Here is a 54845-nt window from a genome sequence, read left to right as displayed (position 1 = left end):
CACAGTTCCACCTGGAGAAGGCGCTGGCGGACGTGGAGACGCTGCGCGAGTTGGACCCCGAGACGCTCCTCTACACCCACTTCGGCCCCGCCGAGACCGACGACCTGCTGGCACGCTACGAGACGGTTCTCCCCGAGTGGGTCGCGTCGGTCGAGGCCGCCCGCGAGGAGTTCGGCGACGACGAAGCGGTCATCGAACATCTCCAGAGGGAGACGGAGATGGCCGACGTCTGGAGCGAGCGCAAGGCCCGCGACGAGGCGCGCGTCAACGCCCGCGGGGCGCTCGGCTACCTCGACTATCGCGACCGGGACCAGTAGTCGCCGAGACGACGGCCGGGACTGGCAGAGCGAAGGGACTGTCTCGCGACGGGACCTATTTATTTCTAACTAGATTTAGTGTATATTTAATAGCTATCTCGCGATTGGTACTGTCACGTGGCACCACTGCTCACGCGCCACGACGACCATGAGTGACCACTCTCACGACCACGACGAGTGTACAGGACGGCTCGACCGACGCGGCTTCGTGCAGGGGTGTGGCGCGGCGCTCGCGCTGGCGGCGGGTGGGACGAGTCTCGAAGCGGTCGCCGCACAGGAGAACACCGCCGACGTGGCAGCCCTGCTCGACGGGCTTCCGGACAACTGGGGGCGCTGGGGCGAGGACGACGAACTCGGCGCGCTCAACCTGCTCGACAGCGAGGCGGCGTTCCGGGGGATGCTGACGACCATCCGCGGCGGCCCGACGAACATCGGCCGGTTCACGCTCCAGTTGCCTGTGACCGGCGAGGTCATCAACCCCGACCCGGCCGACCCCGAGACGGTGCTCGCGCCGGGCGACGGGAGCGACCCGCAGTTCCCGAGCACCGACGTGGGCGACCCGGCGTTCCCGCCCCGAACCCCCGGTCGCCGGACGAACACGACGCCGCCCGAGGGGAGTCCGGTCGCCGGTGGGGTGCGGTTCGCGGACGATAAGTTCGCCGCCGACCTGTTCTTACAGGGGACGACCCACGTCGACGCGCTCGGTCACGCGTGGTACGGCGACCAGTTGTACAACGGGTTCGACGCCGCGACGACGGGCGCCGAGAAGTCGTTCGACACCGCCCTCGACGGGACGCGGACCACGGACGCCGTCGTCGAGGAGAGCGAGCAGGCCAGCCTCGAACCGTTCGACACCACGACCGGTCTCGACAGGGCCGCCATCACGAACGCCGCGGACGCTGGCATCGCCGGCCGCGGCGTCCTGCTCGACGTTGGCCGGTACGCCGAGGAGAGCGACGAGCAACACCGCCTCCCGCTTGGCTACGAGATCACCCTCCAGGACCTGCTCAACACCGCCGATGCCCAGGGCGTCGACGTCGAGGACCGCGACATCCTCCTGATTCGGACCGGTTCGACCGCTCGCACCCGCGACCCCGAGGCAGCGTGGGCACCGCTGGGCGAGGCGGGCATCGTCTTCAGCGAGGAACTGGTCGAGTGGGTGTACGAGAAGGACATCCCGTACATCGGTGCGGACAACCTCGCCGTCGAGAAGGTGGCGCAGGTAATCGACGGCGAGACCTACGTCATCCCGCTGCACGGTGCGTTCCTGCGGAACCTCGGCGTGACGCTCAACGAGATCCTCTGGCTCGAAGACCTCGGGGCGGCCTGCGCCGCGGACGGCATCTACGACTTCCTGTTCGTCGCCGCACCGCTCAACGTCGAACGCGCCACCGGCGCACCCGTCAACCCGGTCGTGCTGAAGGCGACGGGCCGCGGTCCGGGGGGGAAGGGTCGAGAGGGCCACGATAGCGATGACGACGAGGGCGACGACACCGACGACTGAGCGCGCTACCTGAGCCCCTCCCGCTCTTCGAGCGACGCCCGCCGGAGCTTCCCGGTCTCGGTCGTCGGCAACCCGTCGACGAACTCGACTGCTCGCGGGTACTCGTACTTCGCCAGCCGCCCCCTGACGTGGTCGCGGAGTGCCGTGACGAGGTCGTCCGAGCCCTCGACGCCGTCGGCGAGCACGACGAACGCCTTGGGTACCTCGCCCCGTTCGTCGTCGGGAACGCCGATGACGCCCGCGTTCGCGACGGCAGGGTGGGTCGCGAGCGCCTCCTCGATCTCGACGGGGCCGATGCGGTAGCCCGCGCTGATGATGACGCCGTCGGTGCGTCCGAGGAACGTCACGTAGCCGTCGGCGTCCATCTCGCCGAGGTCCTCGGTGAGCAGCCAGCCGTCTCGCACCTTTCCGCGGGTCGCTTCGGGCTTCCCGAGGTACTCGACGAAGCAGACCGGGTCGTCCTCGTAGCGGACGGCTATCTCGCCCACTTCGCCGGGGCCGAGCGGGTCGCGCGTCTCGGGGTCGAGAACGGCGACCTCGTGGCCCGGTCCGGCCGGACCGATGGTCCCCTCGCGGAACTCGGTGAGGGCGGTGCAGTCACCGACGAGCATGTTCGCCTCAGTCTGGCCGTACGCCTCGTGGACCGCCGCGCCCTCGAACGTCGTCTCGGCCCACTCGACGATGCTCTCGCCCAGTGACTCGCCACCGCTCGGGACGACGCGCACGCTGGAGAGGTCGTACGCCGACGGGTCGGCTTGCACCATCATCCGTAGCGCCGTCGGCGGTGCGAAGAACAGCGACACGTCGTAGCGCTCGACGATGTCGAACGCCGTCTCGGGGTCGAACGGCCCGCCGTCGTAGGCGACGACCGGCTTGCCGTAGAACAGTCCCGGAAACACCACGTCGAACAGCGTGGCGACCCACGCCCACTCCGAGGGGGTCCACAGTACGTCGTCGTCGCGCAGGTCGAGGTTGCAGAACGAGGTGAGGAACACCGGCAGGTCACCGAGCAGAACGCGGTGGGCGTGGCGCACGCCCTTCGGGTCGCCCGTCGTCCCCGAGGTGTAGATGACGATGGCGTCCTCCTCGGCGGCGGTGTCGACAGCGCCGTCGACCGGTGTGGCCGCGTCGATGGCCGCCCAGAACTCGTGTTCGTCGCCTTCCGGGTCGGCATCCACGGTCACCACGGTCTCGATGGCGGTCTCCGGGCGGACCTCACGGAGCGTCTCGACGTGCTCGCCGTAACTGACGCAGGCGACGGCCCCCGAGTCGGCGAGTCGGTAGCGCAGACCCTCGGTCCCGAACAGCGTCGAGAGCGGGACGCTCACGGCTCCGAGTTTCCAGACCGCGATGTGGGCGATGGCCGTCTCGGGGGTCTGGGGGGCGTGGACACCCACGCGGTCGCCGCGTTCGACGCCCCTACTCGCCAGATAGCCCGCGAGCCGATTCGTGTAGTCGGCGAGGTCGGCGTAGGTGACGGTTTCGTCGTGGCCGTCCTCGTCGCTCGCGGCGTACAGCGCCACCCGGTCGCCGTCAACGTCGTCGGCCCACCGGTCACAGACGTAGTCGGCCAGGTTGAACCGCTCGGGCACCGTCCACTCGAAGGCGTCCTGGAGCGCGTCGTAGCTCTCCCACTCCCGCTCGTGGAACCAGTAGGCGTCGAGACGTTCGCCACGCATACCCGCTGTGTGGACGGTGGTGACATACCGCTTGCGGCGGGGCGGTGGAGCGCGACAGCGCGACGTGCCGGGGACCGCGACAGCGCGGCGCGCCGGTGAGACGCGGCGGTAGACGCGGCGGTGCGACCAGTCGCGGCCCGGGTCGGCGTTTATCGTCGTCGGCCACGAACCGCGACCGATGTGGGTCGACCTCTCCCAGCCGTTCGGACCGGGGATGGACCACTCGACGGCGCTCGCCCCGCCGCGCTTCGAGCGCGAGCGGTCGGTCGCGGACGACGGCGTGACCGTGACGCGCTTCGACGTCCCCTCCCACGCCGGGACGCACGTCGACGCGCCCGCTCACGTCCTCGACGGCGGCGCGACGCTGGACGCGTTCTCGCTGGAGACGTTCGCCGGCGAGGCGGTCGTCGTCGACGCCCCGTGTGGGACGGCCCGTGAACTCGACGTCCCCGCGTTGCGCGCCGGTCTGGGCGACCACGCCGTTCGTCCGGGCGACGTCGTTCTCGTCCACACTGGGTGGGCCGAGCGTCGGGGGACCGACGCCTACCACGAGTACCCGTGGCTGGCCCCCGAGGCGGCGACGTGGCTCCTCGACCGAGGCGTGAAACTGTTCGGGACGGACACGCTCAGCCCGGACCGTCCGCGGGCACTGCGCTCGGGCCAGGACCCGTACCCCGTCCACCGTCGACTGCTCGAAGCGGGCGTCCCCGTCGTCGAGAACTTACGACTCGGGGCCGTCGCGGGCGAACGCGTCTGGGTGTCGGGGTTCCCGCTGCAGTTCGACGGCGACGGCGCGCCCGCACGGTTCGTCGCCCGTCGCCCCGACGGTTAACGCCCGTCCGGCGTGTTCGAGTAGGAATATCTGGACGTTCGGTCGGTTTGTCGCCGCGAGTCGGGCGCAAATCAGCGGATGGAACCGGTGAGGGTTTAGTGGTCGGGAACGACGACTTCGGCGAGGACCCGCAACAGTGGCCAGTGAACTCATCCCCCTCGTCGCCGGCATCATCGCACTCGGTGTCGTCTCACAGATTCTCGGAGACCGGTTCCGAATCCCGAGTATCATCTTCCTCATCGCCGCCGGGTTGGTGCTCGGCCCCATCTCGGGGTTCGTCCTCGAGGAGCCCATCATCTCGCAGTCGACGTTCGGCGAGGGGCTCTCGGCCATCGTCGGTCTCTCCGTGGCTATCATCGTCTTCGAGGGGGCGTTCCACCTCAAGATCGACAAGCTTCGGGAAGCGCCGGCCGAGACCATCCGTCTCGTCACCGTCGGTGCGGTCATCGCGCTCATCGGAACCGCCATCGTCGTCCGCTACGCGCTCCCCGCGGAGTGGGACGTCGCCTTCCTCATCGGGGCGTTGCTCGTCGCCACCGGGCCGACGGTCATCGCCCCCATCCTGGAGGTCGTCCCGGCGCGAGACCGCGTCGAGGCGGCGCTGGAGACCGAAGGCATCGTCAACGACGTGACGGCGGCCATCATCGCCATCGTCGTCTTCGAGGTCGTCATCGGCCACATCGGCGAGGGCGGCATCGTCGCCGGGTTCGTCAACCGACTCGGCGTCGGTCTGCTCGTCGGCGTCGCGGTCGCCGGCGTGCTGTACTACGCCATCCGCTACGTCGACCTCTCGCCGCAGAACGCTCCCCAGAACGCCCGTCTGCTGGTGTTGGCGGGGGCGCTCGTCGCCTACGGTGCAGCGGACTACTTCGCCACCGAGGCCGGCCTGCCAGCCGTCGCGGCGGCGGGTATCCTGCTCGGCAACGCCGACCTGCCCTACGAGGAGGACATCACGGACTTCAAGGGCGACGTGACGCTCATCGTCCTCTCGTTCGTGTTCATCGCGCTGGCGGCGCTGCTCCAGCCACAGGAGGTCATCGACCTCGGCGTCGGCGGCCTGATCGTCGTGCTCGTCGTCGCGCTCGTCATCCGTCCGCTGTTGGTGTTCGTCTCGACGGTCGGCAATCGCTTCACGACCGGCGAGAAGCTGTTCATGAGCTTCGTCGGACCACGCGGTATCATCCCCGCGTCCGTCGCGACGCTGTTCGCCGTCGAACTTCGGGCGGAGGCCGCCGCCATCCGTGCCGGCGAGGTCACCGCGACGGCGGCGGAGGCGGAGACGCTCGACAACGCCGCCACGTTGCTGGTCGGCACCGTGTTCCTGGTCATCCTGGCGACGGTCGTGTTCGAGGCCGGCCTCGCCCGGTACATCGCAGAGTACCTCGACATCATCCCAATGCGTGCAATCATCATCGGAGGCGGGACCGTGGGCCGTGCGCTCGCGGACCGCCTCGAAGACAGAGGAGAGAACGTCGTCATCGTCGAAGAGGACGACGAGATGCTCGCGCTCGCCCGTAACGCCGGGCACACCGTCCACCAAGGCGACGGTACCGACATCGACGTGTTGCAGGCCGCGGGGGCCGGCAACGCGTCCACGCTGGTCGCCGCCACCGGCGACGACGACGTCAACCTGCTGGTCTCCCAACTGGGTGACTCGCGGTTCGACATCGAGACCATCATCTCGCGGGTGAACAACGCGAACAACGTCGACGCCTTCGAGGACCTCGGCGTCCGGACCGTCGCTCCCACCACCGCGACGGCCCAGGCCATCGACAACCTCATCGAACGGCCCGCGCTCGCGAAGTGGACCTCCGGCATCGGCGAGAGCGGCGACGTCCAGGAGATCGAGGTCACCGCCGACGAACTCGTCGGCCGGTCGGTCCGCGAGGTCGGCCCGGAACTCCCCGGTGGCTGTCTCATCGCGCTGGTCGCACGCAACGGCCAGGTGCAGGTGCCCGACGCCGACTTCACGCTCGAACGCGGCGACCGCATCACGCTGCTGGGCGACCGCGAGTCCGTCCGCGACGCGATGGTGTTCTGTCACCCCGAGTAGGTCGCAAATAGCGTCAGTTTCTTTGTCAGTCACACGACGCGAGAGGTATGGCTGGGTCTCGTCGGTCGGTGTGGGGAATCGTCCGGTCGCGACCGCGAGCGATGGCCGTCTTCGCCGTCTTGGCCGGGGCGGTCGAACTGCTCGCGATTGCGGGTGTCGTCGCTCTCGAACCACTCGTCTCCGGCATCACCGATGGCGTTCTCGAAACCAGGACTGGTCTCGTCGTCCAGGTCGTGGAGATCGGTGCCGTCGCCGTCCTCGCCGAACTGCTGTGGTTCGTCGTCGGTCCGGCGCTCGCCGCCGGTGGGTACGGCCTCGTTCGTTCCAATACGGCAGCAGTTCAGACCACGCCCGCGACCCTGCGGGTGCTCGTCCGGTCGGTCATCTCCGACTACCGGTCGCTGGCTCGGACCCGACTTCTCCAGCGCGTCGCAGCGCTCCCGCTGGTCGTCGTGTCGGTCGTTCCGGTCTGTGCGCTCGCGTTCGCGTTGCTGACCGGTGTCGAAGCGACCGCGTACGCACTGGCACCGACCTCACAGGAGCGAACCGGACGGAACGTGCTCGGTGTGGTCGTCCTGTTCTCGCTGTTCGTGGCATGGGGGGTCGGACGAGCGCCGTTCGGCTTCGTCGACCTGCTCGTGCTGGACGGTCGGTCGGCACGAGAGGCGATTCGCGAGAGCGTTCGAGCGACGCTGTCGGACGGGAGAGCGATTCTCGCTCGGTTCGTGATACTGCTGCTGGGCCTCTGCCCGCTGGTGGTCGGGACGTTCGTCGCGCTGCAGTTCTACGGTCTCGGTCCGTGGCAGTTCGTCGGCATCGTCGCGGCGACGAGTGCCGTCGTCCGGCCGCTCGCTATCCTCGCCCACCTTCGCACCTACCGTCGGTTCGTCGGGGAACCGACGCGCGACGTCACCGGTACCGCGTCGGTTCGTACCCAGCTCCGTCGGCACGTGCCACGGTTCGCGCTGGCTGGCTTGTTCGTCTCGGCTCTCCTCGTCGGGACCGTCGCGGTCCGGACGGTCGACGTCCGACCCTACGAGGCGACGACGACGGACGTGAGCCCCGACGCGGACGCCGTGGTGCTCTTCGAAGCCGGACGGACGGCGCTCGGACGGGAGAGCCACACCGCCGCCGCACGAGTCACGAACACGACCAGCGGTCGTCAGATGTCGGTGTGTACCAGCGATATCAACTATCGCCAGCGTCGCGGCACGGCCCACTTCACGTTCGGCGACGACGCCGGCCGGGCGTACCTCCAAGAGGGCGTCTTCGCCCAACGGAACGACTACACGCAGTCGAAGTGGCTGGTCGAGCGGTCCGACCCCGACGACCTCGGATGGTTCCGGTGCCCGACCACGCTGCGTCTCCCAGCGGGTGACGAACCGTGGCGCGTCGCCGAACGGACCGACGAGAACGTCACCCTCGAACTCACCGACCCGGTCGCGATTCGAAACGCGACCACCGTCGACCTCCGCAACTCGATGGTGGCCGACGGACCGAACCGTATCGTCGCCACGTTCGACCGTGACACCGGACGACTCCTCGCGGTCGACGAGACGCTCAACTTCGTGCTTCGAGAGGACGGAAACGTCACGGACCAGACTCGAACCCACACCGAACTCCGATTCTCGGGCTACGAGAGCACCACCGTCGAACGTCCCGAGTCGCTCGGTGACCCCGGCCTCCGCGAGCGCCTGCTCGACGTCCTGTACTACTGACCGTCTCTCCTCTCGTCTCGTTGTCGTTCGGAATTTGAAACGCGGGAGCTTATGCGGGTCCGGCAGTTGCATCGGTGTATGATTCACGCCGAAGGCCCGCTGCTCACGATCGACGTGAGCGCGCAGACCGCCGAGGAGTCCGCCATCGACGACGTGCTCGCCGACTACCTCGGAGGACGCGGCGTCGGGACGGCGCTCGCCCACGACCGCATCCCGTTCGACGCCGACCCGTTCGGCGAGGACAACCGCCTCTACCTCGCGACGGGACCGCTCCAGACCGCGACGATGAGCTTCACCGGTCGGATGTCCGCGACGGCGCTGTCGCCGCTCACGGACGGCCTCTGCTCATCGAACGCGGGCGGCTTCCTCTCGCGGAACTTCCTCGCGACCGGTTTCTCCGCGGTCGAGGTCGTCGGCCAGAGCGAGGACCTCGTCGGCATCCACGTGCGCGACGACACTGTCGAGTTCGAACCGGTCCCCGACCTCGCGGGCGCGACGGTCCCCGAGACGCTCGGGCACATCGAAGCCGAACACGGCCTCGACGCCGAGCACACCGCCGTCGTCGGCCCGGCCGGCGAGAACGAGGTCCGCTTCGCCTCCATCATGACCAGCGAGTCCCGCGCGTTCGGACGCGGCGGTCTCGGGGCCGTCCTCGGCGCGAAGAACGTGAAGTTCCTCACGTTCGACGGCGAGTCACCGCCCGAGACGCTCGTGGAGGGCGAGGCGACGATGGAGGTCCACAAGGAGGCCTCCGAGTCGGGCAGTCCGATGAAAGACGCCGGCACCGTCTCCGTCACCGAGTACGCCAACTCCGTCGGCGCGCTGCCGACCCGGTACTTCGAGGACCTCCAGTTCGAGGGCGCGGAGGACATCGGGTCGGGCGCGGTCATCGAGCACAAGTACAAGAAGGGCACCTGCTCGTCGTGTGCGTTCGCGTGCAAACTGCCGACCCGCGACGAGGAGTCGGGCCTGGAGACCGAGGGCCCCGAGTACGAGACGGTGATGTCGTTCGGGTCGAACGCGGACGTCGACGACTTCGTCGCCATCATGAAGTCCAACGACCTCTGTGACGTCTACGGTCTCGACACCATCTCCTGTGGCGACGTCATCGCCGCCCAGCTCAAGAGCGAAGACGCGTTCGGCGACGTCGAACGCATCCACGAACTCATCGAGGCAATCGCGCTGCGCGAGGGCGTCGGCGACACGCTCGCAGAGGGTATCGACCGCTGTCACGAGGAGCTGGGCGTCGAGAACTGGTCGATGAAGGGCATGGAGTTCGCCGCCCACGACGGCCGGACGCTGAACGGGCAGGGACTCTCGTTCGCCACCTCGAACCGAGGTGCGGACCACATGTACGCCGAGATGTACCAGCTGGAGTACCCGCTGGTGCCGCCGAAACTCGCACTCGACCGCGAGGGCGTCGAGGGGAAGGCCGAGCACGTCGTCGACCGCGAGAACCAGAACGCGCTGAAGGACGCCGCCGTCCTCTGTAAGTTCGCGTCCTCGCACGTCCGCGAGGAGCGCTGGGAGGCGCTGCTCGACGCCGACTACGACGAACTGCTCGCGGTCGGCGAGCGCATCGTCACGCTCGAACGCCACTTCAACAACCAACGCGGGATGGACCGCGCGGCCGACGACGACCTGCCCTACGACATCGCGGGACTGAGCGACGCCCTCTCGGAGTACTACGACCTGCGCGGCTGGACCGACGACGGCGTCGTCCCCGACGGCGCGCTCCCCGCGGGCGCGGCCAGCGGCGACGCAGCCCCGGCCGACGACTAACAACCCACGTTTTTACGCCTCGGGTGGCGGCAGAGCCGCCACCGCTCGGCGCAAAAACCTGGACTAAAAAGACCGCTCGGCACGCGGAGCGTGCCGAGCGGTGAGCCGCGAACTCGCTGCGCTCGTTCACGGATGCTCCACTTCCGGCTTCTTTCACTCGCAATCGACCCCCGTTTCGACACGCCCTTGGCCGAACCGCCCGACCGTCGGGTATGAGCATCGTCGACGCCTTCTTCGACTCCATCCCGTTCGCCAACCACCTCGGCATCGAACTCGACGAGGTGGGCGAGGGGCGAGCGACGGGGCACGTCGAGTTGCGCGAGGAACACTCCTCGAACCCCGGAAGCATGATCGCGCACGGCGGGGTGGCGTACTCGCTCGCGGACACCATCGGCGGGGCGGCCGTGGTCGAACTCAACGAGACGGTGACGCCGACCATCGACATGCGCATCGACTACCTCGCGCCCGCGACGGGCGAGCGACTCGTCGCGACGGCCGAGGTGACGCGCAACGGCAACAGCGTGGCGACGGTCACCGTCGACATCGAAGACGGCACCGGGACGCACGTCGCCACCGCTCGCGGAGTGTACAAGACCGGCGGCGTCACCGGCGAGACGCCGTGGACGGCCGGTACCCACCACGAGTAGGGCGGCTCGTCTGGACTCAGTTCGCCGTGTCGAGAATCGACTGGTAGAGCCGCGCCTCGCGGTCGGCGAGCTGGCGAATCTCGCCGGCGGCCTCGTCGATGCCGTCGCGCAGGTCACGGTCGTCGTCGGCCTCGCTGGCCTCCTTCAGGGTCTCCCCGACGGCGGTCCAGTCGTCGGCGATGGCGGCCATCTCTTGGGTCGTCTCCTCGCCGAAGGGGTGGTCGACGGTCCGGAAGAAGTCGCGCTGGAGGCCGCGGAACGCGCCACCGCCGGTGCCGCGTCGTTCGACGTTCTGGTAGGCGAAGCGTGTCGTCCACGCCGGATCCGGGAGCTGTGTCCACGACGCCATGTCCGAGACGAGGCGCTGGATACCGGCGAGGCCGTGGACGCCGACGGGGCCGGGGTCGAACCGACCGCCGCCGGGTCGGAGCATCGAGCGGGCCATCTCGACGGTGGCGTCTTCGATGGCGGTGTCGAGGTCGGTCCCGAGTTCGGGGTCGGTGACCGTGATGTAGCGGTTGTTCAGGGGCACCATCGCCCGGGAGTTCATCGCCGCGCGGAGGCGCTCGACGGGGAGCCGCTGTGGCTCGTCGAACTCGCTGTCCGAGAGCAGCACCTCGTCGTCCTCGTAGCCGACGACGAGCAGCGAGTGGGGGGCGAAGTGGGTGTCCGTGTCGAAGTAGTCGAGGTCGTAGATGTCGGTGAACACCAGCACCGGGTGGCCGTCGTCGACGCGCGAGCGGATGTCGGCCCAGGCGTCCGCCCAGTCCGCACCCTCACGTTCCTCGTGGGGAACGGCGAGCGTGTGGAAGAACGCCCGTTCGAGGTAGACGGGGCGACCGAAGAACGCGCGGTGGGGCGAGTCGTCGAGTTCGAAGAAGGTGAACCCCAGTCCGGAGGCGAGGCCGAAACAGGTCGCCTCGTCGAGGCCCCAGTCGTAGTAGCGCGCGAGGTTCGACAGCGACGTCGAGCCACAGTGGCGGCCCGTCGCGTGGTCGTAGCCCGAGAGTTCCATGTCCGAGGCTGTCGCGGCCCGCCGATAACGGTTCCGTCCTGCCGGCGTTCCGACCGCGAAGGCCCGCGACGACGGCTCAGTCGGCGCTCGCCGGCCCCTGTGCGTCGAGGTCGACCAGCGTCTCGATGTCGGGTATCTCCGCGGCTTCGTTCGTCAGGACCTCGATGCGTCGGGTGAACTTGTCCCGCGAGTAGTCGACGAGCGCGACCGGGTCGACCGTCGCCCCGAACCGACTCAGCGTGCTCGCGACGAGCGGCATGAGGTCCATCAGCGTGTCGTGGACGACCTGGGTGTCGACGCCGTCCTCGTGGACGTGCTGGCGTATCTCGTGCATCCCGAAGCCGACGTGCCGGCCCTCGTCGGCGCGGATGTAGCCGATGCCCGTCGCGACGCTCTCGGAGTTCGGGAACTCCCCGACCGCGATGTCGTCGCCGTGGTCGCTCAGCGCCGACTGGAGGCCGTAGTAGCCCGTCTGGGCGAGCACGCTCTCGACGACGAGGTGGTAGTGGCAGTACGCCTTGACGCGGTTCTCGGGCGTGTCGTCGGTCAACAGCCGTTCCATCGCCGTCTCCGTGCGGTCGAACAGTTCGACGTACTCCTCGTTGAAGAAGCGCTGGTCGGTCGGGTAGGTGACGTCGAAGCCGTGGGCCTCCGCCGCGGGGACGATTATCTCGCGCCACGTCCGGTCGAAGAACTGCGTGTGTTTGGCCTCGTCGTAGATCTGCGAGGAGACGAACATCTGCTTGTTCACGTCGTCGAGCGCGAGCATCAGCGGGGCGAGGTCCTCGGTCACCGCCTCCTCGCCCGCGCCGAACAGCGCCAGCGCGAGCATCAACTCCTCGAACTCCTCCTCGGCGATGTCGTAGTCGATGATGGTCTGACGGTCGGCGTCGACCATCTCCTGTGGGATGTCCTCGTAGGGGTCCCAGTGGTTGTACGCCGCGTGCTCGAAGAACTGCTGGGCCTTCGCGTCGCGGTCGAGTCGGAGCTGCCGGGTGACGTCCTCTACTTGCGTCATGTGTGGTCACGCACCACGATACCGCTCGGCACGGGCGACCCTGAATCGGTCGCCGCGTTTCCGAGGCGGTATTTACGACGTGTCGGCCGCCCCCGTCGGCGCACTGGACACTTCACCGACCGCGACTCTGGTGAGCGGGGAAACAGCTATATCAGCAGATGCTAATATTAGCGATAGCTAAAATGAGCCAGCAGACGACTGCCGGTGAGGAGACCGGCGAGACGGGCGAGGTCGAGGAGGCGGACGCAGCGTGCTGTTCGACCGGTGTCGCCATCGACGAGGCGAGCGTCGCGGCCGACGTGCGACTGCTCTCGGCGCTCGGCAACGACACGCGCTACGAGGCGTTGCGACTCGTCGCGGAGGCGGGCGACGACGGTGTCTGTGTCTGTGAAGTCCAGCCAGCGCTCGGCGTGAGCCAGGGGGCGGTCAGTCAGGCGCTCTCTCGTCTCCACGGCGCGGGACTGGTCGACCGGCGCAAGGAGGGCCGGTGGCGGTACTACAGCGCCACCCCGGTCGCGACCCGACTGCTCGACACCCTCGACGAAGTGCGAGGTGCGACCGATGAGTGACGGCGAGGGCGCGACCGCCCGCAGCGCCGACGAACAGCGCCGCATCGTCCGCGAGCGCTACGCCGCTATCGCGACGGAGTCGTCCGACGGGTGCTGTGACGGGGGTGCAGACGGTGCGGACGACGCCGACCAGTGCTGTTCGTCGAGCGTCGACGAGCAGTCCCGCGAGATGGGCTACGACGACGCCGACGTCGACGCGGTCGCCGACGGCGCGAACCTCGGTCTCGGCTGTGGCAACCCGACGGCCATCGCCGCGCTCGAACCGGGCCAGACCGTCCTCGACCTGGGGTCGGGCGCGGGGTTCGACTGCTTCCTCGCAGCCAACGCGGTGGGGCCGACCGGCCACGTCGTCGGCGTCGACATGACCCCCGAGATGGTCGAGAAGGCCCGCGAGAACGCACGCCGAAACGACACCGACGCCGTCGAGTTCCGACTGGGCGAAATCGAACACCTCCCGGTCGCGGACGGGACGGTCGACGTCGTCATCTCGAACTGCGTCGTCAACCTCTCGCCGGACAAGCAACAGGTGTTCGCGGAGGCGTTCCGCGCGCTCAAACCGGGCGGTCGGGTCGCCATCTCCGACGTCGTCCAGACCGCGCCGTCCCCCGAGGACGTCACCGAGAACCCCGCGGCGCTGGCCGCCTGCGTCTCGGGGGCGGCGACGTTCGCCGACCTCGAAGCGATGCTCGACCGGGCCGGGTTCGAGGCGGTCTCCATCGAACCGAAAGACGAGAGCGCCTCGTTCATCCGAGAGTGGGACGACGAGCGCGACCTGAGCGAGTACCTCGTCTCGTCGGTCGTCGAGGCGCGCAAACCCCGCTGACGCGCTCCCCCGTCGCACCGCTCTCGGTCGCCGGACCGTCGAAAAAGTGTGACCGTCGTTCTACCGGCTGAACTCGATGGCCATCCACTGCCACCTTTTACTGCGCTCGCGGCCACCGTGGCCGCTCGCTGGTAAAAGCTGGACGAAAACCACGGTTCACCCCGCTCCGGGGGTTCACCGTGGCCGCTCGCAGAGCGGCTCTACCGGCTGAACTCGATGGCCATCCCCTGGCCGAAGCCGACACACTCCGTCGCGATGCCGCGCTCGGCGTCGCGCTTGATCATCTCGTGGATGAGCGTGACGGGCAGACGGGCACCGGTCGCGCCGAGCGGGTGACCCAGGGCGATTGCGCCGCCGTTGACGTTGTAGTTCTCGTCGTCGATGCCGAGTTCGCGCTGGCAGTAGAGACACTGGCTGGCGAACGCCTCGTTCAGTTCGACGAGGTCGTAGTCCTCGATGTCACGACCCGAGCGTTCGAGCAGGTCCCGCACGGCGGGGATGGGACCGATACCCATCACTTCGGGTTCGACGCCGGCGACGCTGTTGTTGCCGATTTCGGCGAGCACGTCGAGGCCGTGGTCCTCGGCGAACGCCTTCGAGGTGACGAGCAGCGCGGCCGCGCCGTCGGTGATCTGGGAGGCGTTGCCGGGCGTGACGCTCCCGTCGGCCTTGAACACGGTCGGCAGTTCGCCCATCTTCTCCCGGGAGACGTCGTGGCGGATGCCCTGGTCCTCGCTGACGGTGCCCTCGTCGGTCTCGATGGGGACGATCTCGTCGTCGAAGCGGCCGCTGGTGGTCGCCTCGCTGGCGCGCTGGTGGCTGCGGAACGCGTAGTCGTCCTGGTCCTCGCGGGAGACGTCGTAGCGTTCGGCGACCTCCTCGGCGGTCATCCCCATCTGGAGCGCCGCGAGGTTGTAGTCCTCGTTCATCCGGGGGTGCATCTGGGTGTTCGCGCCCATCTTCGTCCGGGACATGTTCTCGACGCCGCCGGCGATGATGGCGTCGCGCTGGCCCGCGCGGACGGCGTCGGCCGCGCTGGCGACGGCCTGCGCCGAGGAGGCACACCAGCGGTTGATGGTCGTGCCGGGGACGGACTCGCCCAGGTCCGACAGCAGCGCGACGATGCGCGCCATGTTGTTGCCCTGCTCGCCGCGCTGCTGGGCACACCCCCACATCAGGTCGTCGACGTCCTCGCCCGAGAGCCCGGTGTCGGCCAGAATCTCGTCGATGAGCGGAGCCGAGAGGTCCTCGCTTCGTACGTCGGCGAACACGCCGTCTTCCTTGCCAAACGGAGTTCGGTACGCCCGGACGACGACGGGTGTCGTGTCGGTCATCGGTGGATGCAGGTGTGTCTCACACTTAAATTGCGGCAGAACGCGAGGCCGTTTACTCGGAGTTTACACTCGCCGCGTCTCTCACGACGACGTGATTTCGCGGTCAACGCCGTGGCGCTCGCACCGCCGCGAGCGACAGTAGAAGGATTCTTGCCGGGGTGACTGAAACCGACTGGCATGACAGAGACGCCCTCCGCAGCGCGACCGCACGACACGCGAGGTGACGGCTGAGCGATGGCGACCGGCACGCCCTCGACGACCGACCGTCGGTCGCTGACCGACCGACTGCCGACGAACGCGGCGTTGCTCGCCGTCCTCGCCATCACGGCCGTGGGTCTGCTCGCGCGGGTCGTCGCGCTCGGTACCCGAATCGCCCACCAGGACGAGGCGCGGGTCGCCTACTGGATACTCCGCTACACCGAGTCCGGGGCGTTCGAGTACCGCCCCGTCATCCACGGCCCGTTCCTCCCCATCGTCAACCAGTGGGTGTTCTCCGCGCTCGGCCCCTCGGACTTTACCGGCCGTCTCGTCGTGGCACTCGTCGGCGCGGCGATGCCGCTGGCGGCGCTGCTGTTCCGGACACGCCTCCGCGACTCGGAGGTCGTCGCGCTCGCGGCGCTGTTCGCGTTCAACCCGCTCCTGCTGTACTACTCGCGGTTCATGCGCAGCGACGTGCTCATCGCGGTGTTCATGGTCGTCGCGCTGGGCGGTCTCGTCCGCGCCTACGACACCCGACACCGACGCTGGCTGTTCGTCGCCGTCGTCGCCGCCGCGGTCGCGCTGAGTGCCAAGGAGAACGCGCTGCTGTACCCCGTCTGCTGGCTGGCTGGGGGTCTCCTCCTCCTCGACGCCCGTCTCCTGCGAGGTCACGCCCGGGGCGTTCGCCCCCGCGAGACGCTGGCGGGACTCCTCCACGGGGCGCTCGGCGCACCCAGCTACGAACGGGCGCGTTCTCGCGTCCGCGCTCGCGGCGGGCACTGGCTGCTGACGGCGGTCGCGCTCGTCGTGACGTTCCTCGCGGTCATCGTCTTCTTCTACGCGCCGCGAGGCGGGGGCTACGGTGAACCGTACAGTTCGGTGGAGTACGGGCTGTACGGGTCGCTCGACGCACTCCTCGGGGGCGACCCGGGACCGTTCGCCGCCGTCTTCGAGGAGGCGACGCTCGGCACCTGGGACGCGCTCGTCGACCACTGGGCGAAGAGCCGCGACCACTCGTACCTCGACTACCTCCAGCACTACCTGAACACGATGGTCGCCGGCGCGCTCGCGGTGTCGACGCTCGCGGTCGTCGGGACGCTCGCCGACCGCTACCGCGAGGAGGGTCCGCGCGACCTGGTGATGCTCGGGTTCTTCTGGGGCGTGTTCTCGGTAGCGGGCTACCCTATCGTCACCGACATTCGCGCGCCGTGGGCGGTCGTCCACGCCGTCGTCGCCCTCGCCTTCCCCGCGGCGGTCGGTCTCGCGTTGCTGGCGCGCTGGGGAGTGGAGGCGCTCGACGACGCCGACCGCGAGGGCGTCGCGCTCGCGGCGGTCGTCCTCCTGCTCGTCGCCGGGCAGGTCGGCTACGCCGCCGGCACGCAGGTGTACTTCACCGACCACGACTCGACGGAGAACCAGTTGGTCCAGTACGCCCAGTCGTCGACCCAGGAGCTGAAACCGCTGCTCGACGAGCAGGTCGCCGAGATAACTCGCGAGAACGCGGGGACGGACGTCCTCTACTACGGTCAGGAGTTCTACATCGCCAACGAGTCACTGGCGAACCATCCGGGAAGCACCGGCGGAACCGGCTGGTTCGACCGCCTGCCGATGGCGTGGTACGTCGAACAGCAGGAGTACCGGCAGGGCCGGGGGTCGCCCGGCGTCGCCGTCACCAGCACCATCCGCGCGAACGACGTGAAGCGGACTGACCGCGCCGCGCTCCCGCCGGTCGTCATCGCGCTCGCGAACGGGTCGCGCACCGACGGCGGCAACATCTCGGACATCGACCAGTACCTCACCGACTACGAGGTCCACGAGGTCCAGCGCTACGGCTACGCCAGCGCGTTCGTCGTCTACGTCCGCGAGGACTGGGAGGCCCACGCGGACGTCGAGTCCCACGTCTTCGACGCGCTCGAACCCGGCTCCCAGCCCTCGAACACGTCGGCACCGGGTGCCCCCTCGCTCCAGCCGACGCCCGCCCCGGAGGCGACCGTGCGCGCCGCCGGGGGCTGAGGTGTCCGTCGGCCGGGATTTTCGCGTGGCAGCGACGCAGCGGACGCTCTCCGACGGTCTTATCACGTTCAAGACGTAATCCTCCGGGAAATGACCGGCCCGGCGCTCGACGTCGTCGAACTGCTGTTGACAGCACACGTCTACAGCGAGAACCGCGAACTCGACCCGGGCGACCTTCCGCCGTCGTACCGACGCGCCTTCTGGAGCGCCGAGGCGACCCCCGACGAGTCCTCCTCCCGCCCCGCTCCGGGGGGTATCGAACGCCCTCTCTCCACGAGCGAGACGGCCGTCGCCGAGGCGACCGGCCTCGACCACCCGTGGGAGGCCATCTCGGACCTGATGTTCACCGAGCGCAAGGAGTTCTCCGGTGAGATCAACTTCACCGACGTGGGGATGGCCCGAAAGTGGTTCACCGAACGGGCCGACGCGGCCCGCCTCATGGCGAACCCGACGCTCGCGCTGTCCTTCGAAGGGGAGTTCGAGGACGTCGACTACGAGGTCGCCCGTGCGAACAACCGCCCCGTCCACGCCGACCGCGTCTGGATCGACAGCCTGCTCGACCAGATGTTCGACGAGGACGACGAGGAGATGCTCGACCTCGTGGAGGTCCGCGCACCCGAGGAGGTCGAGATGACCCTCGACGACCTCGTGCTCACGGACGACCAGATGGGCGAGATCGGGAAGATAGTCAAGGCCATCGAGCACCGCGACTACCTCGCCCAGATCGGCCTGCGCGAGATCGGGAAACTGCTGTTCGTCGGCCCACCGGGAACCGGGAAGACGAGCATCGCCCGCGCGCTGGCCCACGAACTCGACCTGCCGTTCGTCGAGGTGAAACTGTCGATGATCACCAGCCAGTACCTCGGGGAGACGGCGAAGAACGTCGACAAGGCGTTCGCGGTCGCGAAACGCCTCTCGCCGTGTATCTTCTTCATGGACGAGTTCGACTTCGTGGCGAAGACGCGCTCGTCGGACGAGCACGCGGCCATCAAGCGTGCGGTCAACACGCTGCTCAAGTCCATCGACGAGATTTCGCTCATCCGCGACGAGGTGTTGCTCATCGGCGCGACCAACCACCCGAACCAACTCGACTCGGCGGCGTGGCGGCGCTTCGACGAGATCGTCAACTTCCCCAAACCGGACGACGGGATGCGCTCGGACATCCTCCGGGTCATCACTCGGCAGATGGACATCGTCGACTTCGACCCCGACGCGCTCGCGGCGGAGACCGAGGGTCTGACCGGCAGCGACCTCCGCCTCGTCCTGCGCGAGGCCGTCCTCGAGGCGCTCACCGAGGAACGCACGACGCTCACCCAGCAGGACCTGCTGGACGCCGTCGAGGACTTCGAGGAGCGGGACAACCTGAAGAACCTCGACATGATGAACGACAGCGACGAACTCATCGCCGGGAACGGGCGTGACGCGGACGACCACGCGGACCACGACCACGACGACCACGCGGACCACGACCACGACGACCACGCGGACCACGACCACGACGACGCCCACGACCACGCCGAACACAGCCACGACTGACCGTGCAGGTCACGCTCCTCGGGACCGGCGACACGACGGGGACGCCGACCGTCGGGTGTGGCTGTGACACCTGCGAGGCGGCCCGCGAGCCGGACGAGGCCATGCGGCGGCGACTGCGCGAGCGGGGTGTCCCCGAGGAGTACGGCGTCGAACGCTCGCGGTTCTCCGTCCACGTGGAGAACGAACGGACCGGCGAGTGCCTCCTGCTCGACTGCTCGCCGGACTTCCGCCACCAGTTCCTCCGCGGTGACGTGGCGCTGCCCGACGAGGCCGTCGTCAGCCACATCCACTTCGACCACCTCGACGGCCTGGGCAACGCCTACCGTCTCCTGGAGTCGCTGCCCGTCTACGCCGCCGACGAGACCGACCCGAAGACCGGCGAGAGCGTCGCCGAGACGGTGTCGAGCAAGTACGACTACCTCGACCGGGTGAGCGTCCACCCCGTCTCGCCGTTCGAACCGTTCGAGACCTGCGGGTTCGAGGTGACGCTCGTGCCCGTCGACCACCCGCCGCTGGTCTGTTACGGTCTGACGGTGCGTGACCCAGAGACGGGCGCGACGCTGGCGCTCTCGGGCGACTCCTCGTACGACGTCCCCGAGGCGTCGCGTGCGGAACTCGCCGACGCGGACCTCCTGTTGGTCGACGGTATCGTCCCCGCGCGCCTGTGTGAGTTCCACCCGCTCGGTGGCCGGCACGAGGACGAGGCGGGGACGCCCCGGACGTTCGGGACGAAACACATGACGTTCGAGGGCGCGCGGGCGCTGGCCGACGACCTCGACGCCGCCGACTACCGCCTGGTGCACGTCTCGCACTTCCCGACGCCCGAGGAGGCGTTCGCCGAGGATGCCGCGCTCGACGGCGAACGGTTCACGCTCTGAGGCGCGCTCCGACCGGGCGTCGTTCGGCCCGGCCGTCTCCTCGCGTCGATTGCCGGTTCTGCCGGCCCGGCGGGCGGGCCGTGGCCGAAACGAACCTTACCCGTGGGCGCGAGGGGTCGGTATGGAGTACGGGTACTACCACCGCCACCTGAACACCGACGCGGTGGGGCGGTACGACGTGACGCCGCTGTTCGCCGACCAGCAGGTGTTCGACAACCTCGTCCGGGACCTCGGGCGCTCGGCTCCGGGCGACTGCACGCACGTCGGGGGCGTCGAGGCGCTCGGCCTCGTGTTGGGGGCGGCGGTCGCCCGTGACCTCGGGTGTGGGTTCGTCCCGGTCAGGAAAGGGGGGAAGTTCCCGCTGCGCGACGAGGACCTCTACCGTCGCCAACTCACCGACTACTCCGGGCAGACGAAGACGCTCGAACTCGCGCGCGGCCTCCTCGACGCCGGCGACAAGGTGTTCCTCGTCGACGACTGGATCGAGACGGGCGCGCAGATGTGGGCGGCGTGTCACCTCGTCGAGGACGCCGGCGCGGCGGTGGCGGGCGTGAGCGTCCTGCGCGCCCACCGCGACGAGCGGACCCGCGACCTGTTCGAGCGCTACGACGTGACCTCCATCGGGTAGTCGCGACCCGCCTCGCTCAGCGGAACCGGTCGAGTCCCGACTGTCGGCGGACGACCCCCGGCGGGCTCCGACGCCACGGCGAGGTCGCCGCACGGAACTCGTCGAGGTCGACGTCCCGGACGCCGTCGGCGCACGTACAGCGGTGGCCGGGGCCGACGACCCGCTCCTCGCTCGTACAGTACGGGACCGGGCCGACGCCCCCGAACTCGCGGACCTCGACGTGTGGACAGTCGAGGACTGGGACTCGCCAGCCCTTCCCGTAGGCGCGCTCGGCGACGCGCCGGCGCAGACGAGCTTTCTCGGCCGCCTCGACGACTTCGACGCGAGTCTCGGTTCGTCCCTCCTCGACCACCTCGACGCCCGGTTCGTCGGGGGTCAGCGGCGTCGCCTCGCGAACCACCTCGTAGCTGCCGTCGTCGGGGTCGACGCGCCAGATACCCACCGCCTCGGGGATGCGGTTGCGGTGTGCGCCGGTGACGTACGACGCCGTCGCGAGGACCACCTCGTCGAGCAGCCCCAGCGAGACGTCCTTGCGTAGTTGCGTCTCGAGGTCGCCGGGTCGCGAGAGGTCGGGTTTGTTCTCGACCCCGACCAGCCGCGAGAACCACTCCTCGGGGTAGCGGGTCGCCTGCCGGACGTACTCGCGCGCCCCCCGACGCTCGCGCTCGAAGAACCCCGCTTCGACCGCCTCCTCGACGACCTCGCGGGCGTACTCGGGGTGGTAGTCGCCGAGCGCGTCGCGCCAGTAGCGCGCCGTCCCGGTCCCGACGTCGGCCTCGATGGCCGCCGCGGGGATGGTCGCGTCGGTGATGGCCGTCCGGTCGTCGAACGCCGGCCCCGGTTCGACGAGGACGGTGTCGACGATGCGTCGGCTCCGCGTGCCGGTTCCGAGCTGTCGGCTCACGAGGTGGCCCTCGCTCTCCAGCCGGGCACAGAGGCGCATCTCGAAGCCGAACTCGCGCACACCGTCGCTTGGCGCGAGGGAGCAAAAAGCGGTGCGGCGCGGTCGTCGGTTCCCGCGCGTCGTCGGTCTCGTCTCCGTCCTCAGCGGTCGTCGAACAGGCGGACGAGCGCCAGCGAGAGCGTCGCCGGGAGCGTGACCAACAGCGCGTACCCGACGACGGCGAGCGCGAGCGGGGGCAGGACCGCGAGCGCGGTCACGACCACCGACGCACAGAGGAGGGCCACGAGCGCCGGCCACACCGGCGCGAGGACGGTCTCGGGCACCACGACCCGTCGTTCGTACGCCGTGCGACCGTCTCCGTTCCCGAGAGCGACGGAGACGTCGAGTGTCCGACCCATGGCTCGTGGTGAGCGACGCGGGACAAAAGCTGTTAGCAGGAGCACAGTTCTGTTGGCGTTCCGACCGAACTGTCGTTCTGTTCGCGTCTGGACCTGTCGGCCCCCGCGCGCTCACTCCTCGGTGACGGGTATCTCCTCGCCCGGTAGCTCCTCGTCGTCGCGGCCGACCACGTCGGCCACGTTCCCGAGGAGCACCGTCGCCAGCGCTCGTAGTGGTGGCATAGCTCGGCCGTCGGAGACCGTCCTGAAAGGCGTTGTGGGCGTGTCTGACGGCCGTTCGACGGTCGTCGCACTCGCTCATCGGTGTGGACCTGTCGCGGTGGTGTCGGGTGTGGTGTCGTCCGCGGTCGCTCCTCCGGACCCGCTGGCTCCACCGTCCGAACGGGACCGGGCTCACGTCACTGTCTCGCTACCGCTCGTTCGTTCCGTGGAACGGGGCGAGACTCCTTTCAGTCGTCTCGCTCGTTCTGGCTCGCTGGCGCTCCCCAGAACTGGGCGGGACCGGAGATCCCGCTTGTTCCACGGGCCCCTGGCGGGGCCCACGCTCATCGCTCGTTACACTCGCTCTTCGCGTGAATCGCGCGAGGCTCACTGCGTTCACCTCACTGATTCTGGGTCGGCCGCTCGCTTCGCTCGCGCCCTCCCCAGAACAGCAACTTTAAATCCGCGACGACTGGATATCACGGTATTACTCTCGACATGACAGGGAACTACCGACAACCGGAGGTGAACATCGGTCTCGTCGGCCACGTCGATCACGGCAAGACGACGCTGGTGCAGGCGTTGAGCGGCGAGTGGACCGACCAGCACTCCGAAGAGATGAAACGCGGAATCTCCATCCGCCTCGGGTACGCGGACGCGACGTTCCGTCGCTGCCCTGGCATGGACGAACCGGAGTGTTACACCGTCGACGAGGAGTGTGAGAACGGCGAGGAGAGCGAACCCGTTCGCACCGTCTCGTTCGTCGACGCCCCCGGTCACGAGACGCTGATGGCGACGATGCTCTCGGGCGCGTCGATGATGGACGGTGCCGTCCTCATCGTCGCGGCCAACGAGCCAGTCCCACAGGCACAGACCGCAGAACACCTGATGGCGCTCGACATCATCGGTATCGAGAACATCGTCATCGCGCAGAACAAGGTCGACCTCGTCGACGCCGAGACGGCCCGCAACAACTACGAACAGATCCAGGAGTTCGTCGAGGGCACCGTCGCCGAGGACGCTCCCGTGGTGCCGATCTCCGCGGGCCAGGAGGTCAACATGGACCTCCTCATGCAGGCAATCGAGGAGGCGATTCCGACGCCCGAGCGCGACCCGGACGCCGACGCGCGGATGCAGGTCGCACGCTCGTTCGACATCAACCGCCCCGGCACGACGTTCGAAGACCTGATGGGCGGCGTCCTCGGCGGCAGTCTCGTCGAGGGTCGCCTCCAGAAGGGCGACGAACTCGAACTCCGCCCCGGCCGCCAGGTCGAGGAGGGTGGCCAGACCGAGTACCAGGAGATTCAGACGACGGTCCGCTCGCTGCAGGCGGGCGGAGAGATCGTCGACGAGGTCGGACCCGGAGGCCTGCTCGGCGTCGGAACGGGGCTCGACCCGTCGCTGACGAAAGGTGACTCGCTCGCCGGTCAGATCGCCGGACCGCCCGGCAGTCTGCCGCCGACGTGGCACTCCTTCACGATGGACGTCGAACTGCTCGACCGACTGGTCGGTGGCGAGGACATCGAGGAGATATCGACGGGCGAACCGCTGATGCTCACCGTCGGCACCTCGACGACGGTCGGTGCAGTGTCCAGCGCCCGGGAGGGCGAGGCCGAGGTCAACCTCAAGCGGCCCGTCTGTGCCGAGGTCGGTGCGAAGATCGCCATCAACCGCCGCGTGGGGACGCGCTGGCGGCTCATCGGCGTCGGGACGCTGACGGAGTAACGTTCGACGAATGCAAGTCGCCATGGACACCAGCGCGCTGATGCTCCCGGTCGAGGGCGACGTCCGCGTCTTCGACGAACTCGACCGGTTGTTGGGTGCCGGGGTGTACGACCTCGTCACGCCGCGCGCGGTGGTCCGTGAGCTCGACAAACTCGCAGCCGGCAACGGGAAGGAGGCGACGGCCGCGTCGGTCGGCCGGGACCTCGCCGAGCGGTGTACCGTCGTCGAGACGGACGCGGACTACGCCGACGACGCGCTGGTCGAACTGGCCGAGCGCGACGCGGTCGACTACGTGGTCACGAACGACGGCCCCCTTCGTGACCGTCTTCCCGGCAAGGCAATCGGTATAAGGGGCCGAAACAAACTCGCAATCCACTAAAGTATGTACAAGAGGGTCAGACTCCGCGACACGGTCGAGGTGCCGCCGCGCTTCCTCGCAGACGTGTCCGATCAGTTGGTGAAGGAACTGTTGCAGGACAAACTCGAAGGCCGGATGGACGAGCAGGTCGGCTCGGTCGTCTCGGTCGTCGACGTCGTCGACATCGGCGACGGCTCGGTGCTGCCCGGCAAGCCGGGCGTCTACTACGAGGCCGAGTTCGACGCTATCACGTTCGACCCCGACATGCAGGAGGTCATCGACGGCGAGGTCGTCGAGGTCGTCAACTTCGGGGCGTTCGTCGGTATCGGCCCCGTCGACGGGCTGCTCCACGTCTCGCAGATCTCCGACGAGTACCTCGCGTTCGACGAGGAGGGCCAGCAGCTCGCCTCCCGGGAGTCCAACCAGACGCTCGGCGTCGGCGACGCCGTCCGCGCCCGCATCGTCACCAAGAGCATCGACGAGCGAAACCCGCGTGACTCGAAGATCGGCCTGACGGCGAAACAACCGGGTCTGGGCAAACACGGCTGGCTCCGCGAGAAGCGCGAGCAGGAAGCCACGGCGGGTGAGTGAGGATGGCGACCCGACTCGTCTGTCGCGAGTGCCACCGCGTCCAGAACGCCGACGAAGAACAGGCGTGTGAGTCGTGCGGTTCGACCTCCCTGACCGAGGACTGGGCGGGCTACGTCGTCATCGCCCACCCCGAGGACTCGGAGATCGCCCGCGAGATGGAGGTCACCGAACCCGGCGCGTACGCGCTGAAGGTCCGGTGAGGATGGCGCGCGCCACTGCTTTCGACGCGGCGCGCCCGCGCGTCGAGGTGACGTGAGATGCTCGACCTGCCCGACGACCTGCGCGCCGAGTTGAAAGAGCCGGTCGGCCCGCTGTACACCGACCCGGCCGAGTTGCTCGCGGACGCCGGGCGACCGCTCGTCGCCGTCGGCGACGTCGTCACCGACCACCTGCTCGACGAGACCACGCCCGACGTGGCGTTCGTCGACGGCCAGACCAAGCGCACCGAACTGCCCGCCGACCGGCGCATCGACACCGACGCCTTCGAGCGCGTCGTCCGCGTCGAGAACCCCGCGGCGACCCTCTCGCGGGGCCTCCTCGTGGCGCTGGCCGACGCGCTCGACAGTGAGGCGACGACGCTCGTCCTCGTCGACGGCGAAGAGGACCTCGCGGCCGTGCCGGCTATCGCCGCCGCGCCCGACGGTGCGAGCGTCGTCTACGGCCAACCCGACGAGGGGATGGTCCACGTCCGCGTCGACGAGGAGACGCGCACCGCGATGCGCGACTTCCTCGCCCGGATGGACGGCGACCGCGAGGGTGCCTACGGCGCACTCGGCGTGACGTAGCGTCGACCCGCCGGAACAGTTAAGTGCCCAGCGTCCGAATTTTTACATAGAGTACGGTAGCGAAACGAAATCGGTAGATTATTCTGTCAGTTGTCGGTACACTCGAGAGCGGGGCTCCCGTCGCCGGTTCGAGTTACCATCCCCTCGGCCGGGACGGGCGTCGCCGTTTCACCATGGACGCACTCACCGACCCCGAGACCCTTCGAAGCCGTGCCGACGTGGCGTTCGTCGAGAAGCCACCCGAAGTCCACCAGGACCACTACGACCTGTACGACCCCATCGCCGGGATGGCCGTCGCGGGTGTCACCGACGACGACGGCCGACTGCTCCTCCTCCAACTCGAAGACGCACCGATTCCGACGATGCCGTACGGTAAGGTCTCTCCCGGCGACGACTGGGTGGAGACGGTCCGCGAGGCCGTCCACGACGCGACCGACGTCGCGGTGACCGTCGACGGCGTCCGCCGCGTCCGGTCGGGTACCTATCGGTCCGAGGACGGCGAGGAGACGACCGGCTACGACGTCGTGTTCGCCGCCTCGCCCGAGAGCGACCGTGACTGCTCGGAGGCGACCGGACTGAGCTGTCAGCGCGAGTGGAGCGCTCGGTGGGCCGACCCCGCCGGACTCGACCTCCCCGACGCCGAGGGCAACGACGTCGTGGCCGATATCCGACTGTTCCGGTAGGCGCGGCCCCGCCAGGCCCACCACTCGACGGGCTTTCCCGACTCGAAATCCTTTTAGCCGCGACGAGAGCATTGTCGTACAACGTAACCATGGAAATCAACGTCATCTCGGAGGAGGGCAACCCGATGTTGCACCGCTCCGACGTGCGGTTCGAGGTCGTCCACGACGAGGCGACCCCCTCGCGCCTCTCGGTGCGCGACTCGCTCGCTGCGAAACTGAACAAGGACGCCGACGAGGTCGTCATCCACGAACTCGACACGAAGTTCGGCATGCGCAAGACCGTCGGCTACGCGAAGGTCTACGAGACGGCCGACGCCGCCCGAGACGTCGAGCAGGAGTACATGCTCGACCGCAACAAGATCGGTGTCGACGAGGAGGCCGACACGGACGCCGAGGCGGAGGAGGCCTGAGATGCCACGCCACGACTACTACGACGAAGACGGCACGACCGAGAAGGAGATGTGCCCGCGCTGTGGCGACACGTTCCTCGCCGAGCACTCCGACCGCGTCCACTGCGGCAAGTGTGGCTACACCGAGTGGCACACGGACGACGAGTAAGGTAGCGTGCGCGTCCTCGGTATCGAAGGAACGGCGTGGGCGGCAAGCGCCGCCATCCACGACACCGAGGCCGACACGACCGACATCTTCACCGACGCCTACGCTCCCGAGAGCGGCGGCATTCACCCTCGCGAGGCCGCCGAACACATGCGTGGGGCGGTTCCCACGCAGGTCGCCACGGCGCTCGACCACGCCCGCGGGACGGTCTCCGACGGCCGACCGGACGACGCCCTCCCGGTCGACGCCGTCGCGTTCTCGCGTGGGCCGGGACTCGGTCCCTGCCTCAGAATCGTCGCCACGGCCGCGCGGACCGTCGCCCAGCGCCTCGACGTCCCGCTCGTCGGTGTCAACCACATGCTCGCGCACCTCGAAATCGGGCGGGCTTCGGCGGGCTTCTCCTCCCCGGTCTGTCTGAACGCCAGCGGCGCGAACGCCCACCTGCTGGGCTACCACGGCGGGCGCTACCGGATGCTCGGCGAGACGATGGACACCGGGGTCGGCAACGCCATCGACAAGTTCACCCGCCACCTCGACTGGTCGCACCCGGGCGGCCCGAAGGTCGAGGCGGCCGCCGAGGACGGCGAGTACGTCGACCTGCCGTACGTCGTCAAGGGGATGGACTTCTCCTTTTCGGGCATCATGTCCGCGGCGAAGCAGGCGGTCGACGACGGCGTCGCGGTCGAGGACGTCTGTTTCTCCCTGCAAGAGCACGTCTTCGGGATGCTCACCGAGGTCGCCGAGCGCGCGCTGTCGCTGACCGGCAGCGACGAACTCGTCCTCGGTGGCGGCGTCGGACAGAACGCCCGTCTGCGGGAGATGCTCGCCGAGATGTGCGACCAGCGCGGTGCGTCGTTCCACGCGCCCGAACCGCGCTTCCTCCGTGACAACGCCGGGATGATAGCGGTGCTCGGCGCGCGGATGGCCGCCGCGGGCGACACCGTCGCGGTCGAGGAGTCGCGAGTCCGCCCGAACTGGCGACCGAACGACGTCCCGGTGACGTGGCGCTCGGGCGAGGACGTCTCGCGGGTCGCGGGGGCCGCCGACGAGACCACCCAGCGCGGTGCGGAGGCGACGGTGACGCTCGGCGAGCGTGTCGTGAAACACCGTGAGCCGAAGTCCTACCGACACCCGGACCTCGACGCGCGACTCCGGCGCGAGCGCACCCGTGCGGAGGCCCGCCTGCTCCACGACGCGCGGAAACTGGGCGTCTCGACGCCCGTCGTCCGCGACGTCGACCCGCGCGAGTCGACCATCGCGATGGAGCGCGTCGGCGCGGTAGACCTCGCGGGTCGACTCGACGAGGCCAGCGTGGCCACCGTCGGTCGCCACCTCGCGACGCTCCACGGGTCGGGGATGGTCCACGGTGACCCGACGACCCGGAACGTCCGGGTGCCGGCGGCCGAGGCCGACGGTGGTGACGGCGACGCGGTCGACGGCACTTCCGCCGACCGAGCGTGGCTCATCGACTTCGGACTGGGCTACCACTCCGACGACGCCGAGGACTACGCGATGGACCTCCACGTGTTCGAGGGCTCCATCGTCGGGACGGCCGACGACCCCGAGCCGTTGCTGGCGGCGTTCGAGTCGGCCTACCGCGAGGTCGGTGCGGAGAGCGTCGTCGCACAACTGCGCGACGTCGAGGGACGCGGCCGATATCAATAACACGCCGTGTGGAGTACGGCCTGCAATGTCCCTCCTCGGGAGCCTCTCTACGGCGCTGTCGGACCTCTCTGCGAACTACGACGACCCACAGTGGCGACGGAACCGGCTGGTCGACCGCGTCAGCGGCCCGCTGTCGAGACAGTACTCCGGGACGGGTGGCATCGACGTGCCGGGGTCGGAGTGGGACAACCTGCTCGTCCTCGACGCCTGTCGAGCGGACGTGTTCGAGGCCGTCGCGGACCTCGACGCGTTCGACGCCTACCGCCGGGTCACCTCGCAGGCGTCGATGACCGCCGAGTGGACGCAGCGAAACTGGACCGACGGCGCGTTCGGCGACACGGTGTACGTCACGGCCAACCCGCTGGTCTCGCGACACGCCCCCGACTCGTTCCACGAACTCCACGACGTCTGGCACGACGGGTTCGACGACGAGTCCGGGACGGTGCTCCCCGAGACGCTCGCCGACGCCGCGCGGGCCGCGTTCCGCGACGACAAGCGACTCGTCGCCCACTTCGTCCAGCCACACGCGCCGTTCTACGCGACGGACCTCGGTCTCGACGAGGTCCGACCCTCCTGGGCGGCCGAGGACGCGACGTACAACGAGTGGGAGGCGGTTCGAAACGGCGACCTCTCGGCGGCCGCGGCGCTCGCGGGCTACGCCGAGACGCTGGAGCGCGGCCTCGAATCGGCGCTCGCCCTCGCGGCAGACCTCCCGGGACGGACGGTCCTCACCAGCGACCACGGCGACCTCTACGGACAGCGCGTCTGGCCGCTCGGCATGCGTCTGTACGGCCACCCGCGCGGCCACCGCCACCCGGACCTCGTGGAGGTGCCGTGGGCGGTGCTCGACGGTGAGCGCCGCGCAGTGACAGACGAGGGGACGACCCGCACGGAGGCCGTCGACGACGACGTGGTGACCGACCGTCTCGAGGCGTTGGGCTACGCCTGAACACGCGCAGTGGACCACCTCGGTCACCGGTCGTGCCGGCCCGCGACTCAGTCGGTGTAGCCCAGCGACTCGCGGCCGTCCTCGCCGCGGTAGTGGTCGTCGGGGACGAACGCCCGGAGCGCACCGACGTTCTCGACGACCGCCGTGGGTTGGACCTCGCTGAGTGCCACGTCCTCGCGTGTGGCGTCGCCCGACAGCACACAGACCGACGGACAGCCGAGGCGGTCGGCCAGTCGGATCTCCGTCTCCAGTCGGTCGCCGACCACCAGCACGTCGCTCGGTTCGAGCCCCCGTTCGTCGAGGACGTGCGTGAGCATCTCGGGGTCGGGCTTGCCGAACACGCGCGCCGGGGGGCGGCCGGTCGCCGTCTCGACGAGCGCGCCGATCGCCCCGCAGTCGGGGACGAACCCCTCCGGGGTGGGACAGACCGCGTCGCCGTGAGCCAGCAGGAACTCTGCACCGTCGCGGACCGCGAGCGTCGCCCGCCGGACCCGCTCGTAGGTGAGGTCGGTGTCGAAGCCGACGACGACGAACTCGGGGTCCTCGGCGGTCGGGTCGACGCCGTGGTCGGCGATGGCCTCGCGCATCGCGTCCGTCCCGACGACGTAGGCTCGTTCGGCGTCGCGCTCGTCGAGGTACGCGATGACGCCGTCCGTCGAGAGCACGACGTCGTCGGTGGTGGCGTCGATGCCCAGTCCGTCGAGTTTCTCGACGTAGTCGTCCTTCCACGCCGAGGAGTTGTTCGAGAGGAACGAGACGGCCACGCCGCGGGCGCGCAGGGTCTCGACGAGGTCCTGCGCGCCGTCGACGAGCGTGTCACCGAGGTAGACGGTGCCGTCGAGGTCGAAGAACACCGCCTCGAACCCCGTCGGGTCCAGCGCTCCGAACGTCCGGTCGGCGACCCGGAGGTCCTCGTGGTCGTCGATCTCGACCCAGTCGGCGCGACCGATGCTCGCGGGTTCGACCGCGAACTCCTCGAGCACCTCGTCGATGGCGACCTCCGTCCACTCGCCGTAGCGGTCGCCCTCGACGGCGGCGCGTGCGCGCTCGAACAGTCGCTCGGAGAACGCCCCGGAGAACCGATAGAGGTCGATGGAGGTGGCGTGGGCGTCGGTCCGGTCGACGTCCTTCGCGATGTGGTCGACCGCCCCGTCGGCGTCGACGGTGACCTTCATCGCCTCCTCGGCGTAGGTCGCCCCGTCGCAGGCGATGGCCGTCCCCCCGCCGGCGGCGAGCAGTCGGTCGACGACGACCGGGTCGAACACGACGTCGCCGTTGCTCAGCAAGAACGGTTCCCCCGCGAGGCGGTCGGCGAGCAACGACAGCGAGTAGAGGTTGTTGGTGTTGGCGTACAGTTCGTTCTCCACGACGTCGACCGTGAGCGACGGGCGCTCGGCGGCGACCGCCTCGCAACACGCACTGGTCTGGTCGGCGAGGTACCCCGAGACGACCGTGACGCGCTCGACACCCGCGTCGGCGTACGCGTGGAGCTGATGGGCCAGTATCGGTCGTCCCGCGACGGGGACACAGCCCTTCGGCACGCGCAACGTGATGGGTCGAAGCCGCGAGCCGATACCCGCGGCGAGGATGACGGCGTGGTTCATTGTGATGTCGTCTCCGAGCGAAGGTGACCGGCCACGTCCTTAGTCGTGTGGCCTGCTAAACACCATCAAACACTGGTCTCCGGCCGTCTATCTCTCGAACTCGTGTCTGTGGCGACACGGTGTCACTCCGGGTTCGGAGACGCTCCGTGACTCACGAACGCTGCGCGCGTTCAGCGCGCCTCGCCACCGAGGACGGCCGGGTCGTCGACGACGAGGCCGTCGTCGCCGGCCGCCCGGAGGTGACGGACCTGCTCGGCCGTCTCGACGGTCCAGACGTTGACCGCTCGCCCCGCCTCGTGTGCGCGGGCGACGAGGTCGTGAGGGTCGAACGGCCCGGAGACGTACGGCTCGTTGAACAGCGGCGTGCCGTAGATCATGTTCCAGGGCGGGTGGACGGCCTCGCAGTCGTAGCGGTCGGCGACGGTGAACCCGTCCTCGATGCCCCGGTAGAACACGTTCGCGACGGCGACGTCGGGGTCGACCGCCCGCGTCGCGGCCAGTGCGCCCTCGAAGAACGAGGAGACGAGCAGGTCGTGGTCGTGGTCGGCGGCGACGTCGAGGACGCGCTCGACGAACGGTCGCCAGCGAGTGCGCTCGGTCCGGGCGGCGTCCCGAGTGAGGAGACCGGTCGGGCCGGGGTCGACGCCGGGGTGTTTGAACTCGACGTTGAGCGCCACGGAGTCGGGGACGGCCTCGAACGCCTCCGCCAGCAACGGGACGGGTTCGCCGCTGTCGAGGACGTCGAGCGACCGGAGCGTCTCGAGTGGCGTCTCCCAGACGGCCTGCCCGGCGAGCGCGTCGGGCGCGTCGGTGACCCGGTCGAGCGTCGCGTCGTGGAAGACGACCGGTTCGCCGGTCGCACACGGCATCACGTCGAGTTCGACGGTCGTGGTGGCGGTCCCGTCGCTCGCGGTTGCGGCCCGTTCGAGGGCTGTGAGGGTGTTTTCCGGGTAGACGTCCGCGAACCCGCGGTGGGCGATGACGTCGGCCCCCTGCGAGCAGACGGTGTCGAGGGTCGAATCGGGTACCGCTGTCGAGCGGCCTCGCTGCATTCGATGTCTCCTTACACTGTCCAAATATTAAGCTTCACCTTCTCGTGTAGGTTCGACTACGTTTCCCAGTGACGGGTTGGGGTGAGCTACTGTGACGAACCGAGTCGTGGTCCGTTCGTTCGGACGACCCCTCACCGGGTCGCGTCGTCGCTCGCCCGGTCGGCCAGGGCGGCCCGGACCACCTCGAAAGCACGTTCGGCGGGCCGGTCGCCGGGGTCGACGAGGAGGGCGTCGCGGAGCGCCCGTCGTCGCTCGGCGGCCGGGTCCCCGGTCAGCGCCTCGCTCAGCGCGCGTCGGAGGCCCTCGTCGTCGCGGACGACCGGTCCCGGGACCATCGTCTCGTAGTCGTAGTAGAACCCCCGTTCGGCCCGGTAGGCGTCGAGGTCCGGGGCGTAGAACACCTGCGGCCGGTCCAGCAGGAGGAAGTCGACGAACACCGAGGAGTAGTCGGTCACCAGCACGTCCGCCTCGCGGAGGAGGGCGGTGAGGTCCGTCGCCTCGTCCAGCGCGCTCACTCGGTCGAGTTCCTCGGGGAGCGTGAGCGTCTCGTAGGGGTGGGGTTTCACGACGAGGTGGGCGTCGTGGCCGTCGAGCAGTCCGTCGAGCGCGGCGACGTCGACCCGGTCGGCGACGTCCGCCCCCACGTCGCGGAACGTCGGGAGGTAGAACACGACCGTCCGGTCGGCGATGCGTGCGGGGAGTTTCGGCGTCGCTTCGTCGCCGCTCGCCGCCCCGGCCCCACCCACGAGCGCGTCGTATCGGGGGTACGGTGCCACCCGAACCCGCCCGTGGGGGACGCCGAGACCGGTCGCCATCTCGTGGACCGCCACGGGGGAGGGAGAGAGGACGAAGTCGAGTCGGCCGGCGAGGAACCGGTGGGCGCGACGGACGGGCCACGGTCGCTCGGCGAGTTCGGCGTCGAACCCGACGGTCTTCAGCGGGAGGCCGTGCCAGCAGTTCGCGACGAACGCGCCGCCGGTCAGCGACAGCGACACGTCACGGACCCCGTGGGTGACGACGACCACGCCGGCCCGAAGCGCGTGCCAGCGTCCCCGAAGCGAGCGGCGGTGGTACGCCTCGAAGCCCCGCGCCCGGACCGCGGCGACCGTCTCGGCGTCCCGCGAGAGCCATATCGCCCGGACGTCCGGGCGCTCGTCGGCGTACTCGAAGAGGTAGCGGGCGTTGTCGACGTACGCCTCGCCGAACCGAGCGCCGAACAGCCACCGGCGCTCGTCGCGACCGACGACGCGCGTCAGAGCGGCGGTCAGCGCGTGGGCGAGACAGGCGAGGAGGAAGGCGGTGTCCGCCCGCCAGCGAGAGCCCCGACCGAACATACCGCCGAGACAGTCGGGTGGTGGTTAAATCGGTCGCCGGCGGCGACGGCGGACGTGGCAAACGGTTTAACGTCGCCCGACGTAGCGCCGTCCATGGCAGACAGGTCACAGACAGGCGAGATCTTCGGCGTGCCGTACAACTTCGAACGTCCCAGCATCGGCCGAATGTTCTCCTCGTACTGGCAACCCGGCGACGGGATGCTCGTCGAGAAGCCGTTCGGTATCGGCTACACCCTCAACCTCGCCAACTGGCGCTCGTGGGTCATCCTCGCCGTCGCCGGCGTCCTGCTCTACACCGAGCGCAGCGACGAGGACGCGATGCCCGAAGACGACCCCGTCGAAGTCATCGTCGACTGACCGGCTTCACCCAACCCACCGACCCGTTCTCGACCGCGTCACACCGCTCCGAACGCCCCGGTATCGACGCCGCTTTTCACCTCCCGCTCCCAGCGACGGTATGCTCCACTACGTGACGACCAACGACGGGAAGGTCCGGGAGGCCCGCGAGTACCTCGACGCCGTCGAGGCGGTCGACTTCGACTACACCGAGGTCCAGGCCGACGACCTCGGCCCCATCGCCGCCCGCGGCGCACGTGAGGCGTACGCCCACGTCGGCGGCCCGGTGCTCGTCGACGACGCCGGCCTGTTCCTGGAGGGGTTCGACGGCTTCCCCGGTCCGTACTCGGCGTACGTCGAGCACACGCTCGGCGTCGAGCGCGTCGGCGAGTTGGCCCGCCAGCAGGCGGCCGAGACCGACGAGACGCCCCGCGCGCAGTTCCGCTGTGTCCTCGCGTACTGCGACGGCGAGGGGTTCGCGGCGACGCCCGACGCCGTCGACTACGGCGACCGTCGGGGCCACGACCTCGCGGCCGACGAGCGCGGGACCGCCAGCACGAGCGACTCCGTCGTCTCCGGCGACCTCCCCGTCAAACTGTTCACGGGGACCGTCCGGGGGCGCATCGTCGAACCGCGCGGCGAGGGCGGGTTCGGCTACGACCCCATCTTCGAACACGACGGGAAGACGCTCGCGGAGATGACCGCCGCCGAGAAGAACGCCATCTCGCACCGTGGCCGCGCGCTGGCGACGTTCGCCGAGTTCTACGCCGAGCGGTGACGCCGTCGGCGTCGTCGCTCACGCCCGCGGGTCGGCGTCCGGGCCGGGGTACGACGCGTCGAACAGCGCGGGGTAGAGCGACTCGGGGTCGAACAGCGAGACGAACGCGTCGGGCGTTTTCACGCTCGTCTCGACGTGGCCCCGGATGGTCGCGCCCGCCTTCGCGCTCCGCAGGCCGTCGTCCAGTGTGAGCACGTGGGCGGCGTCGCCGTGGAGCGCCGAGGCGACCGCTGGGTGGTCGCCCTCGGGGTGCTCGACCGCCACCCGCAGCGTCTCGACGCGGTCGCGCCAGTCCGCCGCGAGCGCGTCGTCGGCGAGTTCCGCGACGACCCACTGGACGTCGTCGAGCAGCGCGTCGCTCGCGACGAGGTCGACCCAGGCGTGCGCTCGAACCAGGTCCAGCGCGTCGCGGGCCGCGCCCCCGACGAGCAGGTCCGCCGCGAGCACGTCCGCGTCGGCGACGACCCGCGTCGCGTGGACGCTCTCGGGCGGGTGGTCTGCCGACGACCCGCCGTTCCCCTCAGTCATCGTCCCGTCGCCCGGCGAGCGTCTCTCGGACGTCGTCCTCGTCGACGTCGTGGTCCGCCGCCCGCTCGAACAGTCGTGCCCACGTCTCCATGGTCGACGTCCGGTCGCCCGCCGAAAAGCGACTTCGGTCGGCGTCCTGCCCGCAGACGAGGCGAGCGGGCACGGGTCAGTCCGCCGTCGTCTCCGTCGTCCGTCCGGTCACCGGCTCGCCGAACCGTCGCCAGAGGTGGTAGAGACCGACGCCGAAGAGGAAGGCGACGCCCACGCCCACGACGGCTCCGACTACACCGACGACGAGTGCGAGCCACGACCGCTCGGCGAGCGCGACCCGCCCCAACTGGAGCGCGACCACGCCGAGCAACACGCCGAGCAGCGCCATCGGGAACCCGGTCAGTAGGCCAGCGACGAGCGCTGCCAGCGCGTACAGCACCCCGAGGACGACGTTCGCCCACCCGGTGCGCGCACCGAAGGCGTACTTCCCCGCGAGACCGCCCGAACCGTGACACATCGGCAGACCACCGAACGGAACCGCGAGGAGACTCATCGCCCCCATGCTCGTCGCCAGGTCGTCGCTCGACACCTCCCGGTCGAACAGGTCCGCACAGAGCAGCGAGGTGGCGACGGCGGCGTTCCCGACGGTCATCGCCAACTGGCCGGCCGCTCCAGAGAGCGTGTCGGGGGTGAGCGTGAGGGCGACCGGTGCGCCGAGTGTCGGCAGCGCGGGCGCGGGGACGCCCGTCGCGAGCGCGGCGAGACCGACCCCGACGGCGAGCACCGCCAGCGCGGCCGCTCGGGGAGCGACGACGGCGACGACGGCGGCGACGGCGAGGCCCGCGAGTGCGAGCCTCGGGTCTCCCACCGCGAGCGACCACCCAGAGTCGAGGAGGACGAGCGCCACCGCCAGTTGGACCCCACGGACCACGGGCCGCCCGACGGAGCGTTCGACCCGCGAGAGCGTCCCGGTCCACCCGGCGAGCAGGAGGACGACGCCCGCCAGCATGCCCGCCGCGAGGAACTCGCCGTAGCTCAGCGCCCCCGCGACGGCGAGGCCCGCGAGCGCCTTCATCGGTTCGACCGACAGCGGGAGGCCGTAGCGGACGCCCCACACCACCTGGAAGACGGCGAACCCGAGCAGGAGCGCCCCGAGGTTCGCCGGGGTGAGCGCCGCGAGCGCGACGACCAACGGGAGCACCGTCACCGAGTCGCCGAGCGCGCCCGTCAGGTCGCCCGGAGGAAACGGTAGGTGGTTGCGCAACCGCGTGCCGGGCGCAGTAGCCATACCGGCGCGACGGCTCCCGAGTGGTTGTATCTTGCCGGAAACCGGAACCGTCGACACGCTCGCCGCAGGTGAACCGAATCCGGTTACTGGACCTCGGTTCAGTAGACGAGTTCGCCCGCGACGAACTTCGCCGCGCGTTCGTCCTCGGGGTCCTCGAACACACGGTCGCGGGGGCCGTGCTCGATGCACTGGCCGTCCAGGAGGACGGCGACGCTGTCGGCGACGCGCCTCGCCTGCTGCATGTCGTGGGTCGCCAGGACGACGGTGATACCCCGTGCACTGGCGCGCTCGATGGCCGCCTCGATGAGCGCGGTGTTCCGGGGGTCGAGGTTCGAGGTCGGTTCGTCGAGCAGGAGGACGGCGGGGTCGGTCGCCAGCGCGCGGGCGAACGCGACGCGCTGGGCCTCCCCCGCCGACAGCGAGCGGGCGGGCCGGTCACCCGCCCACAGCATCCCGACCGCGTCGAGCGCCTCCAGCGCGGCGTCGGGGACCGCCCGGTCACCGAGTACGCTGCCGGCGGGGACGCCGGGAAGCGTCTCCAGCGCCCACCGGACGGAACTGAAGAGGCGTTCGCGGCCCCGCTGCAACCGTGAGCGACGCACCCGGAGGCCGTACGCCGCGTTGAACGCGACGCTCCCGGTGAACAGCGAGCGGTCCTGGAACACCATCCCGAGGCGTCGTCGGAGGGCGATGCGCTCGTCGTCGCTCGTCGTCCACGGGTCCCGACCGTCGATGCGGACGGTGCCCGCGTCGGGGCGGTCGAACAGCGCGAGCGTCCGCAGGAGGGTGGTCTTGCCCGTCCCGGAGGGGCCGATGAGCGCCAGCACCTCGCCGGGGGCCGCCGCGAACGACACGTCCTCGACGACGGCCTCGGAGTAGCCGTAGCTGAGACCGTCGGCTTCGAGGCGTGTCACCGGGCGGTCCCCCGGTCGCGGACGACCGACCCCAGGACGTTGATGGTCAGCGCGAGCACGAGCAACACGACGCCCAGCGCGATGCCGAGTTCGTAGTTGCCCTGCCGGGACTCGGTGGTGATGGCGGTCGTCAGCGTCCGAGTGTAGGAGACGCGCATCCCGCCACCGGTCGCGATGGCGATGTTCCCGCCGACGATGAGCACCGACCCGACCTCGCTCACCGCGCGACCGAACCCCGCGAGGACGGCGGTGACGACGCCGTAGCGTGCCTCGCGGACGACGGCGAGCGAGACGTCCACGCTCGTCCCGCCGGCGGCGAACGCCGCGTCCCGGATGGCGTCGTCGACGCCCTCGATGGCCGACAGCGTGACGCTCGTGATGACTGGCGTCGCGAGGATGACCTGCGAGACGACCATCGCGGTCGGCGTGAACAGCAACTCCACGCCGTCGAAGTCGAACAGGACGCCGCCACCGGGGAGGACGACGCTGAACCCGCCCCCGACCGGTCCCTGCTGGGAGAGCACGAGCAGGACGGCGAGACCGACGACGACGCTGGGAAAGCCCATCCCGGTGTTGACGACGGCGACCGCCCAACGCTTGCCGGGGAACTCGTTGAACCCTAGCACGCCGGCGAGGAAGACGCTGAGGAGGGTGCTGATGCCGACGGCGGTGAGGCTCACCTGCAGCGTCACGAGGACGATGCTGATGAGGTACTGCGTGCCGAACTCCTCGAAGATGCCGGCCTGAATCACGACTCGTCAGTGCGCGAGGGGGCTCAGAAGTCCTCCGGTACGACCGTGTCGACCCAGTGGCGGAACCGAGCGACCTCCCGGGCCTCGCTCGACCCGTCGTAGTCCTCGGGGACGTACTGGCCGAACTGTGGCTCCTCGGAGAGCGCGTTCGGGAAGAACAGCTGTGAGCCGTTGGCGGTGTAGTTCTCGATGGCGCTCTGGCCCTCGGGGCTGGTGAGGTAGCCGACGTACGCCATCGCCGCCTGATAGTTGACGTTGTCGTGGACCGCGGGGTTGACCGGGATGACGCCGTACGGGTTGCGCAGGATGGCCGGACCGTCCTTCAGCGGCCCCTGGACGTGGACGACGAGGTCGACGTTGTCCTGCATCGAGAGGTACGTCCCGCGGTCCGAGAGCGTGTAGCCGCCGCTCTGGTTCGCCGTGTTGAGCGTGTCGCCCATCCCCTGACCGGTCTCGCGGTACCACGACCCGCTGGGTTCGACGCCCGCCTCCTCCCAGACGATGAGCTCCTTCTTGTTCGTCCCGGAGTCGTCGCCCCGAGAGAAGAACGTCGCTTCCTGCTCGGCGATGGTCGCGAACGCCTCCGTCGCGCTCGTCGCGCCGTTGATGCCCGCCGGGTCGTCCTCGGGCCCGACGACGACGAAGTCGTTGAACATCACGTCGCGGCGGTTGAGGCCGACGCCGTCGCTGACGAACTCGTCTTCCGCGCCGCGGGCGTGGACGAGGATGCAGTCGGCGTCGCCCGCCCGGGCCGTCTCGATGGACGCGCCGGTCCCCTTCGCGACGACGTTGATGGTGATGCCGAACGCGTCCTGGAACGCCGGGTTGATGGCGTTGAGCAGGCCCGTGTCGTCGGTGCTGGTCGTCGTCGCGAGGACGAGTTCGTCGTCGCCGATGGCGGCGTCGCCGCCGGAGCCACCGCCGTCACCGGTCCCGTTTCCGTCCCCCGAGCCGTTGGAGTCGTTCTCGGCCGGTCCGTCGCCCCCGAGACAGCCGGCGAGGACCAGCGCGCTGCCCGCTCCGGCCGCCTGCAGCAGTCGTCGGCGCGTCGCGCCCCAGTCACGGCCGCGTTCTTCCGTCATGGATACAACTCCGTTCTCTCACGACCGGTATAACGCTTGTGACGAATCGTTCGGTGTCCGGTGTTTTTGTGGTCCCACCGCCCACGTGGAACATGGACCCGGGGTTCGAGGCCCGACTACGCGAGGGTGGGGAGACGTTCGAGGAGCGCGACGCGACGCTGCTGCGCGCCGTCGACGAGGCGGGGTCGCTCAACGCCGCGGCCAACGGCCTCGGTCGATCGTACGCGCGGTCACACGAGCGCATCGACGACCTCGAAACCGCGTTCGGGCCGCTCGTCGAGCGGCAGCGCGGCGGCGCGGGCGGCGGCGGGAGTCGACTCACTGCGAACGCCCGACGACTGCTCGCGCGCTTCGACCGGTTACGGGCCGCACTCACCGGGACGGCGGCCGTCGAGGAGACCGTCCTGGAGGGGCGCGTCGTCGCTCGCGAGGGCGAGTTGACGACCGTCGAGACGGTCGCCGGGTCCGTCCGCGCGCTCGCGCCCGACGTCGACCGGGTGCAGGTCGTGGTTCGTGCCGACAGCGTGACGCTCCACGACCCCGCCGAGGCACCACCTGCGGGCGGGACGAGCGCGCGCAACCGCTTCGACGGGCGCGTCGCCCGCATCGACCGCGGGGAGGCAGTCGCGCTCGTCACGGTCGCGGTCGGCGAGGGCGACGCTCCGGGTGACGACGCGTCCGTCGCCGACTCCCCGACGCTCGCGGCGCTGGTCACCATCGACAGCGTCGAGCGCCTCGCCCTCGCGCCGGACCGGCCCGTCGTCGCGACGCTGAAGGCGACGGCGACCCGGGCGACGCCCGCTCCCGACGTCTGACAAGGCGACGGCGGGCGCGGGCGCTCGCGCTCAGACCAGCGCGAGCGCGTCGTCGACCAGTTCGGTCAGCTCCTCGCGGGTCACCTCGTCGACGTCGGCGAACGGTTCGCGGGGCTGGCCCGCGGGTGCGCCGCGGTCGCGCATCGCCGCCTTCAACCCCGGGATGCCGTGGGTCTCGGTGACGGCGACGTTCAACTCGACCAGCTCCGCGCCGAGCTCTCGGGCGTTCTCGTCGTACTCGCGGTGGGTGTCGTACACCTCGCTCGCGGCCTCGGGGACGACGTTCGCGAGCGCGAGGATGCCGCCGTCGGCACCCGCGTCGAGCGCCGGCGCGTAGACGCTGCCGCTGCCGACGAACAGGTCGAAGTCGGCGGGTGTCCGCCGACGGAGTCGCTGGAACGTCCCGACGTCGCCGCTCGAGTCCTTCATGCCGTGGACGTTCGGGTGGTCGGCGAGCGTCTCCACGGTGGCGGGGTCGAGCGCGACGCCGGTGAACTGGGGGACGCTGTAGAGGTACACCGGGATGGGGCTGGCGTCGGCGACGGCCTCGTAGTACCGCCGGAGCGCCGCCTGGTCGTGACCGTAGTAGAACGGTGTGACGACGAGCGCGCCGTCCGCGCCCGCCTCGGCCGCCCGCTCGGTCTGGCGCTCGGTGGCGGCCCGGCCGGGGTGGCCCGTGCCCGCCAGCACCGGGACGCTCGCGGCGTCACAGACGACCTCGGTGACCCGCGCCCGCTCGTCGGGGGTCATCAGTGGGGCCTCGCTGGTCGAGCCACAGGGGACGAGGAAGTCGACGCCGCGTGCTTCCAGCCACTCGACCGTCGCCGTCAGCGCCGCCTCGTCGACGTCGCCGTCGTCGAACGGCGTCACCATCGGGACTCCAGTGCCGTGCATACCGGCGAGTAGGGTGCCGGTCGCTTCAATCTCACCCACCACCCTGCCACCCACCACCCCGCCACTCACTACACAGCCGCCACCCGTCGACCCGGCGCGCGCTCGCTGAGGGGTGGCGGTCACCCGACTGCTCGGGCGGCGACCGTCCGTGCCTACCTTGCCGACTCCGAAACCGACCTGTAGTGGTGCAGAGAGCGGCATACGCACGTCTGACGCGGATTTAAGTCCCGACCGACACATGCCGAAACCGGGCGCGCGCTGCGGTCTCGTCCCCATCCTCCCCACCGCGCGCCCGGCGATTCTCGAGGGCATGCTGGCGTCCGCCGGTGCGTCTCGGGCACGCACCGGCACTTCCACCTGCGGCACACGACCTCGGCGACCGTAGCGTCGAGCGGCGAGTAGAACCGCCGAGAGCGAGCGTGACCGAGAACGACCGGGCGGCGTCGAAGAGGAACGCGACCTGTCGAGAACGGGCGAGAGGACGAACAGTGTCGAGGAGGACCGCTCAGGCGGCCGCCTCGCCGGTCAACTGGTCCCGGACCGACTCGACGAGTTCCGGTTCGGCGATGAACGCGATCTCGTCGCCGGCACCGATCTCGGTCTGGGGGAGCGGGATGGTCATCGGTTCGTTCCGACTCCCGTGGGCGTAGATGAGCACGCCGTCGGGCACCTCGACCTCCACGACACGCTGGCCGACCACGTCCGACTCGTCGCCGACGACGACGCTCACCGCCGAGAGGCTCTCGGTGAGGTCGCCGAGCACGTCGAAGTCACCGCCGAGCAGCGCGGTCTTCGCGCCGGCCGCGCCGAGGCGTTCGGGGTAGATGACCTCGTCCACCTCGGCGGCGTACTTCTCGTAGATCTCGGCGTGGTAGTCGTCGTCGATGCGCATGACGGTCCGGCAGCCGTAGGCGTCGCCGATGACACACGCGCTCAGGTTGACGTTCAGGTCGCCGGTCAACCCGCCGAGCGCGTCGGCCTCTTCGATGCCCGCCTCGCGAAGCGTCTCCTCGTCGTCGCCCTCGCCCTGGTAGGCGGCCAACCCCGCGGACTCCGCACGTTCGACCTTCTCGGGGTCGTTGTCGACGATAGCGACCTCGTGGCCCTCCGAGCCGAGGATGTCTGCGGTCCGAATCCCGACGCGCCCGTAGCCGGCGATGACGAACTTCATGACTCCCTCTCCCACGCCGGTCGTAAAAAGGGTAGCCCCGAGGGCGACCGTTCCCCCCGAGCAATCGGGTGGTCCGTTTATGCGCTCTCGGGTCGTGTGTGGGTCCATGTCAGGGGCGACGACGGTGCGGAAGGTTCTCCTCGACAACTCCGACCAGCGGGCGTGTCGAACGGTGTGGGCGGCCGTCCAGAACGACACGCTCGACGCGCTCGACGCGACCGACCTCGCGGAGGCACTCGCCGTCACGGACGGTGACCTCTGTCTCGTCGGCCACGACAATCTCGCGGACGTCTACGTCCGTCGAGACCCGACCCGTGGGTTCGAGCGGTTCACCCTCTGGCCGCCGTGGAACGTCACCGACTTCGACAGCGGCCTCGCGCGGACGGCGGTCGTCGCGGTGCTCGACGACCTCACCCGCCCCGAACTGCTGACGTTCGACGACTCGCCGTTCGCCCACGGGGGCGTCCTCTCGCGACTGCCGGGACTCGGCTGGCCCTGAGGCGTCCCGACAGAAAGCCTACGTGCCGTCGCTCGGACCGAGCAGTATGCCCGGTCTCCCGCCGTCGCTCCCTCCCGAGCAGGTCGCCGGCATCGCCTTCGCCCTCACCACCCTCGTCGCGAGCTTCCGCCTCGCTGCCGGGCCCGCGACGGACTGGGTCGGGTCGATGCACCACCGTTACGGCGTCCCCGGTCGACTGTTCGCGCTCGTGAGCGTGGGTGTCGGCGCGTGGGCGGTCGTCGGGACGGTCGCGTGGGGACTCGGCGCGTTCGAGTGGACACCGTGGCGGCCGCTCGACGGCTACACCCTCGCGGCGGTCGCCGTCCCCCTGGCGCTGTGGGGAACGGGGCAGGTGCTCCGTGGCGACCGAGCGAGAACGGAGGTTCGGACCTGAGACGCGGGTGTTCAGCGACCGGCCCAGTGCATGCCGGTGCCCTCCAGGTCTTTCCCTTCGACCGAGGAGCGCAGCGCGTCCATCCCGTCGTCGCGGTCGACGCCGAAGTTCTCGGCGTACAGTTCCTCGACGCGCTCGACCTCGCCGGGCGTGAGCGGCGGCGTCTCGCTGGCGGCCGCCCACTCCGAGATGTCCTCGCGGGTGCGGAACGTCGGCGTGACCGAGGCGACCTCGTCGTGACTCAGGAGCCACTGGATGGCGGCCTGGGCCATCGTGCGCTCGCCGTCGCGTTCGAGGAACCGGAGGTTCTCGATCTTCTCCCACCCCGTCTCGTACCACGCGTCGGGTCGGAACCCGCGGTGGTCGCCCTCCTCCAACTCGGTCTCGGGGCGGACCTGCTCGTTGAGCAGTCCCGAGGAGTGCGGGACGCGTGCGACGACGCTGGTGTCGGCGTCGCTCTCGCGGATGGACTCGATGAAGTGGCGGCCCGGCACCTGCTCGAACAGGTTGAACACGGTCTGGACGGCGTCGAAGTCGTGTTCGACGGCGGCGTCACCCTCCGCCAGCCAGCCGATGGAGGGACCGAGCGCCCACCCGACGGCGTCGACCTTCCCCTCCTCGCGCCACTCGTCGAGCAGTTCGAGTACGTCCTCGTCGACCTCGCCGACGTTCGCGTTGTGCAACTGGAGGAGGTCGACGTAGTCGGTGTCCAGCCGGTCCAGCGACGTCTCGAACGCCTCGCGGAGGTACTCCGCGTCCATCTCCTTGGGGAGTTCGCCGTGGCCCGCCTGCGGGTTGTTGTAGAAGTCGTAGCCGACCTTCGTCGCGAGCGTCACCTCGTCGCGGACGTCCGCGAGCGCCTCGCCGACGAGTTCCTCCGAGCGACCGTGGCCGTAGACGTCGCCGGTGTCGAAGTAGGTGATGCCCTGGTCGAGCGCGAAGCGGAGCATCTCCTTGGCGTCGTCCTCGGAGCGGTCGCCCCACCAGTCGGTGCCGACGACCCACGCGCCGAACCCGACTTCGCTGACCTCTACGCCGGAGTCGCCGAGCGTCCGGTAGTGCATACTCGTGGCTAGCGGACTGAGGAACTTATCAGGCGCGGTTGGAGTCCGAGCGCGTGGTCAGGCGCTCGCGGTCGTGGTCGTGGCCGTCCCGTTCGTGGACGCGCTGCCGGACCCGGCCGAGGCGCTACCGCTCGCACTGCCCGACGTGCCCGAACTCGCGGACTCGGACGCCGAACTGGAACTCCAGCCCATACCGAACGACCCGAACGAGACGCCGTCGGCGCTGACGGCGACGCTGACGCTACTGCGGAGGCCGTCGCCGCTCTTCGCGGTCGCCTCGTCGCGCGTCAGTTCGAGCGTGTCGCCGCTCCGGTAGACGTACACCGACTCGCCGGGGTCGAGCGGCGCGCCGGTCCGGAGGACGGCGTTCAGCGTCTCCTCGCGCGCCGGTTCGTCGGAGTCCGGTTCGTTCGTGGTGACGTTCAGTTCCGCACCCGCGGGCAGCGTGTCGGGGCCCTCGTTGGTGACGGTGAGGTACGGCGTCGAACCGCCGTCCCCGTGCGTGTTCACGTCGGCGTCGACGCTCACGTTCTCGAACGCGACGTCGGGCACCTCGCTCACCCAGTCGGGCCTCTCGGGTGACGCGCCGAGTTCGACCAGTCGGTACTCGATACGCTGTTCGTAGTCGCCCATCCGCTGGTCGGTGTGGACGTCGACCTCGTGGACGACGCCACGCTCGTCGACGACGAACCGCGCTTCGAACGTCCCGTTGAACTCGGCGTCGTCGCGGGGTTCGGTGGCGGCGAGCGTCGTGAACGTGTGCTCACCGTCGGTGACGACCCGTTCGACGTCGTACGCGCCGATGTCGAGGTAGCGTTCGAACGTCTGGCTCTGTGCCACGCCGAGGCGCGACGCCAGCGCTTCGACGTTGTTGTACGTCGTCTCGTTGCCGCGGTCGATGCGCGTGACGACCGAGTCACCGCCCCAGAGTCGCTGGCGGTAGTCGCCGGCCGGTCCGTCGTACGACGGCGGGGTGTGGACGCTCGTTCGAGCATCGAAGGTGAACCGGTCGGCGGACGGACCGACGACCCACTGGGCCGTCGTGGTCCGGTTGCCGAACGTGCTGCTGTTGGTCGTCGAACTGGAGTTCAGGACGTAGCCCTCCGCGAGCAGCGTCTCGTTGTGTGCCGCCGCCAGCGAGGAGGCGTTCTCGACGCCCGACTCGTTCACACCGGGCGGGAGGTCCGCCTCGGCGGGGTCGAGTTCTTCGGGCGTCGTCGTCTCGTCTGCCGTCGTCCCGGTGTCGAACACGCCGGTACACCCGGAGAGGAGCACCAGCGCTGCGAGCAACACGGGGACCAACCGTCGTGTCATACGGTTTGATGTTCTCGCGTGGGGTAATCAAGCCACCGCAACGTGTGATGCCGCTTCCCGCGAGGCTCAGTCCGCGGTCGGTGCCGTCGTCGTCCGGTCCGTCCGTCGTTCGACTCCTGTGTGACGCGGACCCCACCGAGTGAGACGTCGTCGAGGCTGAACTGGACGCCGACGTCCCCGTAGAACGAGGAGTCGTCGATAGCGGTGGACCGCGAACGGACCAGGTCTGCCTCCCACCCGGAACGATAGACGTAGACCGTCTCGCCGGGGTCGATGGTCTCGTCGAGCGTGATGACGGTCGGTGCGGTGGTCGCCGACGGTTCGTCGTCCACCTCGAAGTCGACCTCCAGTTCGGTGCCGGCCGGAACCGCGTCGTCGCCGGTGTTCGTGACACCGACGGCCGAGTGGTCGCTGAGGAACTCGGCGTCGAAGCTCAGGTTCAGGTCCGCACTCTCGCGGACGCCGTCGACCCAGTCGGGTTCCTCGGGCGACGCGCCGAGTTCGACCAGTCGGTAGTCGAGGAGACCCCACACCGACTCCGGCCCGCGGTCGATCTCGACGACGGCCTCGTGGACGACGCCGCGTTCGTCGACGACGAGGTGGCCGTCGTAGGCCGGGTCGTCTTCGGTACCGTTCGCGTCGGCGGCGACGAGCGTGGTGAACGTGTGGCCGTCGCGGGCGACCGTCGACTCGACGGTGAAGTTCGCCGCGTCGAGGACACCCTCGTAGGTGCTCGCTCGCGTGACACCGTCACGGGGGTCGTTGGAGGCGTCGTACGGGCCAGCGATGACGCTGTCACGAGTCGTGAAGTTGGTTCGGACGAACTGCTCGTCGCCGTCGAGCCACAGTCGGTCACGCACGCGCTGTGAAACGACCGACCGGTTCTCGTAGGGCCAGAGCGTCCGCACGGAGTCGCTCCGGAGCGTCTCGGCGTCGACACCGACGACGACCGTGGCCGTCTCGTTCACGATGCCGCTTCCCGGTTGGTCCGTGACGACCGTACCGTCGAACACGAACCCCTCGTCCAGCAGCGTCTCGTCGTGCGCCGCCGCGAGCGCGGAGGCGTTCTCGACGCCGTTCACAGTCACGCCGGGCGGCAGGTCGGCGTCGGCGGGGTCGATCTCTTCGGGGGTGGAGGTGGCGTCCCCGCCGAGTGCGCCGAGACACCCGGAGAGGAGCAGCAGTGCTACCAGCGACAGGGGGACCAGTCGTCGCATAGCTCTCGAATCGTGACGGTTCGGTATAAGTTTCGTGTCCATCGCCACATCACGAACCCCGTCCGACGCGCGCCGGCACCCTCGGAACCGGGTCAGGGTCCGCGCGGACTGACGACCCCCTCGCACAACGGAAACCCCTATGGCCGCACCGGGCCAACGCGGTTGCATGACGAAACGGCACGTCTCGCTTCCGTCGGACGCCGCTGCGGGGTTGCAGGCGTTCCTCGACGAAGTGGACGAGCGACTGTCGGGACCCGAAGACACCTGTGACGTGGTCCGCGACGTTCTCGTGGACCTCTACGGCGACCGCGAGGCGTGGGAGCGCTGGCAGGACGGCGGCGACGTCTCCGCCGCCGAGCGCGTCCGCCTGCAGGGGTACGACCCGTGCAACGCGACGGTCGAGGCCGAGTACTACGCCGAGAAGGACGAACAGCGGTTCAAACGCTCGAAGCACCTCCAGTGGCTCTGGCGGCAGTTCGACGCGACGCCGATGGCGGACAACGTCGACTTCGCGCTCCAGTTCCGCCAGATGCTCGCCGACCATCTGTTCGAGGAGGCCGGCGAGAACCTCCGCATCTTCAAGGGCGTCACGTTCTCGTACGGCCACAACATCACCGTCGGCGACAACACGGTCATCCACGACGACGTCCACTTAGACGACCGGGGCCGCCTCGACATCGGCGCTCGGGTCTCGCTGTCCGACGGCGTCCACCTCTACAGCCACGACCACGACATCGTCGACCAGACCGAGGTGAGCAACTTCCACACCGTCGTCGAGGACGACGCGCGGGTCACCTACGACGCGATGGTCCGCGCCGGCTGTACGGTCGGCGAGAACAGCGTCGTCGGCGCACGCGCGGTCGTCCAGGGCGACGTCCCCGCCCACCACGTCGCCGTCGGGATGCCCGCTCGCTCTATCTCCGTCAAACCCGGCTTCGAGGACGTCGCCGACCCCGTCCCCGAAGACGGCAAACTGACCAACCACCAGTCCGACCGCGAGATTCCCTACGACCTCCCCGACGACCTCGACACCTTCGACGAGTTCGGTCGGGACCTCGGCGGACCGGTGAACCCACACGAACGGCCGTAACCCTCCCGACCACCACCGACGACGGACGGCTTTTCCCTCCACGGCCCAACCGACAGTATGGACAGGCGAACCTTCCTCCGGGTCGCCGGCGCGGGGACGCTCGCTGGTCTCGTCGGTGTCGCCGGCTGTCTCCAGTCGGACCCGCCGACGGCCGAGGGCGGCACCGCGACGACGACCACCGGCGACGGCCAGTCGGTCGTCGCCGAGACGCTCGTCACCGACCTCGAAGTGCCGTGGGGCGTCGCGTTCCGCGACGACGACCCCGACGACGTCTACCTGACCGAGCGGCCGGGGCGCATCGTCCGGGTCCGAGACGGCGAACGCTCGGTCGTCGCCGACCTCGACGACACCGGCGCGACCGGTGAAGGCGGTCTGATGGGGCTGGCGTTCCACCCCGAGGACTCCTCGGTCGCGTTCACGGTCCAGACCTACGAGGACGACGGGACGAGAAACCGCGTGTTGCGCCACGCCGTCGACGACGACTGGGCGAGCGAACCGGTGTTCGAGGGCATCCCCGGCGCGCGCTACCACGACGGCGGCCGCCTGCTCGTCCACGACGACTCGCTGTTCGTCACCGCGGGCGACGCCACCGACGCGGACCTGGCACAGGACCCCGAGACGCTCAACGGCTCGATACTCCGCCTCACGTTCGAGGGCGACCCGCACCCCGACAACCCGGACGTTGGCCACCCAGCGGTCTACACCTACGGCCACCGCAACCCGCAGGGGCTCGCGGTGGGTGCGGACGGCGAGACGCTCTACCAGACCGAACACGGCCCCGAGACAGACGACGAGGTCAACCGCATCCGGCCGGGCGAGAACTACGGTTGGCCGACCGTTCGCGGCACCGAGTCGGGCGAGGACGGGCAGTTCGTCCCCGCGCTCGCCAGCTACACGCCGACCATCGCCCCCGGCGGACTCGCAGTCTACCCCGACGACGGGGCCATCGACGCCTGGCAGGGTGACCTGCTGTTCGGCACGCTCTCGGGGACGCACCTCCACCGCGTTCGCCTCGACGGCGACGACGCGGTCACGCTCGACGAGCGACTGTTCGAGGGGGAGTTCGGCCGCCTCCGGACGACACTCGTCGGCCCCGACGGCCACCTCTACGCGACGACCAGCAACCGCGACGGTCGGGGGTCGCCGTCGGAGGACGACGACCGACTGCTGCGGTTCCGCCCGGAGGACGGATGACGGACGACGAGAACGGGGACGACCCGAACGACGCCTCCGCCCACGCACCCTCGGACCGCGCGCCGCGCGCCGTCGCCATCAACGTCGCCGCGAACACGAACCAGCCGGGGTTCCGCGGTCCAATCCACCCCGACGGCACCTTCGAGTACATCCCCATCCCGGAGACGAAGCCGACGCGCGACTCGGTCCCCACCTACGCCGACCTCGACGTGGAGACGGACGTGAGCGACGTGGCGGAGACGCCGCTGCACTTCGACCCGGAGTTCCCCGAGGCCGGCGGCGAGCGCTACACCTACGGCGACGAACACGGCGTGAAGGCCCGCCCGCTCTCGGAGTTGCGTGCCGACGACTGGCTGTTCTTCTACGCGACGCTGAGCCAGCGGGGCGACCCGGCGTGGTGGCAGTCGCCGCGCTGGGGGGCGTACCTCGTCGGCGGGATGTGTCTCGCCCGGGACGCCGTCACCGGCGAGCAGTACCGCGCGATGGACGACGCCGAACGCGAACCGTTCCGGACGAACGCCCACGTCCGCCGCGAGACGTTCGACGCCGAGGTGTTGATACTCGGCGACGAGGGACGGTCGCGGCTGTTCGAGCGCGTGGTTCCGCTGTCGGGGCAGGAGGCGGGCATCGACGCCAACCGACTTGTCGTCGACCTGTCGAGCGACTCGGGGAAGGGGCCGTGGTGGCGACGCCCGATGCGGTTCGACGCGGGGGCGACCGCCGAACTCCGGCGGGTCGTCACAGAGCGCGACCTCGAATCGTGTTTCTGAGCGACGGAGCGACGGCGTCGCCTCGTTAGGCTGTCCTTACCAGCCCAGTAGCTGGCGCTGCCCCTCCGCGAGTTCGAGTTGCTGTCGCGTGTAGGCTGGCGTTTCCGGGTGGTTCGCGACGGCCTCGGCGGTGAGCCAGTGGACCTCCGCGACCTCCGTCGGGTCGACGGAGACCTCGCCGCGTTCGTACCGACAGAGGAACACGACGTTGACGACCCCCTCGCCGGTGTCTGACTCGAAGGCGTTCGACTGCACGTACGCCATCGTCGTCGCTAGCTCGACACCGACCTCCTCGCGGACCTCGCGGCGGACCGTCGCCTCCAGGACGTCCGGCCCCTCGTCGTCGCCGTCGGTCGTCCCGCCGGGGAAGCCGAGTTCGCCGGCGGCGTGCTCCTCGTCGGGACTGCGTTCGACGAGCAGGTACTCGCCGTCGCGGACGACGACGGCGTCGACGTTGACCAGGTACGCGGGGTCCGAATCCGTCATTGCGGTAGGTGTACGACCGGCCGGCAAGTGTCTTCCCCTCCGTGTCTCGTCAGTCGTCGCTCGGTTCGGCCGCCCAGCCTCCGAGGCGCGTCGGGTGGGGACCGTCACCCTGGCCGGTCACCGTCGGCGGGTCGTAGGCCGCCTCGGTGGTCTCGGCGTCGTCGGCCTCGTTCGGTAGATCCGGTCGGTCCGGACGGGTCGCCTCCAGACCCTCGACCGTCAGTACGTCGCCGGGCCACCCGTCCTCGTGTGCGGGGTCGAACGAGACCCGACCGGTCGCCTCTAGCGCACGGAACGCGTGGTGGCTCCGGTCGGCGGCGTAGAGGCGGTCGAACTGGGCCGCCGAGAGCATCCCGAAGTGTGCCAGTGGGCCGTCCTCGCGGCTGGCGGTCCGACCGCGGAAGCGTCGGTACAGCGGTCGTGCGACCCCGGCCAGCGGCGAGTCGGCGACGGCCGACCGGAGCCGACGCGTCGCGACGGTGACTCGGCTGTCGGTCGCCTGCGTCCGGGCGGCGGCCGACGCGTCCACCTCGGCGACGTCGGCGTACAGCGTCTCGACGAGTTCGGTGTAGCGACGTTTCTCGGCGCGGCCGGCGGCGGGAATCGCTCCCCACGCCGCGGCGACGGTGGGGTCCCACAGCGGGAACCACCAGTCGAGACCGGCGTGTTCGTAGATGCGGCCGTCGCCACAGAGGAACTTCGCCTGGCGCTCTTGCCACTCCCACGCGGCGTAGGCACTCGTGCGGTCGCTCGTGTCACAGACGTCCGCGACGCTCTGCCAGACGCGCAGTCGGAACGTGCGGTCGAGGCGCTCGTCGCACTCGAACTGGCAGTAGTGGCGGTCGAGCACGCTCTCGACGAGGTCGGCGGCGGTCGCGCTCCCGTCGAGCAGGCGGTCGGGCAGGTGGCCACCGATCTCGGCGACGGTCTGGCCGGGGACGACGACGCTGTCCGCGGGGAGCCACCCATCGGCCAGCAGCTCCTCGACGGCGGGCAGCGCGCTCAGGTTCGGGATAGCGTCGAAGTCGTCGGCGCGTTCGTAGTACGACTCGCGGTCGGGGCCGTTGAACCAGTCGTACCAGTCGTCGGCGGTGTACTCGACGTGTCGCCACGGGAGGTCGAGGGCGGCGGCGACGTCGCGGGCGACCCGGACGTCTGACGAGTCCGCTCGGCCGTAGGTGAACGTCCGGACGTCCTCGGCACCGAGGCGCACGAGCATCGTCGCGACCAGCCGCGAGTCGTACCCGCCGCTCAGCGGGACGGCGATGGGCCGCCCGTCGGCGACGGCGAGACAGCGCTCGAACGCCTCGACGAGCGCGTCGTCGAGGGCGACCAGTCTGTCGGTCGGGGTCGCCTCGGGTTCGGCACCCGTCGTGCTCGGCGCGTACGTCCAGTGGCGTTCGGTCACCGCGGGGGCCGTCGGTCGCGTCCCGCCGGCGCTCGTCTCGAAGGCGAGGAGTTCGCCTGCTCTGAGCTGTCTGATGTCTCGGTACAGCGTCTCGCCGCCGGTGACGTACGTCGTCGAGAGGTACTCGGCTTCGGCGACGGTGTCGACGGCCGGGTCCGCGAGACGGGTTCGGAGGGCACGGGCGCTGTCGGAGACGAGGTCGGCACCGGGGGCGTAGAACAGCGGGATGCTCCGGACGTGGTCGGTCGCGGCGAACACCGTCCCCTCGACGACGCGGACGACGGCGAAGAAGCCCTCCAGTTCCTCGACGGCCGCGCGGAACGCCTCGCGGGTGTCGACGGCGCTGAAACGGTCGTGGAGCGCGTCCGCGTCGTACCGTTCGCCGTCGACGAACGCGGTCCCTCGCACCGCGGTTCCGGCCCCCCGGGTCCAGTCGTCGGGCCGCTGGAGGTGGACGTGTGGGTTCATATGTTTCGCTACTGGAAAGACACGGTTTAGTATACGTCCGCTACTGGGAGTTATTGCATGGGTATCACGTGTCACGGGGGCGACGGCGGGGACCCACGAGTGCTTGGTGGTCGGGTGCGTGGGTGGTGTATGGACACCGTCTCGCTACCCGAGGCTGCCGCGGCCATCGAGGAGGCGTGGTCACCTCGACTGCTCGCGGAACTGAACGGCCAGCACGTCAAACTCGCGCGGATGGAGGGGCCGTTCGACTGGCACGCACACCCCGACGCCGACGAACTGTTCCTCGTCGTCGAAGGGGCCATCAGCATCGAGTTCCGCAACGGGGTCGTCGACCTGGCCGAACACGACCTGTACGTCGTCGAGGCGGGCGTCGAACACCGGCCGGTCGCCGAGGCTCCGGCGACGGTCCTCCTGTTCGAACCGGCGGGAACGCGCAACACGGGCGACCGCGTCACCGAGAAGACGACCGACCTCGACCGGAACTGACCGCGGGTGTAACCGACCACGAGCGGCGGCGGGCGACTCCACGGACGTCACCCGCAACCGGGCAATCACGCGCGGGGGACGATACCACCGATACGACCGTCGGCAGGTCCGACGCACGCCCACCGACCGAACAGCTAAGAACGACAATCGGTAACGAGTCACATGGCTGGGGCGCAGCTCCGACGAGCGATCACGCTCGTGGAGAACGAGACCGGTGACAGGGTCGAGTCGGCACGACTCGTCGAGCAGATGACGACGAGCGAGGGGAGCGCGCTCGTCTACGTCGTCGAGACCGACCAGCGGGCGTACTGGGTCGTCGAGGACGACGCCGGCGAGGACGTCTACCCACGGCGCGAGTACCGCTCGGCGGACGCGGCGCTCGACGCACACGTCGAGACGACCGCGCCGTAACGAGAGCGGAGCGACGCTCGACGCACACGTCGGGACGACCGGAATCGACGTCGCCGACGCTGACCGTCGAATTCCGGTGCCGTCGGACTCATCGTCGCCGGCCGTCTACCCCCGGTGATGGTCCACGACCGGATTCACGCCCGACGCCCCGACCACCACGTCGACCGGTGGACGGAGGGGGTCGTCCCGACCGACGGCACCGACCCCGTCGAACTCCGCGTCACGCTCGCCGTTCGGGACCTCTTCGTCGGTCGACTCGACCTCGGACCGGAGGCGTCGCCGGTCGGCGAGCGCGTCTGGTTCCGGAAACACGGGGGCCGGTGAGCGACTCTCGTTCGGAGAGTGTCGGTCGCTCACCCGAGGGAGATGTCGAGGTACAGCATCACGACGACGCCGACGACGAGACCGAGCGTGGCGACCCGTTCGTGGCCGCCGCGGTGGGTCTCGGGGACGATCTCGTCGCTGATGACGAACAGCATCGCGCCCGCGGCGAACCCCATCGCGTAGGGGAGCAGCGGCGTCACCGACTGGACGGCGTACGCGCCGAGGACGGCCAGCGGTATCTCGACCAGTCCCGACCGGACACCGGCGACGGCGGCGTAGAACCGGCGGTCGAGGCCGGCGTTGATGGCGGCGACCGATACGGCCAGCCCCTCGGGGACGTTCTGGATACCGATGGCGAGCATCAGGGGCACCGCCGTCGCGGGGTCACCGCTGCCGAACCCGACGCCGACGGCGAGGCCCTCGGGCACGTTGTGCAGCGTGATGGCGAGGACGAACAGGACGACGCCGGCGAGTCTGTCGTCGTCGACCGGGAGGGAGTCGCCGGGGTTCGCCGCGTCGGCCCGCCGTCGACCCGTCAGGAGGTAGTGAGCGTGCGGGACGAGCACGTCCGAGCGGTCGAGAAACAGCGCACCGAGGAGGACCCCGACGAGAACCGGGAGCGGGTCGCCACCCGAGTACGTCTCGATGCCGGGGACGATGAGGCTCGTGAAACTCGCGGCCAGCATCACCCCGGCGGCGAACCCGAGCGCCCCGTCCATCGCGCGCTCGGAGGGGTCTCGCCAGACGAACACCAACGTCGCGCCGAACAGGTTGAGCGCGGCGATGAACACGCCACCCAGGAGACCACCGAGGACGGGGTTCGCTCCGACCCACTCGAACTGTCCGACGACCACGGCTGCGACCGGTCCTGTCACACCTCATCTCCTCCGTCTCCAGACGTGCTCGCGACGAGCATGAGTGTTGAGTCCAGAGTAGTGTGTGAGTCCGGAGTCTACCTCGTCGCGCACACCTCGGGAGCGACCCACGGCTAGCCGAGGCCGTCGATGTCTGTCGAGCGTGGTCGCCTGATGAATGGTCCACTGGTGGGGGTGGGGGGAAAACCGATGGATGGTCGGTGGACGACGGCCGACTCGACACCCTTCGGTGCTGAAATGGGTCGTTTGCCGCTTCCCGCTCTGGCGGTCGGTGGGTCGTTACACGGCGAGGGTCGATTGGGGACCGTCGAGGGACACGGCCCCGCTGTCGCTCGCTTTCTCGTTCGTAAGCGAGTAATATGGGAAGTGTTAACCGTTTAACGTGTTTCTAACGGTGTGTCGAGTTCCGCCCCTCGTCGCCGTCTCCCGTGCAACGATAACTGTTGCGACGGTCTCATTGACTTGACAGTCAATAACAAACATCGGACGGCGCACAGGACCTATCGTCATGTCGGGGTTGGACTCAGGAGCAGGTGGCGGCGGTGGTGCCGTAGACATTCGAACGATTCACGGGCTGACGGGGTTCCAGCGCGACCTGCTGTACTGCATCGCGGGTCTGGACAGACCGTCCGGCCAGTCGATACGCGAGGAACTGGAGGCACAGACCGACCGCGAGATCACCCACGGGCGGCTGTATCCGAACCTGGACACGCTCGTCAACAAGGGGTTGGCGGACAAAGGCGAGATCGACCGCCGGACGAACTACTACGCCATCTCCGAGGACGGGGTCGACGCACTGGTCGAGTACCACGAGTGGGGGTCGACTCGACTCCCGTGATTCGGTCGGTGTGAGCCGACGAGCGACGGCCGCATCGTCGAGGACTCGACCGAACACCGGACGACCGACGACTCGCGAGCGACGCGACCGCACGTCGGCCGTGAAATGCC

Annotated in this window: 58 protein-coding genes (1 of these 58 only partly in view); 35 read left to right on the top strand and 23 right to left on the bottom strand. The window is 69.5% G+C overall.

Features of this window, described 5'->3' with window-relative positions:
- Together M1L36_RS10905 and M1L36_RS10900 are read left to right on the top strand one after the other, a co-directional pair.
- A protein-coding gene (locus tag M1L36_RS10905) for an MBL fold metallo-hydrolase (RefSeq protein ID WP_250873764.1) crosses the window boundary here: on the top strand, nt 1-317 show its 3' end. Its footprint begins 601 nt before the window's first position; only the last 317 of its 918 coding nucleotides appear in the window; its start codon lies beyond the left edge, outside the window; it ends in the stop codon at nt 315-317.
- Nucleotides 318-465: 148 nt separating this feature from the next.
- Nucleotides 466-1821 carry a cyclase family protein gene (locus M1L36_RS10900; RefSeq protein ID WP_250873763.1) on the top strand — a complete coding sequence of 452 codons (1356 nt, stop codon included), beginning with the start codon at nt 466-468 and terminating at the stop codon, nt 1819-1821.
- Nucleotides 1822-1826: 5 nt separating this feature from the next.
- Here M1L36_RS10900 and M1L36_RS10895 read toward each other — a convergent pair whose 3' ends face one another.
- Nucleotides 1827-3500, bottom strand: a complete 1674-nt coding sequence (locus M1L36_RS10895; protein ID WP_250873762.1) for an acetate--CoA ligase — start codon at nt 3498-3500, stop codon at nt 1827-1829.
- 178 nt (nt 3501-3678) lie between these two features.
- On the opposite strand from M1L36_RS10895, the gene M1L36_RS10890 reads away from it, so the two are divergent.
- The 5 genes from M1L36_RS10890 to M1L36_RS10870 all read left to right on the top strand — a co-directional run bounded on the left by M1L36_RS10890 (nt 3679) and on the right by M1L36_RS10870 (nt 10532).
- Nucleotides 3679-4332: a cyclase family protein gene (locus M1L36_RS10890; RefSeq protein WP_250873761.1), complete on the top strand. Its 654-nt coding sequence runs from the start codon at nt 3679-3681 to the stop codon at nt 4330-4332.
- Nucleotides 4333-4468: 136 nt separating this feature from the next.
- Complete coding sequence (locus M1L36_RS10885; RefSeq protein ID WP_250873760.1) at nt 4469-6385, top strand: cation:proton antiporter domain-containing protein; 1917 nt, start codon at nt 4469-4471, stop codon at nt 6383-6385.
- A 47-nt stretch (nt 6386-6432) separates the two neighbouring features.
- Nucleotides 6433-8103, top strand: a complete 1671-nt coding sequence (locus M1L36_RS10880) for a hypothetical protein (protein WP_250873759.1) — start codon at nt 6433-6435, stop codon at nt 8101-8103.
- Between the two features lie 78 nt (nt 8104-8181).
- The gene (locus tag M1L36_RS10875) at nt 8182-9885 is read left to right on the top strand and encodes an aldehyde ferredoxin oxidoreductase family protein (protein WP_250873758.1); all 1704 of its coding nucleotides are present in this window, start codon (nt 8182-8184) and stop codon (nt 9883-9885) included.
- Nucleotides 9886-10097: 212 nt separating this feature from the next.
- Nucleotides 10098-10532, top strand: a complete 435-nt coding sequence (locus M1L36_RS10870; RefSeq protein WP_250873757.1) for a PaaI family thioesterase — start codon at nt 10098-10100, stop codon at nt 10530-10532.
- A gap of 16 nt (nt 10533-10548) precedes the next feature.
- On the opposite strand, the gene M1L36_RS10865 is transcribed toward M1L36_RS10870, so the two are convergent.
- Complete coding sequence (locus M1L36_RS10865) at nt 10549-11547, bottom strand: BtrH N-terminal domain-containing protein (protein WP_250873756.1); 999 nt, start codon at nt 11545-11547, stop codon at nt 10549-10551.
- 76 nt (nt 11548-11623) lie between these two features.
- Complete coding sequence (locus M1L36_RS10860) at nt 11624-12565, bottom strand: ferritin family protein (RefSeq protein ID WP_250873755.1); 942 nt, start codon at nt 12563-12565, stop codon at nt 11624-11626.
- Nucleotides 12566-12747: 182 nt separating this feature from the next.
- Here M1L36_RS10860 and M1L36_RS10855 point away from each other — a divergent pair, with 182 nt between their 5' ends.
- Together M1L36_RS10855 and arsM are read left to right on the top strand one after the other, a co-directional pair.
- Nucleotides 12748-13134 (top strand): ArsR/SmtB family transcription factor, encoded by a 387-nt coding sequence (locus M1L36_RS10855; protein WP_250873754.1) that lies wholly within the window; start codon nt 12748-12750, stop codon nt 13132-13134.
- Entirely contained in the window at nt 13127-13957 is an 831-nt protein-coding gene (arsM, locus tag M1L36_RS10850) for an arsenite methyltransferase (RefSeq protein ID WP_250873753.1), read from the top strand. The genes M1L36_RS10855 and arsM overlap by 8 nt, the downstream gene beginning before the upstream one ends.
- 200 nt (nt 13958-14157) lie before the next feature.
- On the opposite strand, the gene M1L36_RS10845 is transcribed toward arsM, so the two are convergent.
- Nucleotides 14158-15291, bottom strand: a complete 1134-nt coding sequence (locus M1L36_RS10845; protein WP_250873752.1) for a thiolase family protein — start codon at nt 15289-15291, stop codon at nt 14158-14160.
- Between the two features lie 234 nt (nt 15292-15525).
- Between M1L36_RS10845 and M1L36_RS10840 the strand changes: the two genes are divergently transcribed.
- The 4 genes from M1L36_RS10840 to M1L36_RS10825 all read left to right on the top strand — a co-directional run bounded on the left by M1L36_RS10840 (nt 15526) and on the right by M1L36_RS10825 (nt 20544).
- A complete protein-coding gene (locus tag M1L36_RS10840) occupies nt 15526-17502 on the top strand; it encodes a flippase activity-associated protein Agl23 (protein WP_250873751.1) in 1977 nt (658 codons plus the stop codon).
- Between the two features lie 90 nt (nt 17503-17592).
- Nucleotides 17593-19038, top strand: a complete 1446-nt coding sequence (locus M1L36_RS10835) for an ATP-binding protein (protein WP_250873750.1) — start codon at nt 17593-17595, stop codon at nt 19036-19038.
- Nucleotides 19039-19040: 2 nt separating this feature from the next.
- Nucleotides 19041-19916, top strand: a complete 876-nt coding sequence (locus tag M1L36_RS10830) for an MBL fold metallo-hydrolase (RefSeq protein WP_250873749.1) — start codon at nt 19041-19043, stop codon at nt 19914-19916.
- A 121-nt stretch (nt 19917-20037) separates the two neighbouring features.
- Complete coding sequence (locus tag M1L36_RS10825) at nt 20038-20544, top strand: phosphoribosyltransferase family protein (RefSeq protein ID WP_250873748.1); 507 nt, start codon at nt 20038-20040, stop codon at nt 20542-20544.
- Nucleotides 20545-20560: 16 nt separating this feature from the next.
- On the opposite strand, the gene M1L36_RS10820 is transcribed toward M1L36_RS10825, so the two are convergent.
- Nucleotides 20561-21508 carry a DUF5787 family protein gene (locus tag M1L36_RS10820; RefSeq protein ID WP_250873747.1) on the bottom strand — a complete coding sequence of 316 codons (948 nt, stop codon included), beginning with the start codon at nt 21506-21508 and terminating at the stop codon, nt 20561-20563.
- A gap of 80 nt (nt 21509-21588) precedes the next feature.
- The gene (locus tag M1L36_RS10815) at nt 21589-21846 is read right to left on the bottom strand and encodes a hypothetical protein (protein WP_250873746.1); all 258 of its coding nucleotides are present in this window, start codon (nt 21844-21846) and stop codon (nt 21589-21591) included.
- Between the two features lie 699 nt (nt 21847-22545).
- Between M1L36_RS10815 and M1L36_RS10810 the strand changes: the two genes are divergently transcribed.
- From M1L36_RS10810 to M1L36_RS10765, 10 genes are all read left to right on the top strand, one after another.
- Nucleotides 22546-23772 carry a translation initiation factor IF-2 subunit gamma gene (locus M1L36_RS10810; RefSeq protein WP_250873745.1) on the top strand — a complete coding sequence of 409 codons (1227 nt, stop codon included), beginning with the start codon at nt 22546-22548 and terminating at the stop codon, nt 23770-23772.
- A gap of 22 nt (nt 23773-23794) precedes the next feature.
- The gene (locus M1L36_RS10805; protein WP_369694231.1) at nt 23795-24151 is read left to right on the top strand and encodes a type II toxin-antitoxin system VapC family toxin; all 357 of its coding nucleotides are present in this window, start codon (nt 23795-23797) and stop codon (nt 24149-24151) included.
- Between the two features lie 3 nt (nt 24152-24154).
- Nucleotides 24155-24721: a DNA-directed RNA polymerase gene (locus tag M1L36_RS10800; protein WP_250873743.1), complete on the top strand. Its 567-nt coding sequence runs from the start codon at nt 24155-24157 to the stop codon at nt 24719-24721.
- Nucleotides 24722-24723: 2 nt separating this feature from the next.
- Nucleotides 24724-24921 carry a transcription elongation factor subunit Spt4 gene (gene spt4, locus M1L36_RS10795; protein ID WP_250873742.1) on the top strand — a complete coding sequence of 66 codons (198 nt, stop codon included), beginning with the start codon at nt 24724-24726 and terminating at the stop codon, nt 24919-24921.
- 57 nt (nt 24922-24978) lie between these two features.
- Nucleotides 24979-25506 (top strand): GTP-dependent dephospho-CoA kinase family protein, encoded by a 528-nt coding sequence (locus M1L36_RS10790; RefSeq protein WP_250873741.1) that lies wholly within the window; start codon nt 24979-24981, stop codon nt 25504-25506.
- A gap of 173 nt (nt 25507-25679) precedes the next feature.
- Nucleotides 25680-26189: a hypothetical protein gene (locus M1L36_RS10785; RefSeq protein WP_250873740.1), complete on the top strand. Its 510-nt coding sequence runs from the start codon at nt 25680-25682 to the stop codon at nt 26187-26189.
- 89 nt (nt 26190-26278) lie between these two features.
- Nucleotides 26279-26599 carry a 30S ribosomal protein S24e gene (locus M1L36_RS10780; RefSeq protein WP_250873739.1) on the top strand — a complete coding sequence of 107 codons (321 nt, stop codon included), beginning with the start codon at nt 26279-26281 and terminating at the stop codon, nt 26597-26599.
- Between the two features lies 1 nt (nt 26600).
- Nucleotides 26601-26747: a 30S ribosomal protein S27ae gene (locus M1L36_RS10775; protein WP_250873738.1), complete on the top strand. Its 147-nt coding sequence runs from the start codon at nt 26601-26603 to the stop codon at nt 26745-26747.
- Nucleotides 26748-26753: 6 nt separating this feature from the next.
- A complete protein-coding gene (locus M1L36_RS10770) occupies nt 26754-28409 on the top strand; it encodes a bifunctional N(6)-L-threonylcarbamoyladenine synthase/serine/threonine protein kinase (RefSeq protein ID WP_250873737.1) in 1656 nt (551 codons plus the stop codon).
- Nucleotides 28410-28434: 25 nt separating this feature from the next.
- The gene (locus M1L36_RS10765; RefSeq protein ID WP_250873736.1) at nt 28435-29358 is read left to right on the top strand and encodes a hypothetical protein; all 924 of its coding nucleotides are present in this window, start codon (nt 28435-28437) and stop codon (nt 29356-29358) included.
- A 47-nt stretch (nt 29359-29405) separates the two neighbouring features.
- Here M1L36_RS10765 and M1L36_RS10760 read toward each other — a convergent pair whose 3' ends face one another.
- The 3 genes from M1L36_RS10760 to M1L36_RS10745 form a co-directional block, all read right to left on the bottom strand.
- Nucleotides 29406-30962 (bottom strand): HAD-IIA family hydrolase, encoded by a 1557-nt coding sequence (locus tag M1L36_RS10760; protein WP_305794463.1) that lies wholly within the window; start codon nt 30960-30962, stop codon nt 29406-29408.
- A 170-nt stretch (nt 30963-31132) separates the two neighbouring features.
- Nucleotides 31133-32014 (bottom strand): glycerophosphodiester phosphodiesterase, encoded by an 882-nt coding sequence (locus M1L36_RS10750; RefSeq protein ID WP_250873735.1) that lies wholly within the window; start codon nt 32012-32014, stop codon nt 31133-31135.
- A 131-nt stretch (nt 32015-32145) separates the two neighbouring features.
- On the bottom strand, nt 32146-33348 hold the full coding sequence (locus M1L36_RS10745) for a CDP-glycerol glycerophosphotransferase family protein (protein ID WP_250873734.1): 1203 nt from the start codon (nt 33346-33348) through the stop codon (nt 32146-32148).
- A 93-nt stretch (nt 33349-33441) separates the two neighbouring features.
- On the opposite strand from M1L36_RS10745, the gene M1L36_RS10740 reads away from it, so the two are divergent.
- On the top strand, nt 33442-33705 hold the full coding sequence (locus M1L36_RS10740) for a DUF5808 domain-containing protein (RefSeq protein ID WP_250873733.1): 264 nt from the start codon (nt 33442-33444) through the stop codon (nt 33703-33705).
- A 100-nt stretch (nt 33706-33805) separates the two neighbouring features.
- Complete coding sequence (locus M1L36_RS10735; protein WP_250873732.1) at nt 33806-34462, top strand: non-canonical purine NTP pyrophosphatase; 657 nt, start codon at nt 33806-33808, stop codon at nt 34460-34462.
- Between the two features lie 18 nt (nt 34463-34480).
- Here the strand turns inward: M1L36_RS10735 and M1L36_RS10730 are convergent, their stop codons facing one another.
- From M1L36_RS10730 to M1L36_RS10705, 6 genes are all read right to left on the bottom strand, one after another.
- The gene (locus M1L36_RS10730; protein WP_250873731.1) at nt 34481-34990 is read right to left on the bottom strand and encodes a DUF7384 family protein; all 510 of its coding nucleotides are present in this window, start codon (nt 34988-34990) and stop codon (nt 34481-34483) included.
- Nucleotides 34983-35153 carry a hypothetical protein gene (locus M1L36_RS10725; RefSeq protein ID WP_250873730.1) on the bottom strand — a complete coding sequence of 57 codons (171 nt, stop codon included), beginning with the start codon at nt 35151-35153 and terminating at the stop codon, nt 34983-34985. The genes M1L36_RS10730 and M1L36_RS10725 overlap by 8 nt, the downstream gene beginning before the upstream one ends.
- Before the next feature lie 3 nt (nt 35154-35156).
- On the bottom strand, nt 35157-36269 hold the full coding sequence (locus M1L36_RS10720; RefSeq protein ID WP_250873729.1) for a putative sulfate/molybdate transporter: 1113 nt from the start codon (nt 36267-36269) through the stop codon (nt 35157-35159).
- Nucleotides 36270-36367: 98 nt separating this feature from the next.
- Nucleotides 36368-37183, bottom strand: coding sequence for an ABC transporter ATP-binding protein (locus tag M1L36_RS10715; RefSeq protein ID WP_250873728.1), 816 nt, complete (start codon nt 37181-37183; stop codon nt 36368-36370).
- On the bottom strand, nt 37180-37932 hold the full coding sequence (locus M1L36_RS10710; RefSeq protein WP_369694230.1) for an ABC transporter permease: 753 nt from the start codon (nt 37930-37932) through the stop codon (nt 37180-37182). The genes M1L36_RS10715 and M1L36_RS10710 overlap by 4 nt, the downstream gene beginning before the upstream one ends.
- Nucleotides 37933-37958: 26 nt before the next feature.
- On the bottom strand, nt 37959-39017 hold the full coding sequence (locus tag M1L36_RS10705; RefSeq protein WP_250873726.1) for an ABC transporter substrate-binding protein: 1059 nt from the start codon (nt 39015-39017) through the stop codon (nt 37959-37961).
- A gap of 92 nt (nt 39018-39109) precedes the next feature.
- Here M1L36_RS10705 and M1L36_RS10700 point away from each other — a divergent pair, with 92 nt between their 5' ends.
- The gene (locus M1L36_RS10700; RefSeq protein ID WP_250873725.1) at nt 39110-39832 is read left to right on the top strand and encodes a TOBE domain-containing protein; all 723 of its coding nucleotides are present in this window, start codon (nt 39110-39112) and stop codon (nt 39830-39832) included.
- A gap of 30 nt (nt 39833-39862) precedes the next feature.
- Here M1L36_RS10700 and M1L36_RS10695 read toward each other — a convergent pair whose 3' ends face one another.
- On the bottom strand, nt 39863-40726 hold the full coding sequence (locus M1L36_RS10695) for a dihydrodipicolinate synthase family protein (RefSeq protein WP_250873724.1): 864 nt from the start codon (nt 40724-40726) through the stop codon (nt 39863-39865).
- A 505-nt stretch (nt 40727-41231) separates the two neighbouring features.
- Nucleotides 41232-41897, bottom strand: coding sequence for a potassium channel family protein (locus M1L36_RS10690; protein WP_250873723.1), 666 nt, complete (start codon nt 41895-41897; stop codon nt 41232-41234).
- Between the two features lie 106 nt (nt 41898-42003).
- Between M1L36_RS10690 and M1L36_RS10685 the strand changes: the two genes are divergently transcribed.
- Nucleotides 42004-42396: a hypothetical protein gene (locus M1L36_RS10685; protein ID WP_250873722.1), complete on the top strand. Its 393-nt coding sequence runs from the start codon at nt 42004-42006 to the stop codon at nt 42394-42396.
- Nucleotides 42397-42442: 46 nt separating this feature from the next.
- Nucleotides 42443-42790 (top strand): hypothetical protein, encoded by a 348-nt coding sequence (locus M1L36_RS10680; protein WP_250873721.1) that lies wholly within the window; start codon nt 42443-42445, stop codon nt 42788-42790.
- Between the two features lie 11 nt (nt 42791-42801).
- On the opposite strand, the gene M1L36_RS10675 is transcribed toward M1L36_RS10680, so the two are convergent.
- The 3 genes from M1L36_RS10675 to M1L36_RS10665 are packed head-to-tail and all read right to left on the bottom strand — an operon-like array spanning nt 42802 to nt 46385.
- Nucleotides 42802-43854: an aldo/keto reductase gene (locus M1L36_RS10675; protein ID WP_250873720.1), complete on the bottom strand. Its 1053-nt coding sequence runs from the start codon at nt 43852-43854 to the stop codon at nt 42802-42804.
- 57 nt (nt 43855-43911) lie between these two features.
- Entirely contained in the window at nt 43912-45168 is a 1257-nt protein-coding gene (locus tag M1L36_RS10670; protein WP_250873719.1) for a hypothetical protein, read from the bottom strand.
- The gene (locus tag M1L36_RS10665) at nt 45165-46385 is read right to left on the bottom strand and encodes a hypothetical protein (RefSeq protein WP_250873718.1); all 1221 of its coding nucleotides are present in this window, start codon (nt 46383-46385) and stop codon (nt 45165-45167) included. Before M1L36_RS10665 ends, M1L36_RS10670 begins: the two co-directional genes overlap by 4 nt.
- Nucleotides 46386-46551: 166 nt before the next feature.
- Between M1L36_RS10665 and M1L36_RS10660 the strand changes: the two genes are divergently transcribed.
- From M1L36_RS10660 to M1L36_RS10650, 3 genes are read left to right on the top strand one after another with little or no spacing between them, the layout of a single operon-like run.
- On the top strand, nt 46552-47475 hold the full coding sequence (locus tag M1L36_RS10660) for an acyltransferase (RefSeq protein WP_250873717.1): 924 nt from the start codon (nt 46552-46554) through the stop codon (nt 47473-47475).
- A gap of 57 nt (nt 47476-47532) precedes the next feature.
- The gene (locus M1L36_RS10655) at nt 47533-48669 is read left to right on the top strand and encodes a PQQ-dependent sugar dehydrogenase (protein ID WP_250873716.1); all 1137 of its coding nucleotides are present in this window, start codon (nt 47533-47535) and stop codon (nt 48667-48669) included.
- Complete coding sequence (locus M1L36_RS10650; protein WP_250873715.1) at nt 48666-49439, top strand: Nmad3 family putative nucleotide modification protein; 774 nt, start codon at nt 48666-48668, stop codon at nt 49437-49439. Before M1L36_RS10655 ends, M1L36_RS10650 begins: the two co-directional genes overlap by 4 nt.
- A gap of 36 nt (nt 49440-49475) precedes the next feature.
- Here the strand turns inward: M1L36_RS10650 and M1L36_RS10645 are convergent, their stop codons facing one another.
- Complete coding sequence (locus M1L36_RS10645; protein WP_250873714.1) at nt 49476-49925, bottom strand: NUDIX hydrolase; 450 nt, start codon at nt 49923-49925, stop codon at nt 49476-49478.
- A gap of 49 nt (nt 49926-49974) precedes the next feature.
- A complete protein-coding gene (locus M1L36_RS10640) occupies nt 49975-51801 on the bottom strand; it encodes an asparagine synthase-related protein (protein ID WP_250873713.1) in 1827 nt (608 codons plus the stop codon).
- Nucleotides 51802-51930: 129 nt separating this feature from the next.
- On the opposite strand from M1L36_RS10640, the gene M1L36_RS10635 reads away from it, so the two are divergent.
- From M1L36_RS10635 to M1L36_RS10625, 3 genes are all read left to right on the top strand, one after another.
- Entirely contained in the window at nt 51931-52287 is a 357-nt protein-coding gene (locus tag M1L36_RS10635) for a cupin domain-containing protein (RefSeq protein WP_250873712.1), read from the top strand.
- 162 nt (nt 52288-52449) lie between these two features.
- A complete protein-coding gene (locus M1L36_RS10630) occupies nt 52450-52698 on the top strand; it encodes a hypothetical protein (RefSeq protein WP_250873711.1) in 249 nt (82 codons plus the stop codon).
- Nucleotides 52699-52815: 117 nt separating this feature from the next.
- Complete coding sequence (locus M1L36_RS10625; protein WP_250873710.1) at nt 52816-53022, top strand: DUF7861 family protein; 207 nt, start codon at nt 52816-52818, stop codon at nt 53020-53022.
- A gap of 29 nt (nt 53023-53051) precedes the next feature.
- Here M1L36_RS10625 and M1L36_RS10620 read toward each other — a convergent pair whose 3' ends face one another.
- Nucleotides 53052-53897 carry a ZIP family metal transporter gene (locus M1L36_RS10620; RefSeq protein ID WP_250873709.1) on the bottom strand — a complete coding sequence of 282 codons (846 nt, stop codon included), beginning with the start codon at nt 53895-53897 and terminating at the stop codon, nt 53052-53054.
- Nucleotides 53898-54462: 565 nt separating this feature from the next.
- Here M1L36_RS10620 and M1L36_RS10615 point away from each other — a divergent pair.
- On the top strand, nt 54463-54735 hold the full coding sequence (locus M1L36_RS10615) for a PadR family transcriptional regulator (protein WP_250874053.1): 273 nt from the start codon (nt 54463-54465) through the stop codon (nt 54733-54735).
- The last annotated feature ends 110 nt before the right edge of the window (nt 54736-54845 follow it).

Source organism: Halomarina rubra (assembly GCF_023699475.1).
Classification (GTDB): domain Archaea; phylum Halobacteriota; class Halobacteria; order Halobacteriales; family Haloarculaceae; genus Halomarina; species Halomarina rubra.
Note: the sequence above shows the minus strand (reverse complement) of the source record. Positions and strands in the feature narration are given on the sequence as shown.

Coding starts and splice junctions, on each gene's coding strand:
- M1L36_RS10875 (WP_250873758.1), top strand. CDS start 8,182: ATGATTCACGCCGAAGGCCCGCTGCTCACGATCGACGTGAGCGCGCAG.
- M1L36_RS10735 (WP_250873732.1), top strand. CDS start 33,806: ATGCTCCACTACGTGACGACCAACGACGGGAAGGTCCGGGAGGCCCGC.
- M1L36_RS10685 (WP_250873722.1), top strand. CDS start 42,004: ATGTCAGGGGCGACGACGGTGCGGAAGGTTCTCCTCGACAACTCCGAC.
- M1L36_RS10700 (WP_250873725.1), top strand. CDS start 39,110: ATGGACCCGGGGTTCGAGGCCCGACTACGCGAGGGTGGGGAGACGTTC.
- M1L36_RS10840 (WP_250873751.1), top strand. CDS start 15,526: ATGGCGACCGGCACGCCCTCGACGACCGACCGTCGGTCGCTGACCGAC.
- M1L36_RS10740 (WP_250873733.1), top strand. CDS start 33,442: ATGGCAGACAGGTCACAGACAGGCGAGATCTTCGGCGTGCCGTACAAC.
- M1L36_RS10690 (WP_250873723.1), bottom strand. CDS start 41,897: ATGAAGTTCGTCATCGCCGGCTACGGGCGCGTCGGGATTCGGACCGCA.
- M1L36_RS10660 (WP_250873717.1), top strand. CDS start 46,552: ATGACGAAACGGCACGTCTCGCTTCCGTCGGACGCCGCTGCGGGGTTG.
- M1L36_RS10890 (WP_250873761.1), top strand. CDS start 3,679: ATGTGGGTCGACCTCTCCCAGCCGTTCGGACCGGGGATGGACCACTCG.
- M1L36_RS10640 (WP_250873713.1), bottom strand. CDS start 51,801: ATGAACCCACACGTCCACCTCCAGCGGCCCGACGACTGGACCCGGGGG.
- M1L36_RS10785 (WP_250873740.1), top strand. CDS start 25,680: ATGGACGCACTCACCGACCCCGAGACCCTTCGAAGCCGTGCCGACGTG.
- M1L36_RS10870 (WP_250873757.1), top strand. CDS start 10,098: ATGAGCATCGTCGACGCCTTCTTCGACTCCATCCCGTTCGCCAACCAC.
- M1L36_RS10835 (WP_250873750.1), top strand. CDS start 17,593: ATGACCGGCCCGGCGCTCGACGTCGTCGAACTGCTGTTGACAGCACAC.
- M1L36_RS10665 (WP_250873718.1), bottom strand. CDS start 46,385: ATGCGACGACTGGTCCCCCTGTCGCTGGTAGCACTGCTGCTCCTCTCC.
- M1L36_RS10625 (WP_250873710.1), top strand. CDS start 52,816: ATGGTCCACGACCGGATTCACGCCCGACGCCCCGACCACCACGTCGAC.
- M1L36_RS10670 (WP_250873719.1), bottom strand. CDS start 45,168: ATGACACGACGGTTGGTCCCCGTGTTGCTCGCAGCGCTGGTGCTCCTC.
- M1L36_RS10705 (WP_250873726.1), bottom strand. CDS start 39,017: ATGACGGAAGAACGCGGCCGTGACTGGGGCGCGACGCGCCGACGACTG.
- M1L36_RS10825 (WP_250873748.1), top strand. CDS start 20,038: ATGGAGTACGGGTACTACCACCGCCACCTGAACACCGACGCGGTGGGG.
- spt4 (WP_250873742.1), top strand. CDS start 24,724: ATGGCGACCCGACTCGTCTGTCGCGAGTGCCACCGCGTCCAGAACGCC.
- M1L36_RS10675 (WP_250873720.1), bottom strand. CDS start 43,854: ATGCACTACCGGACGCTCGGCGACTCCGGCGTAGAGGTCAGCGAAGTC.
- M1L36_RS10855 (WP_250873754.1), top strand. CDS start 12,748: ATGAGCCAGCAGACGACTGCCGGTGAGGAGACCGGCGAGACGGGCGAG.
- M1L36_RS10780 (WP_250873739.1), top strand. CDS start 26,279: ATGGAAATCAACGTCATCTCGGAGGAGGGCAACCCGATGTTGCACCGC.
- M1L36_RS10635 (WP_250873712.1), top strand. CDS start 51,931: ATGGACACCGTCTCGCTACCCGAGGCTGCCGCGGCCATCGAGGAGGCG.
- M1L36_RS10790 (WP_250873741.1), top strand. CDS start 24,979: ATGCTCGACCTGCCCGACGACCTGCGCGCCGAGTTGAAAGAGCCGGTC.
- arsM (WP_250873753.1), top strand. CDS start 13,127: ATGAGTGACGGCGAGGGCGCGACCGCCCGCAGCGCCGACGAACAGCGC.
- M1L36_RS10650 (WP_250873715.1), top strand. CDS start 48,666: ATGACGGACGACGAGAACGGGGACGACCCGAACGACGCCTCCGCCCAC.
- M1L36_RS10765 (WP_250873736.1), top strand. CDS start 28,435: ATGTCCCTCCTCGGGAGCCTCTCTACGGCGCTGTCGGACCTCTCTGCG.
- M1L36_RS10720 (WP_250873729.1), bottom strand. CDS start 36,269: ATGGCTACTGCGCCCGGCACGCGGTTGCGCAACCACCTACCGTTTCCT.
- M1L36_RS10775 (WP_250873738.1), top strand. CDS start 26,601: ATGCCACGCCACGACTACTACGACGAAGACGGCACGACCGAGAAGGAG.
- M1L36_RS10760 (WP_305794463.1), bottom strand. CDS start 30,962: ATGAACCACGCCGTCATCCTCGCCGCGGGTATCGGCTCGCGGCTTCGA.
- M1L36_RS10750 (WP_250873735.1), bottom strand. CDS start 32,014: ATGCAGCGAGGCCGCTCGACAGCGGTACCCGATTCGACCCTCGACACC.
- M1L36_RS10645 (WP_250873714.1), bottom strand. CDS start 49,925: ATGACGGATTCGGACCCCGCGTACCTGGTCAACGTCGACGCCGTCGTC.
- M1L36_RS10810 (WP_250873745.1), top strand. CDS start 22,546: ATGACAGGGAACTACCGACAACCGGAGGTGAACATCGGTCTCGTCGGC.
- M1L36_RS10695 (WP_250873724.1), bottom strand. CDS start 40,726: ATGCACGGCACTGGAGTCCCGATGGTGACGCCGTTCGACGACGGCGAC.
- M1L36_RS10895 (WP_250873762.1), bottom strand. CDS start 3,500: ATGCGTGGCGAACGTCTCGACGCCTACTGGTTCCACGAGCGGGAGTGG.
- M1L36_RS10880 (WP_250873759.1), top strand. CDS start 6,433: ATGGCTGGGTCTCGTCGGTCGGTGTGGGGAATCGTCCGGTCGCGACCG.
- M1L36_RS10900 (WP_250873763.1), top strand. CDS start 466: ATGAGTGACCACTCTCACGACCACGACGAGTGTACAGGACGGCTCGAC.
- M1L36_RS10730 (WP_250873731.1), bottom strand. CDS start 34,990: ATGACTGAGGGGAACGGCGGGTCGTCGGCAGACCACCCGCCCGAGAGC.
- M1L36_RS10815 (WP_250873746.1), bottom strand. CDS start 21,846: ATGGGTCGGACACTCGACGTCTCCGTCGCTCTCGGGAACGGAGACGGT.
- M1L36_RS10800 (WP_250873743.1), top strand. CDS start 24,155: ATGTACAAGAGGGTCAGACTCCGCGACACGGTCGAGGTGCCGCCGCGC.
- M1L36_RS10680 (WP_250873721.1), top strand. CDS start 42,443: ATGCCCGGTCTCCCGCCGTCGCTCCCTCCCGAGCAGGTCGCCGGCATC.
- M1L36_RS10805 (WP_369694231.1), top strand. CDS start 23,795: ATGGACACCAGCGCGCTGATGCTCCCGGTCGAGGGCGACGTCCGCGTC.
- M1L36_RS10865 (WP_250873756.1), bottom strand. CDS start 11,547: ATGGAACTCTCGGGCTACGACCACGCGACGGGCCGCCACTGTGGCTCG.
- M1L36_RS10630 (WP_250873711.1), top strand. CDS start 52,450: ATGGCTGGGGCGCAGCTCCGACGAGCGATCACGCTCGTGGAGAACGAG.
- M1L36_RS10655 (WP_250873716.1), top strand. CDS start 47,533: ATGGACAGGCGAACCTTCCTCCGGGTCGCCGGCGCGGGGACGCTCGCT.
- M1L36_RS10745 (WP_250873734.1), bottom strand. CDS start 33,348: ATGTTCGGTCGGGGCTCTCGCTGGCGGGCGGACACCGCCTTCCTCCTC.
- M1L36_RS10860 (WP_250873755.1), bottom strand. CDS start 12,565: ATGACGCAAGTAGAGGACGTCACCCGGCAGCTCCGACTCGACCGCGAC.
- M1L36_RS10845 (WP_250873752.1), bottom strand. CDS start 15,291: ATGACCGACACGACACCCGTCGTCGTCCGGGCGTACCGAACTCCGTTT.